This window comes from Deltaproteobacteria bacterium (genome assembly GCA_029860075.1).
Classification (GTDB): domain Bacteria; phylum Desulfobacterota; class JADFVX01; order JADFVX01; family JADFVX01; genus JAOUBX01.
Genome location: JAOUBX010000041.1, coordinates 1 through 42,035, shown reverse-complemented (window position 1 = coordinate 42,035; position 42,035 = coordinate 1). Strand labels below are relative to the sequence as shown.

The 42,035-nt window shown below is 45.8% G+C and carries 33 protein-coding genes; 25 read left to right on the top strand and 8 right to left on the bottom strand.

What is annotated here, in order from left to right; translation table 11 throughout:
- The 3 genes from OEV42_12845 to holA all read left to right on the top strand — a co-directional run.
- Nucleotides 1–1,293: class I tRNA ligase family protein (locus OEV42_12845; GenBank protein MDH3975161.1), on the top strand; the 1,293-nt coding region annotated here is incomplete at its 5' end.
- Between the two features lie 75 nt (nucleotides 1,294–1,368).
- Nucleotides 1,369–1,857 (top strand): LPS assembly lipoprotein LptE, encoded by a 489-nt coding sequence (gene lptE / locus OEV42_12840; GenBank protein ID MDH3975160.1) that lies wholly within the window; start codon nucleotides 1,369–1,371, stop codon nucleotides 1,855–1,857.
- Nucleotides 1,857–2,855 (top strand): DNA polymerase III subunit delta, encoded by a 999-nt coding sequence (gene holA / locus OEV42_12835; GenBank protein MDH3975159.1) that lies wholly within the window; start codon nucleotides 1,857–1,859, stop codon nucleotides 2,853–2,855. The genes lptE and holA overlap by 1 nt, the downstream gene beginning before the upstream one ends.
- Nucleotides 2,856–2,910: 55 nt before the next feature.
- On the opposite strand, the gene rpsT is transcribed toward holA, so the two are convergent.
- Nucleotides 2,911–3,177: a 30S ribosomal protein S20 gene (rpsT, locus tag OEV42_12830; GenBank protein MDH3975158.1), complete on the bottom strand. Its 267-nt coding sequence runs from the start codon at nucleotides 3,175–3,177 to the stop codon at nucleotides 2,911–2,913.
- A 192-nt stretch (nucleotides 3,178–3,369) separates the two neighbouring features.
- On the opposite strand from rpsT, the gene metK reads away from it, so the two are divergent.
- From metK to OEV42_12810, 4 genes are all read left to right on the top strand, one after another.
- Nucleotides 3,370–4,533: a methionine adenosyltransferase gene (metK, locus tag OEV42_12825; GenBank protein MDH3975157.1), complete on the top strand. Its 1,164-nt coding sequence runs from the start codon at nucleotides 3,370–3,372 to the stop codon at nucleotides 4,531–4,533.
- Between the two features lies 1 nt (nucleotide 4,534).
- On the top strand, nucleotides 4,535–5,959 hold the full coding sequence (ahcY, locus tag OEV42_12820; protein ID MDH3975156.1) for an adenosylhomocysteinase: 1,425 nt from the start codon (nucleotides 4,535–4,537) through the stop codon (nucleotides 5,957–5,959).
- Between the two features lie 135 nt (nucleotides 5,960–6,094).
- A complete protein-coding gene (locus OEV42_12815) occupies nucleotides 6,095–7,594 on the top strand; it encodes a conjugal transfer protein TraF (GenBank protein ID MDH3975155.1) in 1,500 nt (499 codons plus the stop codon).
- Between the two features lie 387 nt (nucleotides 7,595–7,981).
- On the top strand, nucleotides 7,982–8,800 hold the full coding sequence (locus tag OEV42_12810; GenBank protein MDH3975154.1) for a hypothetical protein: 819 nt from the start codon (nucleotides 7,982–7,984) through the stop codon (nucleotides 8,798–8,800).
- 301 nt (nucleotides 8,801–9,101) lie between these two features.
- Here OEV42_12810 and lptG read toward each other — a convergent pair whose 3' ends face one another.
- Nucleotides 9,102–10,175: an LPS export ABC transporter permease LptG gene (lptG, locus tag OEV42_12805; protein MDH3975153.1), complete on the bottom strand. Its 1,074-nt coding sequence runs from the start codon at nucleotides 10,173–10,175 to the stop codon at nucleotides 9,102–9,104.
- Nucleotides 10,176–10,200: 25 nt separating this feature from the next.
- Nucleotides 10,201–11,385 (bottom strand): LPS export ABC transporter permease LptF, encoded by a 1,185-nt coding sequence (gene lptF, locus OEV42_12800; protein MDH3975152.1) that lies wholly within the window; start codon nucleotides 11,383–11,385, stop codon nucleotides 10,201–10,203.
- A gap of 214 nt (nucleotides 11,386–11,599) precedes the next feature.
- Here lptF and OEV42_12795 point away from each other — a divergent pair, with 214 nt between their 5' ends.
- The 5 genes from OEV42_12795 to xerD all read left to right on the top strand — a co-directional run bounded on the left by OEV42_12795 (nucleotide 11,600) and on the right by xerD (nucleotide 20,655).
- A complete protein-coding gene (locus OEV42_12795; protein ID MDH3975151.1) occupies nucleotides 11,600–12,196 on the top strand; it encodes an epoxyqueuosine reductase QueH in 597 nt (198 codons plus the stop codon).
- 426 nt (nucleotides 12,197–12,622) lie between these two features.
- Nucleotides 12,623–15,241, top strand: coding sequence for a DNA mismatch repair protein MutS (gene mutS / locus OEV42_12790; GenBank protein ID MDH3975150.1), 2,619 nt, complete (start codon nucleotides 12,623–12,625; stop codon nucleotides 15,239–15,241).
- Nucleotides 15,241–16,992, top strand: coding sequence for an N-acetylmuramoyl-L-alanine amidase (locus tag OEV42_12785; GenBank protein ID MDH3975149.1), 1,752 nt, complete (start codon nucleotides 15,241–15,243; stop codon nucleotides 16,990–16,992). The genes mutS and OEV42_12785 overlap by 1 nt, the downstream gene beginning before the upstream one ends.
- An 88-nt stretch (nucleotides 16,993–17,080) precedes the next feature.
- Nucleotides 17,081–19,768 (top strand): [protein-PII] uridylyltransferase, encoded by a 2,688-nt coding sequence (gene glnD, locus OEV42_12780; GenBank protein ID MDH3975148.1) that lies wholly within the window; start codon nucleotides 17,081–17,083, stop codon nucleotides 19,766–19,768.
- 2 nt (nucleotides 19,769–19,770) lie between these two features.
- Complete coding sequence (gene xerD / locus OEV42_12775) at nucleotides 19,771–20,655, top strand: site-specific tyrosine recombinase XerD (protein MDH3975147.1); 885 nt, start codon at nucleotides 19,771–19,773, stop codon at nucleotides 20,653–20,655.
- A gap of 136 nt (nucleotides 20,656–20,791) precedes the next feature.
- On the opposite strand, the gene OEV42_12770 is transcribed toward xerD, so the two are convergent.
- Nucleotides 20,792–22,723, bottom strand: coding sequence for a thrombospondin type 3 repeat-containing protein (locus OEV42_12770; protein ID MDH3975146.1), 1,932 nt, complete (start codon nucleotides 22,721–22,723; stop codon nucleotides 20,792–20,794).
- 552 nt (nucleotides 22,724–23,275) lie between these two features.
- Between OEV42_12770 and OEV42_12765 the strand changes: the two genes are divergently transcribed.
- From OEV42_12765 to bamD, 10 genes are all read left to right on the top strand, one after another.
- Nucleotides 23,276–23,587, top strand: a complete 312-nt coding sequence (locus tag OEV42_12765) for a hypothetical protein (protein MDH3975145.1) — start codon at nucleotides 23,276–23,278, stop codon at nucleotides 23,585–23,587.
- 57 nt (nucleotides 23,588–23,644) lie between these two features.
- Entirely contained in the window at nucleotides 23,645–24,541 is an 897-nt protein-coding gene (locus tag OEV42_12760) for a restriction endonuclease subunit S (protein MDH3975144.1), read from the top strand.
- 165 nt (nucleotides 24,542–24,706) lie between these two features.
- Complete coding sequence (locus OEV42_12755) at nucleotides 24,707–26,263, top strand: type I restriction-modification system subunit M (protein ID MDH3975143.1); 1,557 nt, start codon at nucleotides 24,707–24,709, stop codon at nucleotides 26,261–26,263.
- A gap of 105 nt (nucleotides 26,264–26,368) precedes the next feature.
- Entirely contained in the window at nucleotides 26,369–26,806 is a 438-nt protein-coding gene (locus tag OEV42_12750) for a GxxExxY protein (GenBank protein ID MDH3975142.1), read from the top strand.
- A gap of 344 nt (nucleotides 26,807–27,150) precedes the next feature.
- Nucleotides 27,151–28,353 (top strand): restriction endonuclease subunit S, encoded by a 1,203-nt coding sequence (locus OEV42_12745; GenBank protein ID MDH3975141.1) that lies wholly within the window; start codon nucleotides 27,151–27,153, stop codon nucleotides 28,351–28,353.
- Between the two features lie 22 nt (nucleotides 28,354–28,375).
- Complete coding sequence (locus OEV42_12740; GenBank protein ID MDH3975140.1) at nucleotides 28,376–29,047, top strand: four helix bundle suffix domain-containing protein; 672 nt, start codon at nucleotides 28,376–28,378, stop codon at nucleotides 29,045–29,047.
- Entirely contained in the window at nucleotides 29,044–32,292 is a 3,249-nt protein-coding gene (locus OEV42_12735; GenBank protein MDH3975139.1) for an HsdR family type I site-specific deoxyribonuclease, read from the top strand. The genes OEV42_12740 and OEV42_12735 overlap by 4 nt, the downstream gene beginning before the upstream one ends.
- Nucleotides 32,289–32,999, top strand: coding sequence for a M48 family metallopeptidase (locus OEV42_12730; protein ID MDH3975138.1), 711 nt, complete (start codon nucleotides 32,289–32,291; stop codon nucleotides 32,997–32,999). The genes OEV42_12735 and OEV42_12730 overlap by 4 nt, the downstream gene beginning before the upstream one ends.
- A 337-nt stretch (nucleotides 33,000–33,336) precedes the next feature.
- Nucleotides 33,337–33,729, top strand: a complete 393-nt coding sequence (locus OEV42_12725; protein ID MDH3975137.1) for an endonuclease domain-containing protein — start codon at nucleotides 33,337–33,339, stop codon at nucleotides 33,727–33,729.
- A 225-nt stretch (nucleotides 33,730–33,954) separates the two neighbouring features.
- Nucleotides 33,955–34,164, top strand: coding sequence for an outer membrane protein assembly factor BamD (bamD, locus tag OEV42_12720; GenBank protein MDH3975136.1), 210 nt, complete (start codon nucleotides 33,955–33,957; stop codon nucleotides 34,162–34,164).
- A 406-nt stretch (nucleotides 34,165–34,570) separates the two neighbouring features.
- Here the strand turns inward: bamD and OEV42_12715 are convergent, their stop codons facing one another.
- From OEV42_12715 to OEV42_12700, 4 genes are all read right to left on the bottom strand, one after another.
- Nucleotides 34,571–35,260, bottom strand: coding sequence for a cobalamin-dependent protein (locus tag OEV42_12715; protein MDH3975135.1), 690 nt, complete (start codon nucleotides 35,258–35,260; stop codon nucleotides 34,571–34,573).
- A 550-nt stretch (nucleotides 35,261–35,810) separates the two neighbouring features.
- Nucleotides 35,811–36,317 carry a hypothetical protein gene (locus tag OEV42_12710; GenBank protein MDH3975134.1) on the bottom strand — a complete coding sequence of 169 codons (507 nt, stop codon included), beginning with the start codon at nucleotides 36,315–36,317 and terminating at the stop codon, nucleotides 35,811–35,813.
- 21 nt (nucleotides 36,318–36,338) lie between these two features.
- Nucleotides 36,339–37,382 carry a uroporphyrinogen decarboxylase family protein gene (locus OEV42_12705; GenBank protein MDH3975133.1) on the bottom strand — a complete coding sequence of 348 codons (1,044 nt, stop codon included), beginning with the start codon at nucleotides 37,380–37,382 and terminating at the stop codon, nucleotides 36,339–36,341.
- Nucleotides 37,379–38,029, bottom strand: coding sequence for a cobalamin-dependent protein (locus OEV42_12700; protein ID MDH3975132.1), 651 nt, complete (start codon nucleotides 38,027–38,029; stop codon nucleotides 37,379–37,381). Before OEV42_12700 ends, OEV42_12705 begins: the two co-directional genes overlap by 4 nt.
- Nucleotides 38,030–38,383: 354 nt before the next feature.
- Here OEV42_12700 and OEV42_12695 point away from each other — a divergent pair, with 354 nt between their 5' ends.
- The 3 genes from OEV42_12695 to OEV42_12685 are packed head-to-tail and all read left to right on the top strand — an operon-like array spanning nucleotide 38,384 to nucleotide 41,860.
- Nucleotides 38,384–39,025: a ferredoxin gene (locus OEV42_12695; GenBank protein ID MDH3975131.1), complete on the top strand. Its 642-nt coding sequence runs from the start codon at nucleotides 38,384–38,386 to the stop codon at nucleotides 39,023–39,025.
- Nucleotides 39,026–39,029: 4 nt separating this feature from the next.
- The gene (locus OEV42_12690) at nucleotides 39,030–40,616 is read left to right on the top strand and encodes an FAD-binding protein (GenBank protein ID MDH3975130.1); all 1,587 of its coding nucleotides are present in this window, start codon (nucleotides 39,030–39,032) and stop codon (nucleotides 40,614–40,616) included.
- Complete coding sequence (locus OEV42_12685) at nucleotides 40,613–41,860, top strand: SLBB domain-containing protein (GenBank protein ID MDH3975129.1); 1,248 nt, start codon at nucleotides 40,613–40,615, stop codon at nucleotides 41,858–41,860. Before OEV42_12690 ends, OEV42_12685 begins: the two co-directional genes overlap by 4 nt.
- Nucleotides 41,861–42,035: the final 175 nt, after the last annotated feature.

Here is a 42,035-nt window from a genome sequence, read left to right as displayed (position 1 = left end):
TCGAGACAGCGCTACTGGGGAGCGCCCATCCCTATAATTAATTGTAAGAAATGTGGCGCCCTGCCTGTTCCGGAAGATCAGCTTCCCGTTGCGTTGCCGGAAAATATCAACTTCGATGCAAAGGCGCTTTCACCTCTTGCTGCCATCGAGTCCTTTGTTAATACAAAATGCCCCACCTGCGGCGGTGATGCACAGCGTGAAACTGACACGATGGATACCTTTGTCGAGTCATCCTGGTACTACGCACGGTATGCTTCGCCGAGATTTACGGAAGGCCCTGTCCATAAGGAAAAGACAGATTACTGGCTCCCTGTCGATCAATATATCGGTGGTGTGGAGCATGCCGTTATGCACCTTCTTTATGCCCGCTTTTTCCACAAGGTATTAAGGGATCTGGGCATGGTTTCCGGTGATGAGCCTTTTACCAACCTGCTTACCCAGGGAATGGTTTGTATGGAGTCAAACCAGTGTCCCGATCATGGCTGGCTGGCTCCCGAAGAGGTGGTGGACGGCAAGTGTATCAAGTGCGACAAGGGCGTCCTTACGGGACGTACGGAGAAGATGTCCAAATCGAAGAAAAACACTGTTGATCCTGATCACCTTATTGCTTATTACGGAGCCGATACGGCGAGGCTCTTTTCCCTTTTTGCTGCACCGCCGGAGAAGGATCTCGAATGGAATGAGGCCGGTGTTGAAGGTGCCTACCGCTTCTTAAACAGGGTCTGGCGTATGGTTTATGACAGGCTTGATGATCTGAAGGGAGCAGGGGAATGCACCGGGGAGGGGCTTGAAGGAAATGCCAAAGCGCTTCGAAGAAAGACGCACCAGACAATCAAAAAAGTAACGGAAGATTTGCAGGACAGGTTTCATTTCAATACGGCAATCAGCGCCGTTATGGAGCTTGTTAACACCATCTACCCCTTTGAAGCGAAAGATGAAAAGTCGAAGGAGGTCATGAAAGAGGCTGTCGAGGCCGTTATCCTCCTTGTTGCACCCTTTGTTCCTCACATTTCGGAAGAGCTCTGGATGACTCTCGGTAAGGAGGGTAGGGTAGCCCATGCCAAATGGCCTTCCTTCGATAAATCTGCAACGGTGGAAGATGAAATTACCATTGTTGTCCAGGTAAACGGCAAGGTAAGAGGCAGGATTACCCTATCTCCCGGATTCTCTGAAGAGGAGGTCAAGACCAAAGCCCTGGCTGATGCTAACGTATCAAAACATACCGTCGGAATGCAGGTGAGGAAGGTTATTGTCGTTCCCGGAAAACTGGTGAATGTGGTTGTAAGCAAGTAAAATATGTCTCCATATCAACTAAAAAAACTATTAAGAAGGGGAGGGAAAAAGTTTTTTCTCCCCCTTCTTGCCTGCTTGCTGGTCTCATTTTTTTATGGCTGCGGTTATCATCTCAAGGGAGGTGCCGATACGCTCCCCAAAGACATTACCGCCATTGCAATTGAAGCTTTTGGAAATAATTCCATTGAAGCTGATATGGAGGCCCTTATTTCGTCGGCCCTTTTTGAAGCGTTTTCAAAAACAAAGCGGCTGAAAATAGTCCCTCAGGAGGAGGCCCATGCCCTTCTTTCGGGAGTAATTACTTCCATTTCCAACATGCCCGTTTCTTTTTCCTCTACTGATGTGGTCACCGATTACAGATTGACAATCACCCTGGACGTAACTTTCAGAAGAAAGGGTGAAGGAGAGGTTGTCTGGAAAGGGAAAGGACTTTCCGAGATAATGGATTATAAGGCCGCGGCAGGTGATGTGGATTTGACGGAAAACAACAGAACGGAAGCGAAGCGAGAGTTGGCCCGGGAAGTTGCCGATCTCATTTATGACAGGATTTTTGAAGGATTCTGATGAAGCCTGACGATCTTTACAGGGATATCAAGGCAGGCAAGTTCAGTCCTGTTTACTACCTTTTCGGCGATGAAGATTTACTGAAAGAAGAATCTTTTGCAAGGCTCAAGGAAGCCGTTCTTGCCGGGGGGCTTGCAGACTTTAACTGCGACCTTTTTCATGCAGGTGAGGTGGAAATTTCAAAGGTTATTTCCGCTGCTTCAACTCTTCCCGTCATGGCGCAGCGACGGCTTGTTGTCCTTAAAGATGCAGATAAACTAAAAGCTGCTGATGAGGAGCAGCTTTTAGCCTACCTGGAGGACCCCTCTCCCTCAACTGCTCTTGTCATGGTCGGCAGAACGGCGGACAAGCGGAAAAAGTTCTTTCTTGCCCTGTCGAAAAAAGGGTGTGCCGTAGAACACAGCCGCCCCTACGAAAGAGAAATGCCCAAATGGATAAAATGGCTTGCAGGAAAAAAGGACCTTCAAATATCGGAGCGTGCCTGCCGTTATCTTGCAGACATTATCGGTAATGACCTGACGAGCATTTCCAGCGAAATTGAAAAGGTCTCACTCTATTCCGGACCGGGGAAGCGAATAGAGGTAGAGGACCTTGAAGCCATTTCCGTCGATGTAAAAGCCAGGACGGTTTTTCAGCTTATCGATGCTCTCGGTGAAAAAGATCTGAAAAGTTCACTTGAAAATTTAAAGAAATTGCTTGATAGCGGTGAAAGCCCTATTCTGATCCTGAGTATGATCTTGAGGCAGCTGCGGCTCATATGGATTGGAAAGGACATATTGAAGAGGGGTGGTAAAGAGGATGAGGTAAGAAAAAAGACCAAACTCCCCCCCTTCGTAGTGAAGAATTATCTTAAGCAGGTAAAGGTGTTTTCCGAAGAAGAACTCAAGAGGGCCTATGATTCAATTTTTGACCTGGATATCAAATTCAAGTCGAGTCCTGTTGACAAGGAAAAGGCCCTGGAGCTTCTCATGTTCAGGCTCTGCGGCATTGGCGCATAAAAAAAGGACACTTAAAAAAGTGTCCTTTTGAAGTAGCTTTTCAAGGGGCTGAAAATTACTTGCTTAATGCATTAACCTTCCTGGTCATCCTTGATTTGCTCCTTGCTGCTGTATTTTTATGAATAACGCCTTTACTGGCCGCCTTGTCGAGGACGACAGATGCTATCTTCAAACTGCTAACCGCCTCTTCTGCGTTTTTATCTGCTATCGCTGCTTCGACCTTTTTCGTCACAGTTTTTAAAGAAGACTTGACGGTCTTGTTTCTTTCTCTTCTTACAAGGCTTTGCTTGTGCCTTTTGATTGCTGATTTATGATTTGCCAACTTTTCCTCCGGTAGATTTGCTCTTACTTGTTTGTCACATTTAAAAAAAGAATCATAAAGATTATTTTCCTTGTTGTCAAGCTAAAAAAGTAGTTTGGCACAGACAATTTCCACTAAATGTAGTTGACTTATTGGTCTGTTGTGATAGTATGTTGGGCTGTTTTTACATATGAAAATTCAGGAGGAAGTTTAATGGGAATGACAGATTACCTTTTCACCTCGGAATCCGTTTCTGAGGGCCACCCCGATAAGGTTGCAGACCAGATATCGGATGCTATACTGGATGCGCTCTTTGAGCAGGACCCGAAATCGAGGGTAGCATGCGAAACGCTGGTAACGACCGGTATGGTCATATTAGCCGGTGAGATTACAACAAATGCAGTTATTGATTATCAGGATGTTGTCAGGAATACGATCAGGGAGATCGGTTATACCGATCCTCACATAGGGTTTGATTTTGAAAACTGTGCCGTACTGGTAAGCCTCGATAAACAATCACCGGATATTGCCCAGGGTGTCGATGAGTTTGAGGACCACGAGCAGGGCGCGGGGGACCAGGGACTCATGTTCGGTTATGCCTGTAACCAGACTAAAGAGATGATGCCTATGTCTATTCTCTTTGCTCATAAGCTGGTAAAAAGGCTTGCCCAGGTGAGAAAAGATGGCTCTCTGCCTTACCTGAGACCTGACAGTAAGAGCCAGGTTTCCGTACAATACGTCGATAATAAGCCTGTAAGGGTCGATTCTGTCGTTATTTCAACGCAGCATACGGCCGATGTCGATAATGAGACCATTCGAAAAGATGTTATTGAGCAGGTTATCAATAAGGTTATTCCTGCCGATCTGCTCGATGATAAAACCAAGTATCATATTAATCCTACCGGCAGATTTGTCGTCGGTGGTCCTAAAGGAGACTGTGGATTGACGGGAAGAAAGATCATCGTTGATACCTATGGTGGTCATGGCAGCCATGGTGGAGGCGCTTTTTCCGGAAAGGATCCATCCAAGGTTGACCGTTCCGCTTCTTACATGGCCAGGTACGTTGCAAAGAACATTGTGGCATCAGGTCTTGCTGATGAGTGTGAGGTTCAGCTTGCCTATGCTATCGGTGTGGCACAGCCTGTATCCGTTATGATAGACACCTTCAATACGGGAAAGATTCCAAGTAACGATATAGCAAAGCTTGTGAATGAGCATTTTGATCTCAGCCCCAAGGGGATAGTCAAAACTCTTGATCTCTTGAGGCCTATCTACAGGCAGACGGCAGCCTACGGTCACTTCGGCAGAACGGAAAAGGACCTTTACTGGGAGAGAACCGATATGGCTGAAACACTTAAAAAGGCAGCGGGGATTTGATATGAGTGTAGAGTTAGCAAAAAATCCACAAGAGGATTATAAAGTAGCCGACATCTCTCTTGCAGAGTGGGGTCGAAAAGAAATCAATATTGCCGAGACGGAGATGCCGGGCCTTATGGCGCTTCGTGAAGAATATGGCGCTTCCAAGCCCCTCAAGGGCGCTCGCATAATGGGTTCCCTCCATATGACGATCCAGACAGCCGTGCTTATAGAGACGCTTGTTGAGCTGGGTGCTGATGTACGGTGGGTATCCTGTAATATTTTCTCTACACAGGACCATGCCGCCGCTGCTATTGCCGCAGCCGGGATTCCTGTTTATGCCTGGAAGGGTGAGACCATTGAAGAGTACTGGTGGTGTACGGAGCAGGCCTTTAACTGGCCAGGTGAAAAGGGCCCCAACATGATTCTCGATGATGGTGGCGATGCCACGCTTCTCCTTCACAAAGGTGTTGAGTTTGAAAAAGCAGGCACCGTGCCTGATGCAAAAGAAGGGGACAACGAGGAGTATGTTGCCATTCTCGATGTGCTTCGCCGTAATCTGCCCCAAAATTCGAGTATGTGGACTGATATGGCTGCCGAAATTCGTGGCGTTACGGAAGAGACGACAACCGGTGTTCATCGTCTCTACCACATGGAGAAGGACGGTTCACTGCTTTTCCCTGCCATGAATGTTAACGATTCAGTGACAAAATCCAAATTTGATAATCTTTACGGTTGCCGCGAGTCACTCCTCGATGGCATCAAGCGTGCCACCGACGTGATGATCGCAGGTAAAATTGCCGTTGTTCTCGGTTATGGTGATGTCGGTAAAGGTTGTGCCCAGGCTTTTCGTGGAATGGGAGCCACAACCCTGATTACGGAGATCGACCCCATTTGCGCATTGCAGGCATCCATGGAGGGTTACCGTGTTGTGACCATGGAGGAGGCCTGTAAAATTGGCGATATCTTCGTTACCACTACCGGTAATGTTGACGTTATCGACCATGATCACATGATAGCCATGAAGAATGAAGCGATTATCTGCAATATCGGCCATTTCGATTCAGAGATAAATATTGCATCACTGCGTAAATATGAGTGGGAGAACGTTAAGCCGCAGGTCGATCATGTTATCTTCCCTGATGGTAAGCGTATTACCGTTCTTGCAGAAGGTCGACTGGTTAACCTCGGTTGTGCCACCGGGCACCCCAGCTTTGTCATGTCTGCATCCTTTACCAACCAGGTAATGGCGCAGATAGAATTTTTCAATAAGGCTGATAATTACGACAACAAGGTCTATGTTCTGCCCAAAATTCTTGATGAAAAGGTAGCACGTCTTCACCTTAAGAAGATCGGTATTAACCTGACGACCTTGACTCAGGAACAGTCTGACTACATTGATGTCCCCGTGGACGGCCCTTACAAGCCTGATCACTACAGGTATTAGAAAGGTTTTATAAAAACTGATTTTCATGAAGAGGCGGATTTTTCCGCCTCTTTTTTTTTGATTGTTTTAATTTATGTGCTAACATTAACACTATCATATTTTTTTATATACCTTAGATAATAAAGGAGTGCGCTCATGAAAAAATTCAAATATTATCTGGCTTTCCTTCTTATTTTTCTTTTACCCGCATTAGCAATGGCAGACCAGTGGCAGATCGTAGGGCCAAGGGCGCTTGGTATGGGGGGCGCGCATGTTGCCGTCGTTAATGATGCAACAGCCCAGTACTGGAACCCGGCGGCCTTTGGTTTTTTCGGCAGACAGGCAGGTGAAAGCAGTGGTGTCGACGAACATTCCAATAAGGATTTCGGCATGCATATCCACGGTGGTCTCGGTTATCAGAGTCATGAGGATACGGTGAAGGAAATAGAAGATTTAACAGCATTTGATTATGACGCTATATCTAATTATGTTAATAATGGATTTACAAATTTATCGGGTGTTACTGATTACATAAGAATGATAGATGAGCTTGATGACCTGTCCAGGGAGAATATTGGTGTAACCGCCCTGGTGGATGTTTCCATGAATGTAAGAGTTAGAAACTGGGGTGTTGGAGTCATAGGCACTTTGGACTTGTCTGCTATTCCTGTTCTGGATCTAAACAATATTAATCCGGGAACGGCAGGAGCTGATTTCACTGCTCAACTAGGGGATTTACAGACCTCAACATCGGCTAACAGTACTTATGAATCTCTTAGTCCTTCGCAAGTAACGGCTCTGGAGACTACAATAGGGGGGTTGACAAACTGGTCACCTGCAGAGGTAACAGGATACATTTATGCTGTTGATGATGCTCTGGCTTTCGAAGGTTATACTACAGGTGCCGCACCTCAAACCTATATTGATTCTATTCTTGATGTAGCAGTTCTTGCTGATAACACAGTTGGGAGTGGAACTTTTGATAATAACTCATCAATTATGGTATTCAAAGGCGCTGCAATTACAGAGATTCCTATCACTTATGGACATGCTTTTAATGATAATTTTTCGATGGGTGTTAACCTGAAGGCTATGAAGGCGGAGACATATTACTATAGAGAAACAATTTATCGAAGCGATACGGGTGATCTTTTTAAGAATGCTGATACAAATTCCAAAAAGAGCAGCAGTGCAGGACTTGACCTTGGCGCCCTTTACAAAGCAGGGCCGTTCAGGGTGGGGATTGTCGGAAGAAACCTTAACAAGCCATCTTTTGACTATGCCGGTCCCGGTGACTATGAGATAGACCCTCAGCTTAGAGCAGGAGCGGCAATCAGGCTGGGTAACTGGCTGACCCTTGCCGCCGATATGGATCTCACAGAAAATGATACCAATGTGTCAGACAGTTACAAGTCGAAGCAATTTGCATTAGGAGCTGAATTTGACCTTTTAAGGTTTTTAAAACTGAGAGCAGGGGGTTACAAAAACCTTTCCGAGTCTGATATAGGAACCGTATATACAGCCGGTTTGGGACTGAATTTTTTTGCTTTCCAACTCGACACTGGTGTGGCCTGGTCCAAGGAAAAGGCTGAGATAGAAGGCGATGATGTGAGGGAAGAGGCGAGAGGGGAACTTGCCCTGTCGTTTCAGTTCTAGTGTTTAAATTAGTTAATATATTTAAAAAGGGCGCATATGAATGCGCCTTTTTTTTAGTAAAAAAAGCGCTGTCTGGCTAGATATTTGCACTGATTATTTTTAAGATAAATAATCCGGGAAGCTGCAATTTCGGACGGGGATATCTCTGAGAGGCATGAGGAAAAATCCTTGTCTTGAAATGATACTTTACTGCCATTGCCTAAGCGGTCAATGCCGGGTAAAAAAAATGAAAAAAATATTGTTTGCCCTCATTTCAGTGATACTCCTCTTTCCCCTGGCGCTTTTTGCGCAAACTCAAACAGATGAGGAGCGGGTCACTATTTCGCTTTATGGCTGCATTCCTTCGCCGATTCTGCCTGGGAAACCAGTGATTCGGGAATTGAAGCAATGTCGGGGAAATATATCTCTGTCAGGTCCCGTCTTGATTTTGAGGATATCCATTCCAATATGGCCATTGCAGGCGCAAAAATAAGGATTGACAAGAGTCTTTATCTCAATCTGTCATATGGTTCCGGCAAGATAGATAAGGCTCATGTGAGGGACTCTGACTGGATATCAGTTCCTGCTGACGGCGTCCATAATTTGCAGTTTTCAGAGTCATTATCCGAGGGAAGGGGCGGGGCATCAATCTTTGAAGCAGGGGGAGAATACAGGGTCGGCCTTCCCGGAAGGCGATTCTCTTTTTCACTTTATGCAGGCTATCTTTATTACGAAGAGAGTCTTAAAATGAAAAGGGGTGTTCAAACACTGTCAGACCCGACCTACTTTCCTATGCCCCCTGTGGGATACACCATGTCTGATCTCAACTCCACTTATGATTTCTACTGGTACATATTTAAAACAGGCGTTCAGTGGAGAATAAAAAGCGGTAGAAAAATTGAATTTGACGGTGGTTTCTATTTTCTGCATACACTGAAATATTACGGGGAAGCATACTGGAATCTTAGAGTTGGTGAATTCAGGGCAAAAAAACCCAATTTTATTCATGAAGCTGACGATGGTCTCGGCCTGGAAGCATTTATAAATGTAAGGTTTCTTATGTCCCGACGAGCTTCCATTACAGCAGGTTACAGGCATTTCTATTTGGAGGCTCAATATGGAACGTCTACAACCTACTATGCTGACGGAAGCAAGGGGAAGGCCTCCCTTGATATTGTCGAGTCTGAAAGGCAGGGGCCTTATGTGAGGCTGGAAGTAAAGTTTTAGCCGGGTTGTTTGAAACGCAGGCTAGGCAACTTTCGGCATGGGGACACACCAAATAATCAAACCATCAAAGCTGCAACTTATTTTCTGCCAGGGAAACATAGAATAAGGGAAATCAGGGAAAAGCTCTTAAAAAGTTATCCACGAATAGCACAATGGCTCACAAAGAAAGTCAAGGCCAACAGTGAAAATCATAATTCAATCATAATCGATTAGTGTTAAAATCAAGATTTCTCCTGTCGTCGAAATGACGGAATGAAGAGCTTAAAACCCGCAACCTGCAACCAGTAACCGCTTGCCATCTTCAGGATTTCACATTAAGAAGCGCAATTATCCCTGCCAGGGTGAAAATGATATTCGACCCGAAAGCCGCAAAAAAAGGAGGGAGAAGAGCGGCATGGCCGAGGGATATGTTGAAGGCCATCGTAACCCAGTAGGAAAAGCCGATAACAATGCTGATGCCCACGCCAGCTGCTATGCCTGCGCTTCTTCCTGTTTTCAGGGCAAAAGGGATTCCCAGCAGGGGCAGGATGAAGTTGACCAGGGGAAAAGCAATTTTAGCCATCAAATCGACCATATACCGGTTATAATCGAGCCCCATATGTTTAAGTTTTTCTATGTGTTTTTTAAGTTCCCTGAAGGTCATTTCCTCGGAACTTCTTACAACGACTGTAAAATCACTGAATTTTTCTTCCAGGGGAATTTCTTTTTCACGGAAGGTTTCCACTTTTAGGGAATTTTCGAAATGTCTGATAACACCTTCTGAAAATAGCCATTTCCCACTGTCCCATCTTGCTTTTTTTGCATCAATCCTTCTTTTTACTTTTTTATCTTTTCCCAGTTGCAAAATGGTGACACCTCTTAACTGCTTCTCTTCCATTACAAGCAGATCGATGTTAACGATATTCGATTTTCCGAAATACCATATTTCGTTCCTTTTGATGAAAGTTTTAGAGCTTACCCTGCCGGGGCGGTATCTTTCAATTTCTTTGACTTTTTTATTGGTATGGGGAAGGAGGTATTCATTCATGCCCAGAGAAAAGACGCTTATGAGCAGGGAAAGCGCCAGTATGGGCACGGAAATATAAAATATACTGATGCCGCAGGATTTCATGATTGTAATTTCGCTGTTTCTTGACAACAGGCCCAGTGTGAGCAGTGTTGAAAGGAGTGTCGCCATGGGAGTTATTTGCGAGAGTATGAGCGGAATTTTGAGTGTAAAGTACAGGCTTACCTCCGGGAGAGGGATTCCCCTTGCGCTTAACTTCCAGAACTGGCCCATAAAGTCTATGGTCAGGTATACGAGAAGGAAGCTGCAGTTGCAGATGACAAAGAGTTTAATAAAACTCATCGAAATGTAGCGAAAAATTATGTTCATTTATGCGTAAATAAAAGGCTTTCTTTTATTTTTCCCTTTTAAAAATTCCCTGAAGGCTTTTGGCCACCATACCATAGAGGGCCTCAAAAATTGAGAGGAGTTTTATTTCGGAATCGTTGTTAACTTTGTAAAGAAGGTAAATGCCGATACTAACGAAAAAAATGTTGGGCGCCCACATGGCAAGGTAGGGAGGAACTTTTCCTTTATCGCCAAAGGCTTCTCCAGCCATGAGGAAAATGTAGTAAACAGTGATTAATATGAGGCTGAAAATAAAACCGTGGGCCTTGCCCGATCGCTTGCCCTGGATACCGAGAGGCGCTCCGATAAGGGCAAAGACAATGCAGGCAAAGGGGATGGAGAACTTTTTATGCAACTCCACCATGAGATAGTCGTCACTCAGCCCTTTTTCTCTTAGTTTTTTTGATTTATCCATAAGTTCACCGATGCTCAGTTCCCTGTCACCCTTGGGAGCTACCATGGCGGCGCGTCCCTTTGATTCGATAGATAAGGTAATATCGTATGTCTTGAATTTTATGAGGCCGTATTTCAGGTCCTCTTTGTCGTCTTTACGGTGAATCGTACCGTCGTAGAGTCTAAGGGCAATGGAAAAATCGTCGGGTGATGAAATTATTTCACCTTCTTTAGCGATGACCATGCTTTTTTTTCCCCCTTTTTTTTCATCCGATATCAATACCCCCTTGTACCTTCCGGTACTTTTATCCTCTTCGTTAACATAGAGAATGATCTTTGAAAATGAATCGAGAACTTTGCCGGGCACAATACTTGTTGATGCCTCTCTTCTTGCCAGTTCATATAATTTTGACTTGAATGAATGGTTTCCCCAGGGGAGTGCGTAAATCATGAGTCCCAGGGTAACAATAAAGGCGATAACTGAAAGGACCATGACAGGGGGAAGCATTTGAAGAAGGCTGATTCCTGAAGATTTGGCGGCTGTGATCTCTTCATCCGTAGAGAGTCTTCCAAAGGCCAGAAGAACGGCAAGAAGGAAGGCCATGGGAATGGCAATAACGAGAAAAGAGGGGAGAATGTAGATGATAAGGCTTAATGCCTCGCTAAAACGGACACCCTTGCTCACGACCAGTTCGGTCAGGTTCAGCACCTTGTCCATGAGCAGGATAAATATGAAAATTCCAAGGCCCAGGAAAAAAGGAACAATAATTTCCCCGGTAATATATCTATTGATTTTCATTGGCATAATCCCTGTCATTCTATCCCATAAAGGGGTGGAAGTAAAGATTTTACGCTGGTTTTGAAAGGGGGGCTTGCTGTAGAATGGCAGCTGAAATTTATAGTTTAATTGTTTATAAATAACCACCCCTCCTAACCTCCCCTTGTAAATGGGAGGAACTTTGTTCAACCCTTCTTTACAAGGAGGGGATTAAGGGGAGGTAAAAAAGGTATTCATGTCAAAAACCGATTATCACAAATTGATGGAAGCCGAAGTGGACCGTATTCTTGAAGCAGGGCAAAAACCGAAGCTCCTGCTTCATTTATGCTGTGCTCCCTGTTCATCCTATGTGATTGATCTTCTGTCTGCACATTTTGAACTGACGCTATACTTTTATGATCCCAACATCCATCCCAAAGAGGAGTACCTAAAAAGAAGGGACGAGGCGAGGGTTCATGCGGAAAAGGAGGACATTCTCTTTATCGAAGGGCCTTATGACGTGGAGCGCTGGCATGAGGTAACGAAGGGTCATGAAAAGGACCCTGAAAAAGGGGACCGGTGCACCCTCTGTTATGACATGAGGCTGAGAGAAGCGGCGCGCTTTGCTCTGGAGTCAGGTTGTGAATATTTTACCTCTGTTCTTTCCGTCTCTCCCCATAAAGATGCGAAAAAGATAAACCATATTGGTTTTAGTCTGTCTGGTGAAATGGACATCCATTATCTTCCCGCTGATTTTAAAAAGAAAGAAGGTTTTAAGAAGAGTATGGAAAATGCAAGGGAGAAAGGGTTTTACAGGCAGGATTATTGCGGTTGTGTTTATAGCAGGAGGTAGGGAATGTCTTTACGATGAGGAAGGTTGCGGCAATCTTGTTTAGAGTGGTACTTTGAAACTGCCTTTAAAAACTTATGGATAGCTTTAAGCTGCTACTATTCAACCACCCCTAACCCCTATCATCAAGGGGCATAAATCCATTATCAAGAAGGGGAATTGTTTTTTTGCTCCCTCCTGAATCAGGAGGGGCTGGGGGTGGTATGTTTTTGATCTTATTAATACTATTTCCTCTTTTCACAGATTATGAAATTTGTTAACATAATGCCCATAAAAGCAGGTATAAGCAGAAGCATTATTGTTCATTATTAACAGTTTGAGATTGCTTCGCTTTGCTCGCAAAGGCACTATCGGCATGCAGCCGGATAGATATAACTAATCAAAGCGGAGCAGGTAAAGCTTTTGTCAAAACCACCGCCATTAACTCCGATGATGAGGCAATACCTCGACATTAAGGAGAAACACCAGGATTCCATTCTTTTTTTCCGGCTTGGTGATTTTTATGAGATGTTTTTTGATGATGCCGTAGAGGCGTCAAAAATACTCGAAATCACCCTGACGACGAGAAACAAGAATGACTCAAACCCCGTTCCCTTGTACGGCATTCCTCACCACTCAGCGTCAGGCTACATTGCAAAGCTCATTGAAAGCGGCAAAAAGGTGGCCATCTGTGACCAGGTAGAGGATCCCAAAACAGCAAAGGGTGTTGTCAAAAGGGAAGTGACAAGGGTTGTTACTCCCGGTCTGGTTGTCGATGAAAGTAATCTCAAGTCCCGTGAATCCAATTATCTTGCCGCTATTGCAAAGGAGGATGGGCAATGGGGGCTCTCCTACCTCGATCTTTCAACAGGTGATTTCCGGGTTACGGAACTTGTTGAAAGGGAGAATAAGGGGGGAGACCTGCTTGCCGACGAACTGTTGAAAATCGGGGCCAAGGAGATTGTTATTGACGAAACCCTGAAAGAGGACCCTCATTTGTCTGAAACCCTCGCCTTGCTGGGCGCTTCCCTTTCCTGGAAGGATGAATTCTCTTTTGATTTCGATGATTGTAAAAGCGCCATTCTTGAACAGTTCAGACTAAATTCTCTCGATGGTATCGGTTGTGTCGATATGAAGGCCGGCATATGTGCTGCCGGGGCCGTTCTCGCCTACCTGAAGGAGACGCAGGGAGGGAGCGCCGGCCATATTGACAGGCTAAAGCCTTACAGCACCTCTTCCTATTTGCTTATCGATTCGGCTACCCACAGAAATCTTGAACTGACGTCGACCATGATAGATGAAAAAAAGAAGGGCTCTCTTTTTCATACGCTCGACTTTACCGAGACGGCTATGGGAGGGAGAAAGCTGAGGGAATGGATAAATTATCCCCTTCAGGATATTGGGGAAATCAATGACCGCCTCGATGCCATTGCCGACCTGAAAGAAATGAGTTCCATCAGGAATGAGCTGAAAGAGGCCCTAAACGGCGTTTATGACCTGGAGCGCCTCAACGGACGTGTTTCCGTAGGGAGGGCAAATCCGAGGGATATGGCCGCGCTTGGCGCCTCCATTGCCAGGCTGCCGGGCCTTAAATCAATACTCGCTGACATTCCGGCTGCGCTTATTCAGGGCCTGTCGTCAAAGATCGACACTATGGCCGGACTTGAAGACCTGATAAGCAGGGCCATCGTCGATGAACCGCCCATTTCTCTGAAAGAGGGGGGCATTATCCGTGAAGGGTTTTGTGCTGAACTGGATGAACTGAGAAATATCAGCAGGGAAGGGAAAGGTTATCTTGCCCGCCTGGAGGCTAAGGAGAAGGAAAGAACGGGCATTTCCTCCCTGAAAATTCGTTATAACAAGGTTTTTGGTTATTATCTGGAAGTAACAAAGACAAACCTTCATCTCGTTCCTGAAGATTACATAAGAAAACAGACCCTCTCCAATGCGGAGCGTTTTATTACGCCCGAGCTTAAAGAGTATGAAACGAAGATTCTGGGCGCCGATGAAAAGATCGGCGCCATGGAACATGACCTCTTTGTTGACCTGAGAGAAGAAGGGGCCACCTATTCTGCAAGGATGAGAGATACGTCGGAAGCGCTTGCTGCCGTCGATGTTCTTCTTTCCCTTGCTCAGGCTGCCGACCGTTATAGTTACTGCCGGCCCCTTGTTAATGACTCGGAAAAACTTTCCATCAGCCACGGGAGGCATCCCGTTGTTGAAATGCTCAATCCTGATGAAGCCTTTGTTCCAAACGATACGGACATGGATTGTGACGAAAGCCAGCTCATTATTATTACGGGACCCAATATGGCCGGTAAATCGACCTATATCAGGCAGGTTGCTCTCATCACCCTCATGGCCCATATGGGAAGTTTCATTCCTGCCGAGTCAGCAGAGATCGGCCTTACAGACAGAATTTTTACCCGTGTGGGGGCCTCCGATAACCTGGCCCGGGGGCAGAGTACCTTTATGGTGGAGATGAATGAGTCGGCCAATATCCTCAATAACGCAACAAAGCGAAGCCTCATCATTCTCGATGAAATAGGGCGGGGAACGAGCACTTTTGACGGCGTAAGCATTGCATGGGCCGTGGCCGAACATATTCATGATTCGCCGGGCCTGGGATCGAGAACGCTTTTTGCCACTCATTACCATGAACTGACGGAACTGTCCCTTACCTTGAAGAGAGTAAAGAATTATAACGTTGCTGTAAGAGAGTGGAACGACCGCATCATTTTTTTGCGGAAGATTGTCGAAGGGGGGGCGAGCAGGAGTTACGGCATCGAGGTGGCCAGGCTTGCCGGGTTGCCCTCAGAAGTTATCAAACGTTCGCTGGAGATTCTGGGCAACCTGGAAAGCGGCGAGTTTGACGAGGCCGGTATGCCAAAAATCGCCATTCCGAAAAAACAGAAAAAATCAGCTGCCGGGGCCGATAATAAACAGATGAGCCTTTTTGTTCATCCCGCCGATCATTTGCTGGAAGAGATCAGGAAAATGGATATTGCCGGCATGACTCCCCTTGACGCCTTGAACAGGTTAAGCCGGTTAAAGGAGGAATTTAAGTGATGAAAAGATGGGGCCTCTTGTCTGCTTTAACGATACTCATTCTCTTTTTCTCTTTTCCCTTAGGGGCCGGCGCAATGGAAGAGTCCATGTACCAGGATGCGCGGGATGCCTATTTTGCCCTTGAAAAATCCGCTGAAAAGAGAAAATTCAGGCATAACTGGATAAAGGTCATCGACCTGTACACAAAAGTATATGAAAATTATAAAAAGGGGACAAGGGGAGATGAGTCCCTCTATATGGCGGGCAAGCTCTATGTGGAACTGAGGCCTTATTCGGGAAATGATGAAGACTTAAGGGAATCCAATAAACTCCTGGCGAGTCTGGTCAATGACTACCCCTCCAGCAGTCTGGCCGATGACGCGCTCTACATGATGGGAGAAAATTATGAAAAGCTCGGACAAAAAGAAAAGGCCTATGAGAGGTATCAAAACATACTGGAGCATTATAACAGTGGAGACAGGCGGAGAGATGCGGGAATAAAGGCAGCACGCCTGAAAAGGCCTGTCAGGAAGGTAAGCTATGAAAGAAAAAACCCTCCACCTGTAAAAAAGGTCAATCCCGGCAAGGCGTCGGGGCATAGGACAGGCAATGGCAGTTATGCGCAGGTAAAGGACATTCGCCACTGGTCCAATCCCAACTATACGAGGATCGTTGTCCACCTCGATAAGCCTGTCAAATATAAAGACCATCTTCTAAAAAAGGACCCCGCCATCGGTAAGCCGCCGAGATTATATATCGATATTAGCGGCGCAAAAAAGAAACGCCTCATCGAAGAAAAAATTCCTATTCATGACGGCCTTCTCAAAATGGCCCGTGCCGCCCAGTACGACAGGGATACGGTACGGGTTGTACTCGATATCGAGTCCATCAAGGAATACAGGATTTTTCCCATGCTCGAGCCCTTCAGAATCGTTATCGATGTATGGGGTGAAAAAAAGCCGGCGTCGGCCACTATCGATGCCCTTCTTCCCGATATGGAGGAAGAGGTAAAAAAACTGAAGGAAAATCCAAATGACGGTTCCATTCCTCTGGCGAGACAGCTGGGCCTTGGTATCAGGAAGATTGTTATTGATCCCGGCCATGGAGGAAAGGACCCCGGCGCTGTCGGGCCGCGGGGAACAAAAGAAAAGCATGTGACCTTAAAAATTGCGAAGTCACTCAAGGCGGTTCTTGAAAAAGATTACGGCTATCAGGTCGTTCTTACAAGAGACAGGGACAGATACCTTCAACTTGACGAAAGGACGGCCATTGCCAATATGGAAAACGCCGACCTCTTCATTTCCATCCATGTCAATGCCAACAGGAACAGAAGGGCATACGGTATGGAGACTTATGTCATGAATGCCAGGGCGACAAACAGGTACGTGTCTGAAGTTGCCGCCAGGGAGAACGCCGTGACCATGCACAGCATGGGAGAGTACGGCAGTATACTTGAAGATATCCTGGTTCAACTGCAAAAAACCAATAAAATCAATGAATCGAATAAGCTTGCCCATAAAATACAGAGAAGTATGAAGAACTATATGTCAAAGCGCTACAAACGCATCAAAAACCACGGCGTCAAAAAAGGGCCCTTCTATGTTCTCATCGGGGCACAGATGCCGAGCGTTCTTGTGGAGACAGGTTTTATCAGTAACAGGGCTGAGGAAAAAAGGCTTAATAATTCCAAATATATAAGGCATCTTAGCAAGGCCATTGCCCTTGGTGTTGATAAATATTCAGGCCTTATCAAGACGGCGTCGAGCAGATGAGAGAGGCAAATAGCCTTACCTGCAACACCCCCTCCCGGCCTCTACCCTCAAGGGGCATAAACCCTTAAAACCATATTCCCCAATCCATATGAGAAAGAAAGTTCTTGAGACAATAGAGAGCGCAGGAAAAAGCTGCCTGGATAAGCTCAAACCGCAGGGAAGTGATAATATAAAGATCGTGAAAAATTATCTTTCCATCTGCATGGAGGGGATTAAGGCCGTCCATGATGCCGGTGGCGCCGGTCTTGAAGTGCTTGCTCTCAGGACCATTGTTATAGACAGGCTCCTTGTCAGCCTTTTTGACCTTGCAGGAAAGGAATATTGCCTCAAATACCGCAAGGTGGACCAAAAGTGTACCCTCGTGGCGCTTGGTGGTTATGGCAGGGGAGAACTTTCGCCCGTCTCCGATATCGACATTATGTTTCTTTATCCCTGGAAAGTCGGCTCCTATGTCGAATCAGTCATCGAGCGTGTTCTATATATATTGTGGGATACGGGCCTGGATGTGGGTTATTCGACGCGAAGCATCAGTGAATGCGTAAAAATTTCAAGTGAAATTGTGGCCAAAACATCGCTTGTCGATTCCCGCTATATCTGCGGTGATAAAGCGCTTTACAATGATTATCTAAAAACGCTCAAAAATCAGATCTTTTCCAACGGCGCCGATTCATTTATTAAAGAAAAGATAAATGAAGGAGAGGAGCGGCGAAAGAAATATGGTGATTCCGTTTATATCCTGGAGCCTGACATCAAGGAGGGCAACGGAGGCTTAAGAGACCTCCATACGGCCCTCTGGGCGGCAAAGGTCAAATATAAGGTAGCCGATTTTAAAGAGCTGAAGATTAAAGGCATCATTAATGACAGGGAATATGATGAGGTTCTCAGCGCCTTTGATTTTATGTCGAGAGTACGAAATGATCTGCACTTTATCGTAAACAGAAAGAGCGACCAGCTCACTTTTCAACTCCAGGAAAAAATTGCCCTCAACCTGGGCTACAAGGGGGAGGGGGAAGTCCTCCCTGTAGAACAGCTCATGAAGGATTATTATCTGGCGGCAAACACAATTAAGGAATACTCGGAAATATTTATTGAGCGAAGCCTCAGCCAGTATTCATCCAAAGGCGTAGGCGCTTTTCTGAGCCAGCGGGAGCTATCCGATGGATTCAAACTCTTCCGGGGTGAGATCACCATCGCCCATAAGAACTTTTTCCGGAAACATCCGCCGGCAATAATGAGACTTTTTGAAGTATCCCAGATTCATGGCGCTGAAATTCATTCCTTTGCAAGGGATTGTTTAAGGGCCGGCCTCGATCTCATTGATGATGACTTCAGGAATTCTCAGGAAGTCAACCGGTCATTCATGAATATTCTGAAAAGTGAATGGGATGTGGCGGGCACGATGAAAGTCATGCATAAACTGGAAGTTCTCAACAGATATATTCCTGAATTCGGAGAAGTTAACTGTCTTGTCCAGCATGATATGTACCATATTTATACCGTTGACGTTCATTCTCTTTTTGCCGTTGCCGAACTGAGAAAACTCACCCGCGGCGTATATGAAGACAAATATCCTATCCGTACAATGCTCATGGAGGAACTTGAAAAGCCCGAGGTTCTCTATCTGGCCGCCTTTCTTCATGATATCGGGAAGGGAAAAGGGGGAAAGCATGAAATTATCGGCGCTGAAATTTCTGTTAATATTGCCCGCAGGATAGGTTTTTCCGAAAAGGACGTCCGTGATATAGAGTTCCTTGTCTTAAACCATCTCAGGCTTTCTCATACGGCCCAACGGAGGGACCTGAATGATCCCAAGCTTATTCTTGACTTTGCCCGGGAAATGGGGAGCCTGGAAAGGCTGAAAATGCTTTACCTGCTCACCTATGCCGATATTAAGGCCATCGGTCCCGACGTATGGAATGAGTGGAAGAGTTCCCTTTTTCTTGAACTCTATACCAAAACAGCTGAAGTCTTCGAAAAGGGGACCTTCGAACTGGAAGAGACGAAGGTCAAAGTCGATGAAATTGAAAAAGATGTGGAAGGTATTCTTGGAGATGAGTTCCCGGGAAAGGTTGTAAAAGATTTTATGGATTCCATGCCTGAAAGATACCTGCTTTCCACAACTCCCGAATCAATTGCTTCCCATTTCAGGATAGCCCTGAAACATGAGGACCCGCTTGCTCTGGACGTAAAGCATAAAGAAAAGAGGGGTTATTCACGCATCATAATTACCACTATCGATGCGCCCGGTCTTTTTTCTAAAATCTGCGGAGTTTTGTCGGCAAACAGCATTAATATCCTGGGGGCGCAGATCTATACGAGAAGCAGCGGAGAAGTGATTGATATCTTCCAGGTAAGAAGTGCAATCGACGGGGCTGTTACGGACAGCCGCAGGTGGGACAAGGTGAAAAGTGATCTCATTGATGTTATTAAGGGCAAAGTAAAGGTGGAAAAACTTGTCGAGAAAAAAAGCAAACCTTCCATTCTCGGGGGTAAATACAAGCCATCCATTAAACCGGGAGTATTTATCGATAATAAAATTTCCGATACCAATACGGTAATAGAAATATTCGCTCAGGACCGTATCGGTCTTCTCTACACAATATCGAGTACGCTGCTAAAAGAAGGCCTTTATATCGATGTTTCCAAGATTTCCACCATGGGTGAGCAGGTGACGGACGTTTTTTACGTAAAAGATATTTTCGGGCAGAAGGTTTTTTATGAAAAGAAGCTCCATGAGGTTAAAGAGGCATTGCTCAAGGCCATTGAGGAGGGATAGCCTTGCGGGACGTTCTTGGCGATTTCATAGACTATATTGTCGTTGAAAAGGGTCTTTCAAAAAATACGGTTGACGCTTACAATCGCGATCTCATCCGCTTTGAGAATTTTTTAAAGGACCGAAAGCGGGAGATTATCAATGCCGGGAGAGAGGACGTTCTTGCTTTCATGACGCACCTCGGCAAGAGTGGACTTGGCAGCCGGTCGACGGCGAGAAACATGGTAGCCGTAAGGATGCTTTACCGCTTTTTGAAAAATGAAAGCTATATTGAACAACTGCCCACGGAAAATATCGACCTCCCCCGTTCTTTTAGACGCCTGCCCGATATCTTAAGCCCCTCTGAAGTGGAAAGCCTTTTAAAAGCTCCCGACGTGAATGAAGCTCTCGGCATAAGAGACAGGGCTATGATCGAACTTCTCTATGCGACGGGGCTGAGAGTTTCCGAACTTGTTACGGTGACCATCAACCGGCTAAATCTCGAAGTCGGCTTTCTCGTTGTCATGGGAAAAGGTTCTAAAGAGAGGGTCGTTCCCATGGGTGAAGTTGCCATGGAATGGGTCAAATCCTATATTACTCATGGCAGGGTAAAAATTCTCAAGGGGAGGGAGAGTGAATATCTTTTCATTACTGCAAGAGGCGATAAAATGACGAGGCAGGGTTTCTGGAAAATTATAAAAAAAAATGCTTTCAAGGCAGGTATTTACAAAAATATTTCACCTCACAAATTAAGGCACTCCTTTGCAACACACCTTCTGGAAGGGGGCGCAGACCTTCGTTCCGTTCAGACCATGCTCGGCCATGCCGATATTTCCACCACCCAGATTTATACACACATTAATTCGGAACGTCTCAAAAAGATCTATAAGGATTATCATCCAAGGGCTTAGGGAAAATCGTTCAATCGTTTAAACCGCTTCTTTAACTCCTGTTTTCAGTATTGGACGGTAAAATTAAATTAATAGAGGGGACAGTAAAATACTGTCCCCTCTCATTTGCAAGAGCCTGATCCGGTTAATTGCTTCTTTAAAGCAACAAACTATTCATATATTCAATCACGCTATTGGCATAGGCAATGACTTCGTCAGCGGCCGCATCAGAAATCTTGTTTCCCCGTTGAGCATTGATTTCATTTATGAAGGCATTAAGTTGATTTATGGCCGCATTGATATTATCTTTATCAAGCGATTTTTCAGCATTTTCAACTTTTCCAATTAAGCTGTTTCTAAGTACAGCGTCTATAACACCCTCATTTACAAGCGTGTCAAGCAATTCGATCAAACCACTCGCTGAGTCAATGCACCCGTCGTTATCTATGTCGAAACCGGTTGCGTCCTCGTCGGGGCAATTGTCGTAGGCATCGAAAATCCCGTCACCATCGGAGTCGTCACAGACATCGCCAATGCCGTCGGCGTCCCTGTCGGCCTGATCGGTGTTGGGGGTAAGAGGGCAGTTGTCGTAGGCGTCAAAAACCCCGTCACCATCGGAGTCGTCACAGACATCGCCAATGCCGTCGGCATCCATATCGCCCTGGTCGGCGTTGGGGGTAAAAGGGCAATTGTCGTAGGCGTCAAAAATCCCGTCACCATCGGAGTCGTCACAGACATCGCCAATGCCGTCGGCGTCCATGTCGCCCTGATCGGTATTAGGGGTAAGAGGGCAGTTGTCGTAGGCATCGAAAATCCCGTCACCATCGGAGTCGTCACAGACATCGCCAATGCCGTCGGCGTCCATATCGGCCTGATCGGTATTGGGGGTAACAGGGCAGTTATCGACTGCGTCGAATACGCCGTCACCGTCCGAATCGTCACAGACATCACCAATGCCGTCGGCATCCATGTCGGCCTGATCGGTGTTCGGGGTAAGGGGGCAGTTATCGACAGAATCCATGACACCGTCGCCGTCTGAATCCTTATCATGGGTGAGCTGATACATTCTGGCAAAAATTTCACTGTCTCTTTCCACGCCGTTAAGATAGCCCCAGCTTACCCAGGTAATAACCACCTTGCCATCAGGTGAAAAAGCAACTTTAGCGTTTGCCTGATGATCTTCAGTTGTCATATTAATTTGAAATTCGGGTCCACTCGGTGTGTTATCAGCATCATGCATTTGCCCAAATACGCCAAGACCTGAACCATCGTCTTTATAAGTGATTAAAAGTTTTGATCCGTCAGGCGCTAAATGTACATTGGGAAAAAGATGGCTCATAGAAGGGGCGTAGAACTCATCACCAACAGGCAGCGCATTGGCGTCAAACTTTTGAGCATATCTGTAGCTGCTATATCGAGAGGTCCAGCTTACATAGAATGAACCGTCCGGTTCCTGGTCAATAACGGGGCTTGATTGATGATGCCACGTATAGGTGTTTACCTGCATTTCCGATCCGAGAGGCAAGCCTTCGCTATCAAATCGTTGCAGAAAAATGTCCAGACCGCTTTCACTGTAATTAATACTTTCCCAGACAACGACATAAGAGCCATCATTAAGAATGGCAGCTGATGTAGCATCACATGAATTACCATTTGGAGAAACGGTTAATTCCGGTCCTGTGGGGTCTCCCTTTATATCAAGAATTTGCGCTGATACGTCACCATCCCAGGTACACCATGAAATAATGGAAGTGCCATCGGGCGCTGTTACTATCGATGGGCCATATTGAGAACCGTATGTTCGTGTATTAACCTGAAGTTCATTAACGTCTAATGGAATGCCTTCGCCATTGAATCGCCGGGAGAAAATACCACGACCCCACCAGGGAACTTCATACATCCAGCTTGTCCATACTATGGTAAAAGAACCATCCTTGCCGAAAGAAAGAACAGGCGTATTCTGTTGCCTTACATTATAAGTATTGACTTGAAATTCATCTCCAAGGGGCTCTAATGCAGATGCATAGAGTGACTGATAAGAAAGACTCAGGCAGAATAGCGCAAATAGAAATGTTTTAATTGTTTTCATTTTTCTCTCCAAATTACTGTTAATGTGACATTACCCTGAATACCATGAACGCATACCTTTTAAATTTTCATCATTTTACTCCTTAAAAATGTTTGATTTAGAGCTAGTTGTATCATATTGGTGGCTATTTGTCACGATATATATTGACAAATGTGTACCCTGTCTTGTCTTTTTGACTTTAATCGGTGGATATGGAGGACCATTTATAGCTGCATGGGGATCAATGGGCACATCCCTTCAAAACAGTCAAGATAAATTGTAATGAAGTAGGGTAAATATGTAGAAAAATAGATCTTGACAGGGCTTGTGGGGACAACTATATTTGTTGCCATATATACAAATATGCACGGCATAGCGAATAGGCAAAAAAAAGCCCTGTGCGCCAACACAGGGCTTGTCTGTTCCAGCCGGGTTGACGGGAACAAACATTACTCATGAGGAAATCTTAACTTTATTTTTTTCTCCTGTCAACCTGGGACGGGCCGGCGGAAAGGAGGTCCTTTTTTTAACAGGTTGCTAATTTCAATGTATAAAAAATGAAAGGAGAAAGGCATGGCTTTTAAGACCTACGCAGAAAAGCAACTGATTATTGTGGAAATCAAGCAGTTTATGGCGCAAAACGGCGGTCGCAATTTCGATTGGTATTGCGGTATCGCTGCTGATCCGGGAGAAAGGCTTTTTAATGATCATAATGTTGATGAGCAGAAAGGAGCCTGGATAGAAAGAGACTGCGGCAACGTCGATATTGCCCGTAAAATGGAGAATATTTTCCTTGAATCAGGTTGCCGGGGTGGCGCAGGCGGTGGTGATGAATCTGCGCGCTTTATATACGTTTACAAAATAACACCTTCCACAAAACAGTAAAAGTAAGCGGGACCGTTCAAATGCGGTCCCGCTTTTTTATTTCTTGACAGGAAAAAGATGAAAGTACAGTTAAAAGAGATTGCCCAAATTCAGATCGGCTATCAGCCCCGCGGAAAAATCAGACCTCATATTGACGGTGAATATGAGATTATTCAGTCGAGGGATTTTGATGAGAGAAGAGAACTGGACAGCAGTGATCTTTTATCAATTTCAATTGACAGGGAACCGATGAACTACCGGGTAAGGGCGGGGGATGTACTCTTTATGTCGCGGGGTGAAAATAACTTTGCCGCTATTGTAAAAGGCAAAAAGGACAAGCTTATAGCCTCCGGTGTTTTTTATATTATAAGACCCAATGTGTATGGGACGCTGACGCAGTACCTTGCCTGGTTCCTTAATCACCCCCAAACTCAAAAAAAGCTTAAAGGCAAGGCGCAGGCGCAAACGGTTGCGCTGGTGCCAAAAAAGATACTGGAAAGTATGGAAATCGACCTGCCGCCACTGGAAATACAGAAGAAAATTACCCACATGGCCGAACTCATGAACAAAGAGATTGAATTGCAGACAAGGCTCCTTGAAAAACGTAAACTGCTTATTGATACAAGCTGTCTATCTTTGGCAAGAGACGATTATTCCCATGACGGTAAACTTGATGCGGCTCATATTGAATGGCGTATTTCCGATAATGACTTTTATCTATTTATCGATGAATTAATCAAATCAGGTGAACTGGAAGATGAACTTCTGGAAATTGTGGAACTTATTGCCCAAAGCGGTTATGATTACCTGACAGAAAATCAGAAAGATGATTTTAACCAATATATATGGCATCAATATTATACTGAAGAATGCGGCAGATGCGGCGCTCACATCCCATGGATTGAAATGTTTCAGGCCTATGAAAAGGGTGGTTTTTGCGGCTGGTGCCAACATATGATGGAAAAAGAAAAGTAACTGTTCATCTCACCACTCTTTTGCCCGATAACTGCGTCAAAAATGCTCATTTACAGCAGTAACCTGTGCGTTTTTTTCATGTAATCGAACAAAATAGCGGTAATCTGAACAGTCACATATTGATTCTGAATGGTTACAAAATAATGTGGTTTATGGAGAGATTTGATGACAGGCAAGATTTCACAGAAAGAGATTAACGATACAGCATGGGCGGCATGTGATACCTTCCGGGGCGTTGTCGATCCGGCACAGTACAAGGACTATATCCTTGTCATGCTCTTTCTTAAATACATTTCCGATGTCTGGAAGGACCATTACGAAACATACAAAAAACAATACGGCGATGATGAGGTTCGTATTCGCCGTAAGCTGGAACGTGAGCGCTTTACCCTGCCTGTTGTCGAACTTAAAGATGAAGATACCGATCAAGTGCTGGACACTTTTCTTGCCGATTATTACAGCCTTCATGAACGGCGGGAAAGGCCCAATGCCGGTGAGCTTATCAACATTGTGCTGGACCATATCGAGGAAGCCAACAAGGCCAAGCTGGAAGGCGTCTTTAGAAATATCGACTTTAACAGTGAAGCCAACCTTGGCAAACCGGGGGACCGCAACAGGCGGCTTAAAAACCTGCTTGAAGATTTTGCCAGTGCAAAGCTCGATATGCGTCCCAGCCGGGTCAGTGAAGATGTGATCGGCAATACCTATATTTATCTGATAGAGCGTTTCGGCAGTGACGCAGGAAAAAAGGCGGGTGAATTCTATACGCCCTACAAGGTTTCCGAACTGCTGGCAAAACTGGCTGAACCGAAGGCGGGCGACCGCATTTGTGATCCTTCCTGCGGTTCGGGCGGTCTGCTTATCGAGGCGGGCCGTGAAGTGATGGGAAAGGACTTTGCCCTTTTCGGTGAAGAGGTGAACGGTGCTACCTGGGCGCTGGCAAGGATGAATATGTTTCTTCACGGCATGGACGGTGCCCGTATCGAGTGGTGCGATACGCTCAACAGTCCCATGCTGGTGGAAAATGACAGGCTCATGAAATTCAATGTCGTTGTCGCCAATCCGCCTTTTTCGCTGGACAAGTGGGGCGCTGAGAATGCCGACAAAGATCCCTACAAGCGTTTTATGCGGGGTGTGCCGCCAAAGAGCAAGGGCGACTGGGCCTTTATTCTCAATATGGTGGAGCGGGCCCTTGCCAAGGAGGGCCGCGTGGCCGTCGTCGTGCCTCACGGTGTGCTTTTTCGAGGCGGGGGTGAAGGGCGCATTCGCCAAAAACTGATTGAGGAAAATATGCTCCATGCCGTTGTGGGACTGCCTGCCAATCTTTTTCCTTCAACGTCCATTCCTGTTGCCATTCTTGTTTTTGACCGTTCGCGGGAAAAAGGGGGCGTCAATGAAGGGCGAAAGGATGTTGTCTTTATTGACGCCAGCAGCGAGTTTCAGAGCGGGAAGAACCGGAATACGCTTCTCCATGCGCATATGGAGAAGATTGTTTCCACCTGTAAGGCGCGTAAGGAAGTGGATAAATACGCCTATGTGGCAAGCTTCGATGAAATTAAGGAGAATGATTTCAATCTCAATATCCCGAGATATGTGGATACCTTTGAGGAAGAGGAAGAGATTGATATTGACGCCGTGCAGAGGGAGATAGATGACCTTGAGAAGGAGTTGCTTGATGTGAGGGGCAAAATGGCGGAGATGCTCAAGGGGATTGAAAGATGATCCGCAGATTACGCAGATTTACGCAGATTAAAACTATAAAGTGATTTCTTTTTGTCTTTTATCTGCGCCCATCTGCGTAATCTGCGGATAAAAAAGGGCTTAATAATGTATCAGAAGAAAGAAGATAAAAATATAAGAGACAGTGAAACCTATGCCGTTATCGGGGCTGCAATGGCAGTGCATAAGGAGTTGGGACATGGTTTTTTGGAAGCCGTTTATCAGGAAGCATTGGAACAGGAATTTCAGGTGATGAGGATTCCTTTTGAGCGGGAAAAAAAGCTGCCTGTTTTCTATCGGGGCAAGCCTATCAATGCGCATTACAAGGCTGATTTTGTGTGTTTCGGTTCCGTTATTGTTGAATTGAAAGCACTAAAACAGTTATCTGGAATAGAAGAATCACAGGTTATCAACTACCTTAAAGCATCAGGGCTTAACAGAAGTCTCTTGATAAATTTTGGAGCGAAACAGCTGGAATACAAAAGGATAGTTTTTAATCTGCGCAAATCTGCGTCATCTGTGGATAATGTAGGGGCTGAAAGATGAATCCGCAGATTACGCAGATGGGCGCAGATAGAAAAGATAAAGTCTTGATGAACATGCACTTGAGTTTACCATTTTTACCAAGTGGGAAAAATGGTCAGTGACAGTTTATATTAACTCTGCAACACAATCGTTGCGTTCATAAGATTGTCATTCCCGCATTGTTTTAGCGGGAATCCAGGTTTTAAAAGATATGGATACCCGATAAAAGCCTTCGGGTATGACACACATTTAATTGCCCTTTTAATAACCATTTCGAGGATGTTCTCGGAATGGTAAGAGTTGTTTTTTTAGAAAAAATAATTGCCATCATTGTTAGAGAGTTTAGTACTTGTTGGAGGATATGAATGACGAATTGGAAGTTTGTCAGGTTAGAGGAAATTGCCACAGTGGAACGTGGAAAGTTTTCTGCACGACCGAGAAATGACCCAAAATACTATGGTGGGAATATTCCTTTTCTACAAACAGGAGATGTAGCCTCTGCAACTGGAGTGATTGAGTCTTATTCTCAGACATTAAATGATGAGGGCCTTAAAGTCAGCAGACTATTTCCTGCCGGAACGTTGCTTATTACTATTGCCGCTAATATTGGAGATATTGCTGAGGTTGGTTTTGACTTTGCATGCCCTGATAGTCTTGTTGCCATTCGGCCCCAAAAGGGTACTAGTAAGGACTGGCTTAAATATTTCTTGCAAACTCAAAAATACTACTTTAAGTCACGAGCAACTCAGAATGCACAAGCAAATATTAATCTTCATACTATAAAGCCATTATCCGTAAATCTTCCACCCTTTAACGAACAAACCGCTATTGCATCCCTCCTTTCCACCTGGGACAAAGCCATTGAAAAAACGGAAAGGCTGATTGGAGCAAAGGAAAGCCGATTTAAATGGTGGCTCAACAAATTATTTATTGATGGAAGCGTGTCAGATGAATGGAAAAGTGTGAAATTAGGGGACGTTGCCACTATTTTAAAAAAGTTACCCTTGTCATCTGTTGAAGGCAAAACACTTCTAACTGTTAAGCTGCATTGCCTCGGAATTGAAGCAAACACTCGTATTAAACCAAAGTTAACGGAGCGCGGCCGCCCATACTATACCCGTGAAGCTGGTGAATTTCTAATCGGACGCCAGAATTTTCACAATGGGGGGTTCGGTATAGTTCCTGCTCATCTGGATGGTTACATTGCATCAAATGCAATCACATCATTATCGTTGAAGAGTTATAAGTTAATTTCAGATTTTCTTTTTTATTATTTTTGCCGACGTGATTATTATAAACGTGTTGGTCAGATCATGGATGGTACAGGGCAAAAGGAATTGTCGGATAAACAAATACTGAAGTTGAAACTTAATCTCCCTAACTTGAATATACAAAAAACAATAGCCGACACCCTGAACACCGCTCAACAAGAAATCAACCTGCTTAAAAAACAGCTCAATGCTTACAAAACCCAAAAACGCGGCCTCATGCAAAAGGTTCTCACCGGCCGGTGGCGGGTGAAGGGGGCACAGACTTGCACGGACAGCACGGACAGGGCAGGGACGTAGTAAATGTTTGAAGGGGGGGAAGATGTCTGAAAAAGAACCACTAATCCCTAAACACGGCGGCTACCGCAAGCTGAAAAGCTTTCAGGTGGGCCAACTCGTTTATGACGTGACGGTGCGCTTTTGCGACCGCTACGTGGACCGCTTCAGCCGCACGCGGGACCAGATGGTGCAGGCGGCGCGAAGCGGCGTACAAAACATTGCCGAAGGAAGCCAGGCGTCGGCCACGTCTAAAAAGACGGAACTGAAATTGACCAACGTGGCGCGGGCCAGCCTGGAGGAGCTTCGCCTCGATTATGAGGATTTTTTGAGGCAGCGGGGGATGCCTATGTGGGAGCCGGACCACCCGGCACTCATGCGCTTCAAGGCAAGACGCTGCAAAACCCTGGATGATCTACGGAACTGGGTGGAGGAGGAACGGGCGCTCTGGAGAGAGCGCAGGGACAGTTATGGTCATGCACGGACAGACAGGGACAATAAAGCCGAAAAAGAGAAGTCCCTGGCAGTCGGTGAAGGTCCGTGCAAGTCTTTGCCTTCCGAAGTTCTGGTTGCTAACGCTGCACTTTCCCTCCTGAATCTCTGCTGCTACCTCCTCGACCGCCAGCTTGCCACACTGGCAAGTGATTTTGAAAAGGAGGGTGGCTTTACGGAACGTCTCTACCGTGTTCGCTCTGCCGAAAGGAAGCGAAGCAAATGAGTGAAGACAGGACGACCTATTCAACAGGGGGCTTCCGCTTTAACGAAAAATACCTCTCCCAGATTCCGGCGCTGCAACTGCTTATCAACCTGGGCTATGAATATGTGCCGCCAGAGCAGGTCTATGCCCTTCGCAAGGGAAGTACGGGAAATGTCATCCTTGAAGAGGTGCTGGAAGCGCAGCTTAAGGAGATTAACCGCATTCATCATAAGGGCCGTGAGTACCGTTTCAGTGAAGAAAACATCCAGACGGCTCTTCAAAAACTTAAAAACGTCAAGTTCGATGGCCTTCAGAAAACCAATGAAAAGATATTCGACCTGCTAACGCTGGGCACTTCGCTGGAACAAAGTATTGAAGGCGATGCCAGAAGCTTTAACCTCTACTACATTAACTGGACCAACCCCTCAAAAAACAAATTTCATGTAACGGCGGAATTTTCTGTCGACCGCACGCGGAGCGATAAAAAAAGGCGACCCGACATTGTCCTTTTTGTTAACGGCATTCCTCTCGTTGTTATGGAGTGCAAAAGCCCTGAAATAGAAGTGAAAGAGGCCATAAAACAGTCCATCCGCAACGAGCGGGAAGATAACATTCCCAAACTCTTTGCCTATGCCCAGGTGGTGATGGGCATCAACAAAAATGAAGCGACCTATGGCACGGCAGGTACGGCGGAAAAGTACTGGGCTCACTGGCAGGAAAGGGAGAAGGTTGATGAAAGGCTTGCCCGAATGGTTAATCAGCCCCTGAGCCGCGAGAGCAAAGGGTCGCTTTTTTCAGGTGACTTTGCCCCGGCAAGGAAGTTCTTCCATAGTCTTGCGCAGGAAGGCGGCAGGCAGGTAACGAAGCAGGACAGGGCCATTTACAGCCTCTGCCGGCCTGAAAGATTGATTGAACTTGCCTGTCACTTTACCCTCTTTGACGGCGGCAACAAGAAAATTGCCCGCTACCAGCAGTATTTTGCCGTCAGACGGATTATGAAGCGAGTCAAGGAATTCGATGAAGCGGGTATCCGCAGAGGCGGTATTCTCTGGCATACGCAGGGTTCGGGCAAGTCGCTGACCATGGTCTGGCTGGCAAGGGCGCTTGTTATGGACAGGTCTATCATCAATCCGCGGATCTTGCTGGTAACGGACCGCGTCGATCTCGACGAGCAACTGGGCAATACCTTTGCCTCCTGCGGACTCGATAAAAAGAGGGCCAAAACGGGCCGTCATCTTCTGGAACTGGTCTGCGAAAAGAAGGCCTCCATTATTACCACACTGGTTCACAAGTTCGATAAAGCCCTTAATGTGAGAAAGCATGTGGAAGATTCGGCAGAGATTTTTATCCTTGTCGATGAAGCGCACCGGACGCAATTTAAAGGACTCCATTCGCGGATGCGGCAAATGTTTCCCCGTGCCTGCTATATCGGTTTTACCGGCACACCGCTCATGAAAAAGGAGAAGAACAATTTCGTCAAATTTGGCGGCCTCATTGACGCCTATCCTATCGATGAGGCCGTGAAAGACGGCGCCGTGGTCCCCCTTTTGTACGAGGGCCGTCATGTGGAGATGGAGCAGAACAAAAAGGCCATCGATCTCTGGTTTGAACGGCATACGCAGGGGCTGACAAAGGAGCAAAAAGGGGACCTGAAAAAGAAGTATGCCAGGGCCAATATGCTGAGTAAGGCCGAGCAGGTGGTTTATATGCGGGCCTTTGATATTAGCGAGCATTTCCGCAGCAACTGGCAGGGAACGGGCTTAAAGGCGCAGCTGGTGGCGCCTCTCAAGGTGACGGCGCTCAAGTACAAGGAATACCTCGATCATATCGGTTATGTTAAATCAAAGGTGATTATCTCGCCGCCCGGTAAAAGTGAGGGCGATGAAAAAGTGGATGATGAACCGGAAGACAAGGTTCAGAAATTCTGGACCAAAATGTTGAAGCGCTACATTTCGGAAGAGGCCTATAACAAGGAAATTACGGAAAGGTTCAAATATGAAGAGGAGCCGGAAATTCTCATTGTCGTCGATAAGCTCTTAACCGGCTTTGACGCCCCCAGGAATACGGTGCTTTATCTCTGCCGTACCCTTCGGGGCCATACATTGCTCCAGGCCATTGCCCGTGTAAACCGCCTTTACGAAGATGAACTGACGGGCGAGCCCAAGGATTACGGTTATATTGTCGATTATGAAGGTGTTTTGGGTGAACTGGATAATGCGCTAACCTCATACAAGGAACTGAGCGGTTTTGATGAAGAAGACATTAAGGGTGCCTTGAGAAGTATCGATGAGGAAGTGAAAAAACTGCCCCAGCGGCACTCCGACCTCTGGGATATTTTCAGAGGCGTCGAGAATGAACATGACGAAGAAGCTTATGAGCTTATGCTCGGTGATGAAATACTACGTCACGATTTTTATGAAAGGCTTTCCGATTATTCCTTTACCCTGGGGATAGCCCTTTCATCGGAGCAATTTGTCATGTCTGTGTCGGATGCAAAGCTGAAACAGTATAAAAATGATTTGAAACACTTCCAGAAAATGAGGACGTCCGTCAAACTGCGTTATGCAGAAACCATCGATTACCGCCGCCACTATGAACCGAAGCTGAAAAAGCTTCTTGATACTCATATTTTTGCCAGTGAGGTTTATCAACTCAATGACCCCGTCAACATCTTCGACGAAGATACTTTTCTTAAGGTAAAGCAGGAGCAGGGCATTTATGAAACAAAAACGAAAGCCGCACGGGCCGATGCAATCGCTCATGCAACGAAAAAGGCCATTGCCGAACATATGGGAGAAGATCCCGCCTTTTTTACAAAGTTTTCAAAGCTCATTCAGCAGGCAATCGATGATTTCAGGGCAAAGAGAATTTCAGACCTGGAATACCTGAACAGGGCAATCGATATTCGTGGCAAGGTTGTCCGCAGGGAGCATGACGATATGCCTGAGGCTATTGGTGATGACCATGAGGCTATGGCTTTTTTCGGTATTATCAAGCCCTTTTTCGATGGCAAGGGCATCGATGCCAAAAGGTGTGAAAATATTGCAAGCGATACGGCTTTAGCCATACGCCATATAGTGAAACGTAACTGGAAGGTTAATTTTATTGACGATTTTGACGCGCAAAAGCAAACCATGAATGAAATTGACGATTATCTTTATGACGAGGTGAGGGACGGCGCGGGGATTGACCTGACAATGGAAGAGATGGACGCGATTATAGAAGATTCCCTTAAATTGGCAAAAAACAGGAATCGCCAATCATGATGGAAAAAGGAATGATTCATTATGGCGGGGAGCAAATCGGCTTTAATGTGCTCTTTGTGAATCGAAAGACAATGGAGATTGCCGTTCATCCCGATAAACGGGTTATTGTCAAGGCGCCTTTGGATACCGATTGGTCTCATATTGAAAAGCGCGTCAGGAAACGCGTGAGATGGATAGTTAAGCAGATAGTCCACTTCAGTCAGTTCGAGCCAAGAACTCCGCCGCGCAGCTACGTGAGCGGCGAGACTCACCTTTACCTTGGAAAGCAATACCGTTTAAAGGTTATAACGGGTGAGAGGGACAGTGTAAAAGTTATGCGCCGTCAAATGATGGTGACAATAAAAGGTCGGATAAGCGCCGACAGGGTAAAGGATTGCCTTTTGTCATGGTACCGTAAAAAGGCATGGGAAAAGATGCCGCAGATTTATGAGACGGTTATGGGGCGCTTTAAACAGCACGGTTATGACTGCCCGCAACTTCAAATCCGGAAAATGAAGACAAGGTGGGGCAGCTTATCCCAAAAAGGAAGGCTTACACTTAACCTTTCATTAATCCGTGTGCCGAAGGATTGCATTGAATATGTCATTACCCATGAACTCTGTCATATTCAGTTTAATGATCATAGCGCCGGTTTCTATAAGCTGCTTGAAGAGCTAATGCCGGACTGGCAGAGAAGGAAGAATCGCCTGGAAATAACAACGCTTTAGGATGATGTCCTGGAAGGGTTCAAGCCGATTAATCTGTTTAAACGGCTTGATCGCTTGAAGGGTTTAAAAGTTTCGATATCTGTCACAAATTTCCTGTTTTTTCATTTTTTATCAATGTGCTATAGTTTTGCCTGATTAAGTTAAATGGGGTGGTATAAGAGTAATGTAAATGATAGTAACCCCCTCAATCCCCCTTAGCCCAAGGGGGAGGTTTTTCCGCTTCCTGATAAGGCAAAAGGGATTATTGCACCTTTTTGGCCAAGAAGGGGCATATTTGCTCCTCCCCTTGGGCTAAGGGGAGGTTGGGAGGGGTTACTATAATAATAAAGAAGGTCACATGAAACAGACTTATAACAGTCAAGCTCTAAAGGATCGGCGAATAGAGCTTCGTCGCAATCAAAGTTTAGCGGAAAGAATTCTTTGGCAAAAATTGCGGAACAAGCAATTTAGAGGATTGAAGTTTTTTCGTCAATACAGCGTTGGTTCCTATATCCTCGATTTTTACTGCCCCAGGTTGAAACTCGCTATAGAGTTGGATGGCGGGCATCACTCGGAGAAGGAGATCATGGAATATGATGAAGCGCGAACTGATTATCTGAAAACACGGGAGATAAAAACCATACGGTTTTGGAATAATGATGTTTTGCAGAATATAGAAGGGGTGTTTGATGCATTGGAGGAATTTGTCGGTAACACCATTAATGATAGTAACCCCCTCAATCCCCCTTAGCCCAAGGGGGAGGTTTTTTGTTCAACCCAAAGCAATCCCTTAACAAGGGCCAACTGACAGCGGGATATATTTCAATTAAGGTGAAATTCATCCAGCCCTTTTCCGGTTCCTGACCCGACAGGATGAAAAGCATTGCGGCTTTGCATATTTAAGATTAAGATAGCCCCGTAAATCCTGTCAAAAGAGACTAAAGGAAAGAGACAATAAAATCTTAAGGAGTATTCTATGAAAAGACTGATTACGATAGTATTAATGCTGGTCCTTTTTGCCTGTTCAGGTTCCGGTGCAAAGGAGCTTTATGAAACGGCACAGTTTGAGGAGCTTCAGAATAATCACAAACATGCGGTAAGCTTATATGAGGAGATCATAAGGGATTACCCGAAAAGTGAATATTCGCAGAAGGCGAAAGAGCGGCTTAAAGCCCTTAAAAAGTAATAAAAGGAAGTGAAAGTACTGTTTTATGTAAGAGAAATTGGCTCATTCGTATTTTAGTTGAAACAAGCCATCTTAAGCACAGGGGCGCAGAGACACAGAGGAATATGAAAGAAAGATGAGGTTTTTGCAAAAGTACAAAGAGGCTGTCATTCCCGCTCGCCCGAACAAAGTGACAAAGTGTCCTTGGGGTATAAGTGGGAATAGGGTGTTTTGTTACAGAAAACCATATCCCCGATTGAACATTTCGGGGATGACAAAGAGTTTTGCAAGGGCCTCAGATATCAGGCTTTTTAATAGGCATTATATTTGTATTAAAGGGTCTTTTGCTTTTTCACCAATCTCCGTGTCTCTGTGGTTGGTTAATAGGGTTTTCAACTTTATCAGGAAAGAACCAAGAAATTCTCAGTTAGCAGAGTTCTTCTTCAAAACGCTTGATAATCCCCAGGGCGTCTGAAGCATTGTGGCCCATGGCATGAGCGCCGACTTCTTTCCAGAGGTTCTTGTCCTTACAAAAGGGCGCCCCACCTGCAACGACTTTTATGTGAAGACCTTCATCTTCCAGGGCCTCTATGAGCTGTTTTGTTAACAGAGCCGAGGAATCCATGAGGCTTGAAATGAGAAGAATCTCCGTCTCCTTTTGTTTGCACTTTTCCACAATATCATGGATGAGGAGCCCATAGCCGAAATCGATGACTTTGTAACCGGCTGTTTTGAGGGCGTAAATGACTATTTTTTTACCGAGTGTGTGAAAATCACCCAGCGTGGCAATGGCCAGGTTGGGTTGTTTTTTTTTAGGAAGTGTTTCGTTGACGAGCATATTATCAAGAATAGCATTACAGATATGGCTGCCAATATATAGCTGGGATAGAGGTGTAATCCCACATTCCCAGTTTTTCCCTATTCGTTCAAATGCCGGGGTTATGAAATTGTCGCAAATATAGAGGAGCTTCTCTTTCTTAGCCAGCTCTCTTAGAATCTGCTCTGCCCTGGATTTGTTCATAGAGAGCAGGGCATGAATAAAGTTATCTTCGTATTTTTTGTAATCGATCCCTTGTCTGTTCACAGGTTTTGAATCCCTGGCGGTTGCACTCTCCATGGACGGGGATAAAGTGGATGTGTCGTCTCCGCGCTCATATCCTGCTGCTTGCGGCAGGGTGTGATTCTTGGAATTAAGAAAGTGTTGATATGGAAAGACTATCTGACAGTGAAATGATTGTCAACTCAGGCTGTTATTTAAACCTGGAAAGGGCCCTTTCCAGGAGTCTGTCGGACTTAGTAAATTGTAGCGAGAAAAATGCAGTAGTGTCCGGGTAGGATTTTGCAGAAATGTAAGAACCCCATCCCCCTTCTGACCTCCCCCTTGAAGGGGGAGGAACAGCGGTGCAATTTCCTAACCGGATAATGCCGGCCAAAAGGGCGTTTTCGCAGTAGATTTAATACTTAATAAGTGGTATGCAGGGAGAGAAATGTTTTTGACTTTGATGCCGATAAGGGATTACCCCAAAAGTGAAAATTCACAGAAGGCGAAAGAGCGGCTTAAGGCCCTGAAAAAATAAAAAGGGGCAGGCAGAAGGGATTTCAAAAAAAGAGGGGGATGGACCAAACCATCCCCCTCTGTCATATTGATAAAAATTATGAGACAATTACTATTGGCCTGATGTGTGGCAGAAAACGCAATCCCACCCTTCATTGCTTGCCCGCTGATGATGCCTCTGGGTAAGGGACTCATCAGGTATGGGTCTTTGATAGGTAACGCGCATTTGTTCCGGCTGATTATGGCAGACCGAGCAGGTTCTTATTATGTTAAGAGTACTTGAACCATCGTCATTTGTTATAATGTTGTGACAATCGAGACAACCTAAACCGCCGCTATTTATCAGCGCATGATGCCTTGAAGGAATATCCGTAGGGTCTGGACGATCGACACTTTCATGACAGCGGCGGCAGTCTTCATCATTTTTTACCTTTATCGTGATTTCCTGACTGAAGGTTTTATCGAGAACACTATCCCCATTATTATCGATGGCAAAAGTAATGTTATACTCGCCGGCCGGCAGGTCTGAATTGTTTAAAAGAGAAAGGTCTTTGAAAGAAACGAGAGAACCGTTGTATGCGGGAACAGGATGTTTTGGGTGTGATATATTCTGCTGCAAAAAAATATATTTTTTTGCCTTTCAGATGGATATGGGGTATTTGCCCCATTTATGGACGGCATTTGAAATTGCCAGCAGGACCTCTTCCGGTATCTGCCAGGGAATTTCTCCATGATTGTCGGAAAGGATAAGTCCTCCTCCGGGAGCGCCTTTTTTGATGGTTTCCTTAACGATTCTTTCTGTCTCTTCTTCAGTCCATCGGCGCATTTCGATACCGTTCAGGTTGCCAAGGATGGCCAGCTTTTTCCGGCAGTTTTTTTTGAGAGATTCCAGGTTTTCAAGCGCGCTCACTCCAATCACATTGGTGCCGCTTTCTATCAGTTCATCCACAATGGGCAGGCACAGCCCCGATGCCATATGGGTTGCCGTAGGTCCATTGATTCGGGCAATGGTTCGTTTGGCAACCTTAAATCCCGTTTCCAGGTATTTTTCTTTGGGAATAATCGTTATTGAAGATACAGGGTCGAAATAGCAGATTGCCGTAGCCCCTGCCTCCAGTTGGGCATTTGCCCATTCTGTACAGAAATTTTCATTAATCGTCATTAATTGTTCAAACAGGCGGGGTTGTTCATAAAGAAAGTGTATATACTTTTCAAAACCCATCTGCATAACAGGCAGGGAAAAAGGAGACATAACAACGCCGATAATAGGCACGTCATTGCCCACTTCTTTTTTCAGTCCTTTTGTTGCCTCAATGACTTTCTGTAAACAGGGCGCGTCTGCTACCGGCGGTGGAGAGAGCTTTTCAATTTCCTCCCATTTATTTATGAGCGGTTTTCCTGAATTTGGAGGCCCGTCCTCGCGGTAAAAGACCTCGCCACCCATGGCCTCTACTTCAATGGGCGCATAAAAAAAGGTGTAGAAGCAATCATGGCGGTACTTTTTTCTCATGCGGAGCTGGCCTTCGATAACATTGGCTGCTTTTGAAAAGTAGTCCTTAATCGGTATGCCCAACTCGATTGCGCCATGCATGGTCAGCAGCAGGAAAAAGGGGACACGATCAGGCTCCCGGAATGAAAGCGCCGTCAAAAGACGACTCATGGGTGTAAATGCTTTTTCATTCATTTGAGTTCTCCTGACAGGCGTTTGACTATTCCCAGCGCATCGGAAGCGTTATAACCCATTGCATCTGCGCCTACTTCTTTCCAGAGTTCTCTGTCAAAGTAGAAAGGCGCGCCGCCGACGATAACTTTTACATGAAGGTCCCCATCCTTTAAGGCCTCTATCAGATGTTTGACGAGTAAGGCCGACGGTAACATAAGAGTAGAAACAAGAAGGATTTCTGTTTTATTCTCCTGACACTTATTGACGAGGTCATGAATGAGGAGGCCGTGTCCAAAGTCATCTACTTTATAACCGGAAACTTTCAGGGAATAGAAGACTATTCGCTTGCCAAGCGTATGAAAATCACTCAGTGTTGCTATAGCCATAGGAGGTTGTTTCTTTTGAAAAGATTCTTTGGAGAGCAGCATTTTATCGAGAATAGTATTGCACATGTGGCCGCTAAGGTATACCTGCGCCAGAGAAGTAATCCCCTTTTCCCAGTCTTTTCCGATCCTTTCCAGGGCCGGGGCAAGAAATTTGTCCCCAATAGTTATTAAACATTCTTCTTTGACCAGTTCACTTAAAATCTCCTCTGCCCTTGCCTTGTTTATGCTTAGGAGAGCGTGAATAAAGTCATCTTCATATTTTTTAAAATTTGCATTATTCATATACACCTGCGTCAAAAGGATAGCGTGGTATTTTGTCTCCCTATTTGATTATTGATAAAATCAAATGTAAAAATAGAGGAACAACTTTTATTAAGGTCTCATATTGATAGCTTAGCGAGCAATATGTCTATTGTCAAACCTTACAGGCAGCCCGGGCAGCCTGTAAGGTTTTGGCAACAAATATTTGAGGCGAGTCAAGGGCTGTTAATGGGTGGGGGCTTATTTTGAGATTTGAGATGATAGCTCTCTGTGTTATTATGTGTAGCCTGATTTCTTTGAATCCAAAGAGGCCGGGGATTATCTTAATTATCCTGTTTTGTAAAAACCGGTGAAAGTAAATGAGGTATAAAAAAAATGGCCGAAGGAACGATTGAGGTCAATATAAACGGAAAGGATATCAAGCTTCCTCATGCCATGTCGGCTATTCAGGCCATGTGGCATGCGGGATACCCCATGGTTCACGGCGTCGGTTGTCTTGAGGGGGTTTGCGGCGCCTGCAAGGTGCTAGTAAGGCGTGCCGGCGGATCGGAAATTACGACGGAACTCGGTTGTCAGACAATTGTTGAGAAGGGAATGCAGATTATTTTTCTCGTTTTTCCCACATCCAACCATCATCACTACCAGCTTGAAGATTTTCAGAATTCCTGGGATACGCAGGCCCAGTTTCATCAGGTCTTTCCCGAGGCAATTAACTGCCGCCATTGCAGCGGCTGTACCAAGTCCTGCCCCAAGGATATCGATGTTGAAAAGGGGGTTGAACTGGCCGTTGCAGGGAAGTTCAAGGAGTCGGGTGAACATTTTCTGGAATGCGTCATGTGCGGGCTTTGCCTTACCTCTTGCCCTGAGAGAATTACACCGAATCATGTCGGTCTTTTCGGCAGAAGAATTACCGCTTATTTTCATATTCGCCCTTCAAACCTGATTAACCGGTTAGAGGCCATGAGAAAAGGTCTCTATCCTGTTGAATATGACGAAAAAACTGAAGACAGGGAATAATTTCATGGCAAAAGGAATAAAAAGAGCGGAAGCTCTAAAAATATACGGGCAGCTTTCCGGTGATGTTTCTTCACCTGAAGAGGTGGATGTTCCCGAACTTTTGAAGAAATATCACCCTGATTATGTTGAGGGAACAATGGTTCCACTCACAATCGGTCCCAATGCCGGTGAAATGTGTCACAGCCAGCTTGCCGGTATTTTGCAGGCTGATGCTGTCATCGAGGAAGCTGATCTTGCCGGTGCGCCTGTTTATGAAACGGATGTTCTCGTCATCGGCGGCGGCGGGGCGGGCTGTGCCGCAGCTCTGACGGCTGCCAAGGAAGGGGCAAGGGTCATCCTTGCTACCAAGCTCAGGCTCGGTGATTCCAATACGGTAATGGCTGAGGGGGGCATACAGGCTTCTATCGGCAAGGACGATACACCGCAGATGCACTTTGACGATACCATTAAAGGTGGGCATTTTGTTGCCGATTCGGGACTTGTCAAAAGCCTCGTTACCGATGCGCCCGACACGATCAGGTGGCTTATAGGCCAGGGGATGCAGTTTGATGAAGACCGTTTCGGCGATCTCATGCTCCGTCGTGCAGGTGGGACATCGGCAGACCGTATCGTTTACTATCGTGACTATACGGGCCTTGAAATGATGAAGGCGCTTCGTGAAGGGGTACTCAACAGCGGAGTCGATGTGTGGGAGTATAACCCTGTCGTCGAGCTTCTTTCTAACGAATCGGGCCACTGTGCAGGGGCCGTCGTGCTCTCGCTGAACAAGCAGAACTATACCATAATAAAGGCACAGGCCGTTATTATGGCTACAGGCGGCATCGGCCGTGTTCATCTGAATAAATTCCCCACTTCCAACCATATAGGCGCCACGGCAGACGGCCTCGTTCTTGCCTATCGCCTGGGTGCTAAACTGAGAGATATCGATTCATTCCAGTATCATCCCACAGGCATGGCCTATCCGAGCCATATGTCGGGCTCGCTTATTACGGAAGGTATACGTTCCGCCGGAGCAAGGCTTTTAAACGGCAAAGGGGAACGTTTTATCGATGAACTAAAAGCAAGAGACTGCGTTACTTCTGCCATCCTCAGAGAGTGCGCTGAGGGGAGGGGTGTTTTTACTGATGATGGTATCCAGGGCGTCTGGCTCGATACGCCCTATCTTGAAAAGAAAGAGCCCGGAATTTTACAGAAGCGCTTTCCGAAAGTTCTTCAGACGGGGAAAATGTGCAATCTCGATCCTGAAACAGAACCGCTCATGGTTTATCCTACGCTGCACTATCAAAATGGCGGCGCTGTTATTGACGAAAATGGTCAGACAACGGTTCCCGGCCTCTACTGTGTGGGGGAAGTAAGCGGTGGAATCCACGGCAGAAATCGTATCATGGGTAATGCCCTGCTGGAGATTATCTGCTTTGGACGACGTGCCGGACAGAGTGCATCAGCCATTTCTCATGGCAGGGGCCATAAGAAAGTGACAATAGAACACTTAAGCAGGCTCAGGCGTGAACTGACCCACGCCGGTATGAGCATGGAGAAGAAGAGCCCTGTTCTCTTTCCTGATTATGCCAAGAGGGGGAATGGGAAATGATTAAACTTAATCAGGTATTACTGCATGAAAATATCCGTTTCGGGGCTGATTTTCAGCGCTGGCTGGAAGTTGGGGGAGGGGAGGCGCTGAGAAAGGCCCTTTCCGATCCTGCCGCCGTTCTTGAAATGGTGAAAGAGGCGGGGCTCCGGGGACTTGGTGGCAGCGGCTTTCCTGCACACATTAAGTGGAAATTTCTTGTCGATAAGAAGACCAAAGGTGACAAATATCTTATCTGCAATGGAAATGAAGATGAGCCGGGAACATTTAAGGACCGGGTGCTTATCGAGGAAACACCGCACCAGCTCATTGAAGGCGCACTTATTGCGGCCGTTACGACAGGGATTAACAAAATCGTATTCTACATTAATCCCGAACTCGACCGTGCCCATGCAGCCATGGAAGAGGCCCTTATGCAATGGCGGGAATCCAACCTCTACGACCTTGTTAATGAACATACCGGTGGACGTCTGGAGTTGAGAATTCACCGCACCTCGGGCCATTATATTGGTGGTGAAGAGACGGCGGCCATCGAATCGGTAGAGGGGAAGTTCCCCTTCCCCAGGGGGAAACCGCCTTATCCTGCCGAATCAGGCGTATTCGGCTGCCCCACACTGATAAATAATATGGAGACACTCTGCAATGTTTCTCATCTTGTTAGAAACGGCGCCCGGTGGTTTAAGGACCTTGGTGTTGGTGAAGCGACGGGGACAAAGATATTTTCTCTCAGTGGCGATGTTTTAAAGCCCGGTGTTTATGAATTGCCCATGGGAACACCGCTGGAAGTATTGATCTTCGAGTATGGCGGCGGCATGCTTCTCGGTAAGGAGCTTAAGGCCGTTTTTACGGGTGGGCCGTCAAATACGATCCTCACGAAAGAGGATCTCGATGTTAACCTCGATTTTGAATCGGTAAAAGAAAGACGCTCGGCCCTTGGTACAGGGGCCATGATCGTTATTTCCGAAGGGACGGGAATCGTCAAACGTGTTGCCGAGTATGTTAACTTTTTTGCCCATTCCTCATGCGGCCAGTGTCCGCCCTGTAAATCGGGGACCTATTACATTTCTATGCTTCTCGATAAGATCGATACGGGGAGGGGGAGAAAGAGTGACCTCGATGCCCTGAAAAATCTCAGTGAAATTTTACCCGGTGGCGGGCGCTGCCACCTTCTCGATGGAGCAGTAAAAGTTCTCGACAGTTCGCTTTATCACTTTATGGATGAGTATGAGAAGTCATTGAGGGATTGACGGAATTAATTTTAATTAATCTTTGAAATCCCCATCCTTTGTGCGGGGTTAGAGTTAAAAGGGTATGCCATAATAATTTTACTTTTCTTTTGCGGACAAAGAAAAGTAACAAAAGAAAGGCCGCCCAAAGCCCGGTTAAAACCGGATAAGTGCCTTAACGAAATAACTTCCTGTA

Excerpts from the sequence above, each read along its gene's own strand:
- OEV42_12745 (MDH3975141.1), top strand. The coding sequence starts at position 27,151 with ATGACGAATTGGAAGTTTGTCAGGTTAGAGGAAATTGCCACAGTGGAA.
- OEV42_12760 (MDH3975144.1), top strand. The coding sequence starts at position 23,645 with ATGAAAGTACAGTTAAAAGAGATTGCCCAAATTCAGATCGGCTATCAG.
- OEV42_12690 (MDH3975130.1), top strand. The coding sequence starts at position 39,030 with ATGGCAAAAGGAATAAAAAGAGCGGAAGCTCTAAAAATATACGGGCAG.
- OEV42_12700 (MDH3975132.1), bottom strand. The coding sequence starts at position 38,029 with ATGAATAATGCAAATTTTAAAAAATATGAAGATGACTTTATTCACGCT.
- holA (MDH3975159.1), top strand. The coding sequence starts at position 1,857 with ATGAAGCCTGACGATCTTTACAGGGATATCAAGGCAGGCAAGTTCAGT.
- OEV42_12755 (MDH3975143.1), top strand. The coding sequence starts at position 24,707 with ATGACAGGCAAGATTTCACAGAAAGAGATTAACGATACAGCATGGGCG.
- OEV42_12725 (MDH3975137.1), top strand. The coding sequence starts at position 33,337 with ATGAAACAGACTTATAACAGTCAAGCTCTAAAGGATCGGCGAATAGAG.
- OEV42_12750 (MDH3975142.1), top strand. The coding sequence starts at position 26,369 with ATGTATCAGAAGAAAGAAGATAAAAATATAAGAGACAGTGAAACCTAT.
- OEV42_12685 (MDH3975129.1), top strand. The coding sequence starts at position 40,613 with ATGATTAAACTTAATCAGGTATTACTGCATGAAAATATCCGTTTCGGG.
- OEV42_12735 (MDH3975139.1), top strand. The coding sequence starts at position 29,044 with ATGAGTGAAGACAGGACGACCTATTCAACAGGGGGCTTCCGCTTTAAC.
- bamD (MDH3975136.1), top strand. The coding sequence starts at position 33,955 with ATGAAAAGACTGATTACGATAGTATTAATGCTGGTCCTTTTTGCCTGT.
- mutS (MDH3975150.1), top strand. The coding sequence starts at position 12,623 with ATGATGAGGCAATACCTCGACATTAAGGAGAAACACCAGGATTCCATT.
- OEV42_12765 (MDH3975145.1), top strand. The coding sequence starts at position 23,276 with ATGGCTTTTAAGACCTACGCAGAAAAGCAACTGATTATTGTGGAAATC.
- lptG (MDH3975153.1), bottom strand. The coding sequence starts at position 10,175 with ATGAACATAATTTTTCGCTACATTTCGATGAGTTTTATTAAACTCTTT.
- OEV42_12795 (MDH3975151.1), top strand. The coding sequence starts at position 11,600 with ATGTCAAAAACCGATTATCACAAATTGATGGAAGCCGAAGTGGACCGT.
- lptF (MDH3975152.1), bottom strand. The coding sequence starts at position 11,385 with ATGAAAATCAATAGATATATTACCGGGGAAATTATTGTTCCTTTTTTC.
- OEV42_12715 (MDH3975135.1), bottom strand. The coding sequence starts at position 35,260 with ATGGAGAGTGCAACCGCCAGGGATTCAAAACCTGTGAACAGACAAGGG.
- OEV42_12785 (MDH3975149.1), top strand. The coding sequence starts at position 15,241 with ATGAAAAGATGGGGCCTCTTGTCTGCTTTAACGATACTCATTCTCTTT.
- OEV42_12770 (MDH3975146.1), bottom strand. The coding sequence starts at position 22,723 with ATGAAAACAATTAAAACATTTCTATTTGCGCTATTCTGCCTGAGTCTT.
- OEV42_12730 (MDH3975138.1), top strand. The coding sequence starts at position 32,289 with ATGATGGAAAAAGGAATGATTCATTATGGCGGGGAGCAAATCGGCTTT.
- OEV42_12740 (MDH3975140.1), top strand. The coding sequence starts at position 28,376 with ATGTCTGAAAAAGAACCACTAATCCCTAAACACGGCGGCTACCGCAAG.
- glnD (MDH3975148.1), top strand. The coding sequence starts at position 17,081 with ATGAGAAAGAAAGTTCTTGAGACAATAGAGAGCGCAGGAAAAAGCTGC.
- metK (MDH3975157.1), top strand. The coding sequence starts at position 3,370 with ATGGGAATGACAGATTACCTTTTCACCTCGGAATCCGTTTCTGAGGGC.
- OEV42_12695 (MDH3975131.1), top strand. The coding sequence starts at position 38,384 with ATGGCCGAAGGAACGATTGAGGTCAATATAAACGGAAAGGATATCAAG.
- OEV42_12705 (MDH3975133.1), bottom strand. The coding sequence starts at position 37,382 with ATGAATGAAAAAGCATTTACACCCATGAGTCGTCTTTTGACGGCGCTT.
- ahcY (MDH3975156.1), top strand. The coding sequence starts at position 4,535 with ATGAGTGTAGAGTTAGCAAAAAATCCACAAGAGGATTATAAAGTAGCC.
- OEV42_12815 (MDH3975155.1), top strand. The coding sequence starts at position 6,095 with ATGAAAAAATTCAAATATTATCTGGCTTTCCTTCTTATTTTTCTTTTA.
- OEV42_12810 (MDH3975154.1), top strand. The coding sequence starts at position 7,982 with ATGTCGGGGAAATATATCTCTGTCAGGTCCCGTCTTGATTTTGAGGAT.